This window comes from Corticimicrobacter sp., from assembly GCF_040137905.1.
In the GTDB taxonomy this organism is placed as follows: domain Bacteria; phylum Pseudomonadota; class Gammaproteobacteria; order Burkholderiales; family Burkholderiaceae_B; genus Corticimicrobacter.
This window is the reverse complement of record NZ_JBEFDG010000023.1, coordinates 1-51,278: the sequence shown is the minus strand read 5'-3', so window position 1 is coordinate 51,278 and position 51,278 is coordinate 1. Positions and strand designations below refer to the sequence as shown.

Genomic DNA, 51,278 nt, shown 5'->3' with positions numbered 1-51,278 from the left:
GCCACCTGGATCATGCTCAGGCTGGGCAGGTGCTTGCGGATGTCTGTGTATTCAGCCTGTTGCTCGAACTGGCGCATGATGCCGGTGGCGATCTGCGCCACTTCCAGGCTGTGCGTCAGGCGGGTGCGATAGAAATCGTCGTCGCCCGGGCTCAGGATCTGGGTCTTGCCCTGCAATCGGCGAAACGAGGCGCAATGGATGATGCGGGCATAGTCGACGTCGTCGGGCGAGCGTACGTCGGTCGGAGCGGAAGTCCAGGATTCACGGCGATCCTGCCAGGGTGTGCTCATGGCGGCGGGTTCCTGATGGGGAAAGGACGGATGGCGATACGGTAACATGTGCCGGACGTGGCTGTGTCCGGCCCCTGCCGGTATCCGGAGGGCCGGCGACACATGCTGCGGACATGGTACCGGGTGATGTTTTTTTCTTCGACAGGATTCCTGCTTTCATGCACGATGAACTGATAGTCAAGTATTCCGTCGGTGCCGGGCTGGCGCTGCTCCTGCTGCTGTGCCTGTTCGGCCTGCAGATCATGGCTGCGCGACGGCGCTCCCTGACCCACAGCATCGTTTTTCATGTGGTGCAGGTGGCGTTTCTGCTGGGCCTGATCGGGGTGCTGCGCTATTACGCCGAAATGGCGGTGCTCGATTACCAGCTCGACACGGTGGCAAATCACATCATCGACTTCATGTCGGTGACCGCCATGGCGCTGATCGTTACGCGCAAGCTGTTCATGCTGGTCAACCGGCTGGAACGGCGGCAAATCCGCAAGGGCAGCGATCCGACTTCGTCACGGATCGTGTCGCGGGCCTTCAAGCTGGCTGTCATGTTGGTCATGATGCTGCTGTTCGGCGAGCATTTCGGCATGAGTCTGTCGGGCCTGCTGGCCTTTGGCGGCATCGGCGGCATTGCCATCGGCATGGCCAGCAAGGACATCCTCAGCAATTTTTTCTCGGGCGTGATGCTGTACTTCGACCGGCCGTTCAGCATCGGCGACTGGGTGTCTTCGCCGGATCGCAATATCGAGGGTACCGTGGTCGAGATCGGCTGGCGCATGACCAAGATCATCACGTTCAGCAATCGTCCGATGTACGTGCCCAATTCGCTGTTCGCCACCATCAGTGTCGAGAATCCGGGACGCATGACCAACCGCCGGATCAATACCGAGATCGGCCTGCGCTACGAGGATGCCGGTCGTGTGGCCGGCGTGGTGGAAGACATCCGTACCATGCTGCTGGGCAATCCGAAGATCGACACCACCCAGACGGTGCTGGTGTACTTCAACCAGTTCGCGGATTCGTCGCTGAACATCATGGTCTATTGCTTTACCAAGACCACCGACTGGGCGGAGTGGCTGGCGGCGCAGCAGGAGGTCTACCTGGCGATCATCGAGATCGTGCAGAAGCGCGGCGCTGATTTCGCCTTCCCGTCGCAGACGGTGTATCTGCAGCGCCAGGATGCTGCGCCTGGCCCGGGTGGTGCATAGCCATGACAGGGGGCTGTCATGCAGGCAGCGCCAGGGTAGCTAGGGTTTTCATCCATTCGTGGATTTGGAAGGAGCCGTTCATCAAATAACAATTCATTGTGCCTGTCAGCTCGGATAGTATTTTCTGCAGGATGCGTGCATAGACACAGATCCATCAGAAAAATACAGGAGACAGTCATGATGACGAAATTGCGTATGGCCGCGCTGCTTGCGGCCGGGCTGGCGTTCGGCGGCATTGCGCAGGCAGCGACCAAGCCGGCCGAAATGAAGGTCGGGATCAGTACCTATACCTCGGGTTCGGCTTCGGTGTTCGGCGTGCCGGGCAAGGAAGCGGCAGAACTCTGGATCGAGCAGTTCAATGCGGCAGGCGGCCTCGATGGCGTGAAGCTGACGCCTGTGTTCATCGACGAGGGCATGGGCAGCGACAAGGTCCTGACCGAGTACCGGCGGCTGGTGCAGGAGCAGGGCGTGAACGTCATGCTCTCGGCCATCTCGAGCGGTAACTGCAACGTGGTGGCTCCAGTGGCCGAGGATCTCAAGGTTCTCAACATTCTCTGGGACTGCGGCACCGAGAAGGCGCTGGAAAACAAGAACTACCAGTATGTGGTGCGTACTCAGGCCAATGCCGTCAGCGAAATGGTGGCGACGGTCCTGTATCTGCTGAAGGTGCATCCCGATTTCAAGACCATCGCCGTGGTCAACCAGGACTACGCCTGGGGCCGTGATTCCTGGGAAATCTTCCGGACGACCCTGCAGGCGCTCAAGCCCGACGTCCGCGTCGTGGCCGAAATGTTCCCCAAGTTCGGTGCGCCTGACTTCTCGACGGAAATCACCCGTCTGCAGGCCCTGCGACCGGACGTGATCCTCAACACCTCCTGGGGCGGTGACCTGGATACCTTTGCGCGCCAGGCATCGCAGCGCGGGCTGGCCCGCAACTCGCTGCTGGTCTTGCCACTGCTGGAAAGTTCGCTGGATCGCGTCGGGGCCGTGCTGCCCGATGGCGTGATTGCCGGTGCACGTGGCGATCATTACTACCTGCATCCGACTTACAAGGACGATCCCAAGCACCAGGCGTTCGTCGAGGCCTTCCAGGCCCGCACCAAGACCAACCCGATCTATCCGGTTTACCACATGGTGCAGGCCCTGGAAGGCATGGTGGCCGCCTACGAGAAAGCCATCGCCGATAACAATGGCGAATGGCCTGAGATCGAGCAGGTGGCGGCTGCCATGAAGGGACTGGAGTTTCGCGGGCTGACCAGTCCGGTGCGTATCCGTGAGGATGGACAGGGCCTGGAGGACCAATTGCTGGGCACCCTCAAGCGGCACGATGGTGAAACCATTCCGCGTATCGACAATGTCATGGTGATCCCGGCCGACATGGTGACGACGCCGGTGGGCGAAGTGTCTGCCGAATGGATCAAGACACTGACGCCGGATATCCTGGAAAGCGAACGCCTGACTTTCATCAGCCAATGACCTCAAGAGGGCGACGATGAATCTGGACCTGTTGTTGCTGGCAGCTGCGGATGGCTTTTCATACGCAGGCCTGCTGTTTCTCGTGGCCCTCGGCTTGACGCTGATCTTCGGCGTGCAGGGCATCCTGAATGTGGCGCATGGCAGTCTGTATGCGTTCGGCGGGTATACCGCCGTGTCCCTGACCCTGTGGCTGATGGAGCATACCCAGGCTTCCACCCCGTTGCTGTTTGCCGCCCTGATCGTGGCGGCCATCGTGGCGGGTACGGTGCTGGGCGGGGTGCTGGAACTGCTGTTGCGTCGGGTGCAGGGCAAGGATCCCGTCCTGCAATTGCTGGTGACGTTCGGGGCTTTCCTGATTTTCGAGGATGTCCAGAAAATGCTGTGGGGCGTATCGCCGATGTCGGCCGGTGAACTGGTCGGAAGGCTGGGCACCGTGGACCTGTTCGGCGTGACCTACATGGCGTACCAGTTGCTGCTGGTGCCGGGCATCGCGCTGGTCCTCTTCCTGGGGGTGCACTATGTCCTGCGCTTTACCCGGCTGGGCAAGCAGGTCGTGGCGGTGGCGCATAACCGGGAGGTGGCCACGGCGCTGGGGATCGACGCCCGCAAGGTCGGCCTGCTGACGTTCGTCGGGGCCGCGATACTGGGCGCTTTTGGCGGTGCGCTGGCGGCACCGACCACGACGCTGGTGCCGGGCATCGGGGCCGACATGATCGTGCTCTCGTTTGCCGTGGTGGCGACTGCGGGCCTGGGGCAGATCACCGGAGCCTTCATCGCGGCGCTGATGATCGGGCTGGCCCGTTCGGTGGCGGTCTACATGGCCCCCGAGTTTGACGTGGCCGTGCCCTACCTGATCATGGTGGCCGTGCTGCTGATCCGTCCGAATGGCCTGTTCGTGGTCGCCCAGGCAAGGAGAATCTGATGTTTGTCCGCAATTTGACGATTGCCGGCGCGCTTGCGTGCCTGGCACTGGGACTGTTTTTCCCCTGGAGCAAGACGCCGATCATCGTGGCCCTGTCGTTCGGGGTGGCTGCCCTGGGCGTGGGTGTCATGGTGCGGGCCGGCCAGGTCTCGTTCGGTCATGCCCTCTATGCCATGATCGGCGGTTACGCCGTGGCCATGCTGGCGCGCTCCTTTCCGGGGCTCGATGGCGTCGTGCTGGTGCTGGGCGGCGTGCTCGCCAGCACGCTGGTGGGGGCGGTGGTGGGGCTCTTCGTGGTGCGTTATCGCGGCATCTTCTTCGGCATGCTGAATCTGGCGATCAGCATGGTTCTGTTTTCGGTTGCCGGCAAGATGTACCAGTTCACGGGGGGCACCGACGGCTTGCGTGTGGCGCGGCCTACCATGCTGGGGATCAGCATGGATCGCACGGTGTTCGAGACGGTGTTGCTGGTTGGCATGATCGTGGCTGCCGTCGTGCTGGGATGGCTGGTGCAGCGATATTTCCGCTCGGCTGCCGGTGAGGCGCTGGCCGGCATCAAGAGCAACGAAACCCGGCTGGAGTATCTCGGCCTGTCGGCCCGCCGCATTCTCTGGAATGGCTACCTGATATCGGCAGCGCTGGTCGGGTTTTCCGGGGCCATGTTCGGCCTGATCCAGGGGCTGGTGACGCCTGACATGGGGTATTGGATCCGCTCCGGGGAGTTCGTGTTCATCACGATCCTGGGCGGTACCGGGCATGCCATCGGGGCGTTCCTGGGAGCGGCGGTGTTCGAGGTGGTCAAGCTGTTTGCCGGTGCCTATATCCCCCAGGCCTGGCACATGCTGCTGGGCGGCACGCTGATCCTGGTGATCGTGGTCCTGCCGGGCGGGATCGTGGGGCTGTTGCCCAAACCACGGACTCAGGCCCGCCGGGTGGCGGACTGAAAGAGAGGAAATCATGGAACCGATTGTCCAGACCCGGGACTTGTGCCTGTCTTTCGGGGCGGTTGTGGTGGCTGACCACATCGATTTTGAATTGCACACCGGCGAACGGCTGGCCGTGATCGGCCAGAATGGTGCCGGCAAGACCACGTTCATCAATATTTGTACCGGGTTCCTGCGCCCGGCCAGCGGCAAGGTGTTTTTCGATGGCACCGATGTCACGGGCATGACGCCCCGGCGCATCGTGCGGCTGGGCCTGGGACGTTCGTTCCAGTTGCCGCAACTGTTCCTGGAGCATACGGTACGGCAGTGCCTGGAGATCGCGGCCGCCGGTCGCAGCGGCAAGCTGTCCTTTTTCACGCCGTTGGCCGATGCCGTGTCGGCGCACGAAATCGAGCACACGCTGGAGCTGGTCGGGCTGCGGGACCGTGCTCATGAGCCGGCTTCTTCCTTGCCCGAAGGACAGCGCAAGCTGCTGGATGTGGCGATGGCCCTGATGCTCGATCCCAAGCTGCTGATCATGGACGAGCCGACCAGTGGCGTGGCGAGCGAAGACAAGCATGGGCTGATGGAGACGTTGATGCGGGCGCTCGACGAGCGCAAGGTGACCAGCTGGTTTGTCGAGCACGATGTCGATATCGTCACGCGCTACGCCACCCGGGTGGCGGCCTGGATCGCCGGCAAGGTGGCAGCGGATGGCACGCCGGCCGAGGTACTGGCCAATCCGCAGGTCAAGCGCGAAGTGCTGGGGGAGTTCTGATGCTGACACTCGATAACGTGAGCGTGAGACTGGCCGGAGCCAGCGTGTTGCGTGGCGTGACCGGTACCTTGCTGGCGGGCACGGCCGTGGCCGTGGTCGGCCATAACGGGGCTGGCAAGACGACGTTGCTGCGGACCATCATGGGCCTGGCCAGGGCGCATGAGGGGCGGATATTGCTTGGCAATGACGATCTGATGCGCTGGCCTGCCCATCGCCGGGCCGGCCTGGGGATCGGTTATGCGCCGGAGGAGCGTGTGATCTTCCCGACCATGACGGTGCTGGAGAACCTGCGACTGCCTTGCGAGGTGGATCGATTGCCGGACGCCGACATCCAGGCGCGCCTGGAGATGGTGCTGGATGTCGTGCCGCAGCTCGGGGACATGCTGCCGCGCTCCGGGGCGGCACTCTCCGGTGGGCAGGGCAAGATGGTGGCGTTGGGTCGGGCGCTGATGATCGGTACCCGCATGGTGCTGCTGGATGAGCCGTTCCAGGGGCTGGCACCTGTGCTGGCTTTGCAGTATGCCGAGGCCCTGGGGCGATTGCGCCAGATGTGTCCCGAGCTGTGCATCGTGATTACCGAGTCCAACGCCAGCCTGCTGCAGGATATTCCGGATCAGACGCTGGTGCTGGCCCGGGGGGCGCTGGTCGAGGGTGCGCATTGAACAACATAACGAGAGGAGCAAAGTGATGTATCAGATGTTCATTGATGGGCAGTGGTGCGATGCAGCCGGAGGCGGCACCATCGATGTCCTGGCACCGGCTGATGGCCGGGTATATGCGCAGGTGCCACGCGGGCGGGCGCAGGATGTGGACCGGGCGGTGCGTGCTGCCCAGTCTGCCCTGGATGGGGAGTGGGGGCGCTTGAGCGCAACCGAGCGCGGCCGTGTGCTGCACCGGATCGGGCAGAAGATTCTGGCGCATGCCGACGAACTGACGGAGATCGAGGCGCGTGATACCGGCAAGCCACTGGCCACGGCCCGCAATGATATCCAGGTGCTGGCCCGCTATTTCGAGTTCTACGGTGCGGCAGCGGACAAGGTGCATGGCGAGGTGATTCCGTTCTTCAACGGCTATACCGTCAACCTGCTGCGCGAGCGGCTGGGCGTGACGGCGCACATCATCCCCTGGAACTATCCTGCGCAGATGTTGGGCCGTTCGGTGGCTCCGGCCCTGGCGATGGGCAATGCGACCGTGCTCAAACCGGCCGAGGATACGCCGCTGTCGGCATTGCGGGTGGCCCAACTGGCGACAGAGGCCGGCTTGCCGGCCGGGGCGCTCAATATCGTGACCGGCCTGGGCGAAGAGGCCGGTGCCGCGCTGGCATCGCATCCGGGCATCGATTTCGTCAGCTTTACGGGATCGAACGAGGTCGGTTCGCTGATCCAGCAGGCCTGCTCGCAGACGCCGGTCAAGTGCGTGCTGGAACTGGGGGGCAAGTCCCCGCAGATTGTGTTCGATGATGTCGATATCGAGCGTGCCGCACCGATCATCGTCAAGGCCATTGTCCAGAATGCAGGACAGACCTGCACGGCAGGCAGTCGCCTGCTGGTGCAGAAAGGGATCTACGAGCGGTTCGTGTCGCGGGTGGCCACGCTGTTTGCCCAGGTGCGGGTGGGGACGCCGGAAATGGACTTCGACTGCGGCCCGGTCATGAATGCAGCACAGCAGGCCAGGGTGCAGCGTTATGTGGACGAGGCCCGCCAGGCTGGCGTGCCGGTGCTGGCCGAGGGGCAACTGGCCGATGATCTGCCAAGGAACGGCTTCTACGTGAAGCCAACCATGTTCGGCCCGGTGGACCCGGCCAGCCGGCTGGCGTGCGAAGAGGTGTTCGGCCCGGTCCTGGCGGTCATTCCCTTCGAGGATGAGGCCGAAGCGATCCGGATTGCCAATGGCACGGAATATGGCCTGCTGGCCGCCATCTGGACCGAGAACGGGGGGCGTCAGCAGCGGGTGGCCAAGGCAGTGCGCGCCGGGCAGGTTTTCATCAATTCATATGGTGCCGGGGGCGGGGTGGAACTGCCTTTTGGCGGAACCAAGCGCAGCGGCCATGGCCGGGAGAAGGGGTTCCTGGCACTGGAAGAGGTCAGCACGACCAAGACTGTGGTGCATTTTCATGGGGAGTAGTCGGATGGACAAGAGATTGCAGGACAAGGTCGCCATCGTGACCGGCGCTGCGTCGGGTTTCGGCGCAGCCATTGCACGGACGTACGTGGCCCAGGGGGCCAGGGTTGCGATTGCCGATATCAACGAGGCCGGTGCCCGCGCACTGGCGCAGGAACTCGGCGCGCAGGCATTGCCCGTGGCCTGCGACGTGACGCGTCGCAGCGACATCGAAAACCTGGTGCAGCAGACGGTGCAGACCTTCGGGACGCTGGATATCGTGGTCAACAATGCCGGCACGACGCATCGCAATCAGCCCCTGCTGGATGTGGATGAAGCAACCTTTGATCGCGTGTATGCCGTCAATGTGAAGTCGATCTACTACATGACGTTTGCCGTGTTGCCGATACTGCGGGGCAAGGGTGATGGCGTGATCCTCAACATCGGCTCGGTGGCCGGCATCCGGCCGCGCCCGGGCCTGACCTGGTACAACTCGTCCAAGGGTGCGGTCAATATGCTGTCCAAGTCGATGGCAGTCGAGCTGGGCCCCGACGGCATTCGCGTCAATGCCATTTGCCCGGTACTGGGGGTGACCGGTTTGCTGGAGGCCTTCATGGGCATGCCCGATACGCCGGACAACCGCAAGAAATTCCTGTCGACGATTCCGCTGGGGCGGTTTGCCGAGCCGGCGGATGTGGCCAATGCGGCGTTATACCTGGCTTCTGACGAGGCACGGTTCATTACCGGTGTCGAGTTTCCGGTCGATGGTGGGCGTATCGTCTGACGGAAGTGGCCACGCCATTCAGGGGAGTGGCGTGGCCTGGTACAGGTCTACAGGATGATGATGTCGCGCATGGCCACGCCATCGGCCATGCGGTCGAAACCTTCGTTGATCCGATCCAGGCCCAGGCGCTCGCCCATCAGGCGGTCAACCGGCAGTTTGCCCTGTTCGTACAGGCGGATGTAGCGCGGGATATCGCGTGCCGGAATGGCTGATCCGATGTAGCTGCCCTGCAGGGTACGTTCTTCGGCCACCAGGCGTACGGGCGACAGTTGCAGTCGCTTGGCAGGATGCGGCAGGCCCGCCGTGACGGTCATGCCGCCGCGCCGGGTGATGTCCCAGGCCAGTTCAAGCGCCGGGATCGCGCCGGCCATCTCCAGCGCATAGTCCACACCGCCGGCCGTCAGTGCCCGGATCTGTTCCGGCAGCGAGGGATCACCGGCATTGAAGGAGGCGGTGGCTCCCAGCGTGCGTGCCAGTGCGAGCTTGTCGTCGTTGAGGTCGATGGCGATGACTTCACTGGCACCACTGGCGACGGCGGCCAGCAGTGCAGAGAAACCGACGCCGCCCAGGCCCAGTACGGCAACACGGCTGCCGGCCTGTACCCTGGCGGTGTTGATGGCGGCACCCACGCCCGTCAGGACGGCACAACCGAACAGCGCCAGTTCGGCAAAATCGAGGTCCGTCTCGACCTTGACGCAGGAGCGGCGCGACACCACCGCATATTCTGCAAAGCAGGATACCCCGACATGATGGTTGACCGGCTGCTCACCGAGGTGGAGCCGGCGGCTGCCGCCCAGCAGCGTGCCTGCCGTATTGCTGGCGGCACCCGGTTCGCAGAGTGCGGGTCGGCCTTCCATGCAGGGCAGGCAGCAGCCGCAGCTGGGCATGAATGTCAGCACGACCCGGTCGCCGGCCTGCAGGTCAGTCACGCCAGCGCCGCACTCGACGACCTCGCCGGCCGACTCGTGGCCGAGCACCATGGGCAGGGGGCGCGGGCGGTCGCCGGAGATGACCGACAGGTCGGAATGGCAAAGTCCGGCAGCCCGGATGCGTACCAGCACCTCTCCCGGCCCTGGCGGATCGAGCGACACTTCGGATATGCGCAAGGGCTGGCTCTGGTGATAGGGGCGCGGCAGGCCTTCTTCGGCGAGCAGGGCAGCGCGGATTTTCATGACATGTCTCCGGTTTTTTTGTGCAAACCAGTATAAGGAGACGGATCGGGGTTGGGTATTCGCTGTATCGAAAGAGGGTTTTTGAGACTGCTTAAGCCTGCCTTCGTGCGCAGGCTTCCATGCTCTGCTCGAGTGCGACATAGATGGCCGGGTCCAGGCTTTGCGCCGCATTGACCCGCATGAAGCCGGCCGCGCTTTGCGACAGACTGAATGCGTTGCCCGGTGCCAGCACCATGCGGTGGCGCTCCAGCGCATGGTGGGCCAGTGTGGCGGCATCCAGGCCGTGCGGCAGGGTACACCACAGGAACATGCCGCTGTCGGGGCGGTGCCAGGGACGGATGCCGAGTGTCTGCAGCCGTTCCAGCGCGATGCCCATGGCATCGGCCAGCCGCGCGCGCAGCCCGTTCATGTGGCGCAGGTAACTGCCGCTGCCCAGCAGGGTATGCAGCAGTTCGGCCGAAAAATGTCCGGACTCGAAGGCCGTGGCCAGCTTGAGATCGACCAGTTGGCGTATCCAGTCCGGGCGGGTGGCGATGTGGCCTACGCGCACCGAGGCCGACAGGGTCTTGGAAAAACTGCCGACGTAGATCACCCGTTGCAGGCCATCGAGCGCCGCCAGGCGCGGGGCGGGGCGGTGCTCGAAGTCGGCGAAGACATCGTCTTCGATGATGGTCAGGTCGTATTGTGCTGCCAGCAGCAGTACCTTGTGCGCGATGTCCGGCCGCAGGCTGGCACCGGTCGGGTTGTGCAGGGCTGCGTTGGTGATGTAGAGGCGCGGCCGGTGGCGCAGCAGGCAGTCCTGCAGGGCGGGCAGGTCAGGACCGTGTGGCGTGTAGGGCACGCTGACGACATCGGCGCGGTGCGCGCGCAGCATGGCCTGGAAGCTGAAGTAGCAGGGATCATCCACCAGGACGGTATCGCCCGGTTGCAGCAGGAAGCGGCACAGCAGGTCCACGGCCTGCGTACCGGATTCTGTCAGCATGATCTGCGCGGGGGCGGCGGGAATACCGCGCTCGCCGAGCCGGTGGGACAGCAGTTGTCGCAGTTCGGGCAGTCCCTGTGGTGTGCCGTAGCCGGTCAGCGGGGCCAGCGGGCGGCGTGACAGTGTGCGCAGGGCGCGGCGGATATCCTGCTCGGGCATCCATGCCGCCGGCAGCCAGCCGCAGCCGGGCTTGAGGCTGGCCTCGTCGGCCAGCAGCGACTGGCGCGTGACCCAGACCGGATCGCTGTCCGGCGGCAGCCCTGGCTGGGTCTCCGCAAGGCTGAACGGGGTGAGCTGGTGGCCGACATAGAATCCCGAGCCAGGGCGCGACTCGATCAGTCCTTCCGCTGTCAGGCGGCCATAGGCCTCGACGACGGTGGAGCGCGAGACGCCCAGTGATTCTGCCTGGCTGCGGATGGACGGCAAGCGCTTGCCGGCGCACAGGCTGCGGTTCTCGATGCGTTGCCGGATGTCGCGCATGACGGCCTCGACCCGCGTGGTGGCGGGGCCGGTGGCGGTGTCGGCAGGCAAGGGAGCAGTCAGCATGATGTTTCAATTGTATTGAAGAAAGACCAGTACGGTTTGTTTGAATCGTACTGTTTTTGTGTCTGTCTCGCGGCTGCACCGGTTCCTACAATCTGCGCATCTTTTTCATTCCTGATATGCGAGGTATCGATATGCATGCTGTTGCCAGCGCGGAAGTGATTCGACTGAAGACCGGATTGGCCGAAATGCTCAAGGGGGGCGTCATCATGGACGTCTGCACCGTCGAACAGGCCCACATCGCCGAGGCGGCAGGGGCCTGCGCCGTGATGGCGTTGGAGCGCGTGCCTGCACAGATCCGGGCCGAGGGCGGGGTGGCACGGATGGCCAACCCGACACTGATCCGGGGCATCATGGCGGAAGTATCGATTCCCGTGATGGCCAAGGCACGCATCGGGCATTTTGCCGAGGCCCAGGTGCTGGCGCACCTGGGGGTGGATTTCATCGACGAGAGCGAGGTGCTGACCCCCGCCGATGAGGTGCACCATATCGACAAGCATGCCTTTGACGTGCCGTTCGTGTGTGGTGCCCGCAATCTGGGCGAGGCGCTGCGGCGCATCAACGAAGGCGCGGCCGTGATCCGCACCAAGGGCGAGGCCGGCACCGGCGATGTGGTGCATGCCGTCAAGCACATGCGTCAGATCATGGCGGATATCCGGGCATTGGCGGCCCTGCGCGAGGATGAACTGTACGTGGCGGCGCGAGACCTGCGTGTACCCTTCGGGCTGGTACAGGAAGTGGCGGCCAGCGGCGCGCTGCCGGTACCGAATTTTTCGGCCGGCGGAATCGCCACGCCAGCCGATGCAGCCCTGTTGCGCCAGTTGGGCGCACAGGCTGTTTTTGTCGGCTCGGGCATCTTTATGGACAGTGGTCGCGCCTATGCTGCGCCGGAAGAGGCTGAGCGGCGTGCCCGCGCCATCGTGCAGGCCTGCACGTATTTCGATGATCCTGCCGTCGTGGCCGAGTGCAGTGCGCAGTGTCAGGGGGCCATGCATGGTCTGGCCGTGGGCGCGATTGCCCGCGAAGATCTGTTGCAGTCGCGCGGGGATTAGGCATGTTTACCCCGTGCAGGCCGTCTGTCGATATCGGCAAGTCCGATATGCGCATTGGTGTCCTGGCATTGCAGGGAGCCAGTCAAGCGCATCAGCGCATGTTGCTGGGGATGGGGGTCGCCGCCCCGGCCGTACGCCGGGCGGAAGATCTCGAGGGACTGGATGGGCTGGTCCTGCCGGGGGGCGAGTCCAGTACGCTGCTGCATTTCCTGGCGCAGGATGACTTCCTGCCGGCCGTAGCAGGCTTTGCGGCGCGACGGCCCTGCCTGGGCACCTGTGCCGGGCTGATCCTGCTGGCGCGTGAGGTCCTGCCGGCGCAGGCCAGCCTGGGGCTGCTGGATGTGACGGTGCGGCGCAATGCCTATGGGCGGCAACGCGAGTCGCACATCTGCCACGACAATGGTTCGTCATGGGGCGAGACGGCGCTGGAAATGGTGTTTATCCGGGCCCCCCGGATCGAGCGCTGCGGCCCGGCTGTCGAGATCCTGGCGCGGCGCGGGCAAGAGCCGGTGCTGGTGCGCCAGGGGCACCTGTTAGGCTGCGCCTTTCATCCGGAACTGGGGCGGGATACTCGGGTTCACCAGTTGCTGGTCGATGCGTGCTGAAATGTGTTGAGCCAGGCAGTTGCCTGTCGGGTTTTTCAGGGCAGCCTCTGTCGTGACGTGTGTCAACGCTAAATAGAAATGTCCGGTTTATGGAGTGGTGTGATGCTGGTAGGTGTTGCCGGTCTGGGGACCCTTCCAGGGGTTTAAGATAGTCCCTTTTATGAACGGCAGAGAAGTCCAGGCGTAGCCTGCCATGCAGCAGTTCCAAGCGGCCGTCCAGGTGCTCGATGATGCGCACCGGTTGGTTGGCCAAGCGGCGCTGTTGGCCGGGGGCATGAACTTGAATGATTTGTTGCTTGAATTGGCAGGACAGCGTCTTGGATAGGCATCGTTCATGGTGATAGGCCAATTCGAACCAGTCATGCGGGCTGCCGTCAATCTGGATGATATCGCGTTCACCGAAGCCGTCAGCGCCGACATGTGCAGCCAGATTCTGCAGTTGCACGACAATGGACAGTGGGGTCTGGTCTTGCGGGTGCTGGATGCGCCCGCCTGCGACGGCATAAGCCCCTCGGATCGCGCATGACGAGCGTGGGGGGCTTGTGACAGACCTTGGCGAGCAAGGCCGCGATCGAGACTTAGAACGTGCCGCGCAAGGTCAAGGTGGCGTTCAAGGGATCACCGTAGTGAACCCCGTTGACCATGTTGCCGATGGCGGAATAGTAGGTCTTGTCGAACAGGTTGTTGACGTTCAGCGTGGCTGCCCAGTTGCGATTGATCTGGTATTTGGCATAGGCATTCCAGACGGCATAACCCTTGGCATGGGCCGTCAGCGCGCCAATCTGGCGCGACTGCGAGCTTTGCGCCGTTACGCCGCCGCCCACGGTGAAGTCACTGAGTGCGCCAGGCAGACGATAGGTCGACCACAGGCGGAAGATATGCTTGGGCGTGTGCCAGGCAAAGGCCATGCCTTCGCTGCTGACGTCCTTCAGGTACTTGGTGGTGTTGAAGGTGTAGCCGGCATACAGATTCCAGCCTTGCAGGATTTCACCGCTGATTTCGGCGTCAAAGCCCTGGCTGCGCACTTTGCCTGTATCGGTATAGCAATAGTAGTTCGCGGCGCAGGTTGGGCTGGTGCTGAAGTCCACCTGGGCGCGATTGCTCTGGTCGATGCGGAAGACGGCAAACGATGTGTTCAGACGACCATCCAGGAACTCGCCTTTCAGGCCCAGCTCGTAGTTCGAACCGATGACGGGCTTGAGGCTTTCGCCTGCTGCATTCACTTCGTATTGCGGCTGGAAGATATCCGTATAGCTGACGTAGGCGGTCCAGTTGGGCGTCAAGTCCAGCAGCAGCCCGGCATAAGGCGTGAAGTGGCTATTGATCTGGGCGGTCTGGCTGATGTTTTGCGACGTGGGGGTGGTCGTGTCGGTATCCCAGATGCGTTTGGAGCGGCTGAAACGTCCGCCCAGCACCAGTTTCAGCGGGTCGGCCAGATGCAGGCGAGCAGTACCGTAGAAGCCCAGTTCACGTGCGAAGCCTATGCGTTTTTCTTCGGTGCTGGCGCGCATGGCGGCATCCGTCGGCTCGGGCAGATTCGGGTTGAAGTTAAAGACATCAAAGGAATAATAGTTGGTCTGGTAGGCGTAGGAGGTGTCGATCTTGTTGTGCGAGTAATTGCTGCCCAGCACGATGTCGTGTGTGCGACCGAAGGCATTGACCTTGCCAACCAGGTGGGCATCTGCGCCGGACGTATTGACGTCTGCCACGGTCAGCGCCGTGTTGACCAGACCTTGCTGCGTGACGGGATTCACCCCTCGGCTGGACGCCGTGTACTTCAGATACTGTTTCTCTTTGACATAGGCGCCCGCAAGCTTGAGCTGCCAGTCGTCGTTGAAGGCGTGCGAGAAGTCCAGGTAGTAACCGGCATTTGATGTTTTCTGGCGGTTCCAGTTGGCGCCGAAGCTGGTCGAGCGGTCGAAGCCCACCTCTTCGCCGTTGGTGTAGCGCGGCAGGCCGGAGATCGAAGGGCGACCGCGCAAGTCTTCGTAGCTGTAACCGATGTTCAGTTGCGTGCGCGGCGAAAAATCGTATTCAAGAGTGCCATAGAAAGTCGAGTTCTTCAGGTGGACGCGATCGATGAAGGAGTGATTGCCCTGGCGATCGATCAGCGCTCTGCCGCGCAGGCTGCCGTCCTCATTGAGGGCGGTGCTGCCGTCAAGCTGCAGGCCATAGCGGTCCCAATTGCCAACCTTGGCTTCGGCGCTGAAACCGTTTTCCGGCATGGGCCGCTTGCGTACCAGGTTGACGGCGCCGCCAGGCGAGCCCGAGCCTTGCAGCAGGCCGGCTGCGCCGCGCAAGACTTCTACGCGGTCATAGAAGGCAGTGCCTCCGGAGTAGTTGCTGGCGCGACCATACATGCCGCGTACAAGCGGGACGCCGTCGTACTGAATGATGGCGTTTTCAAACCCGCGCGAATAAATGTATTTGCCGCCTTGCGGGCTTTGTTGCAAGGTGACGCCCGTGGTGTTTTCGAGCGCATCATAGACGGAGTTCAGGTTTTGTTCGTCCAGGCGCTCGCGTGTGACCACGCTGATCGATTGGGGAATGTCGCGCAGCGACTGCACGCCTCTGCCTATCGTCACGTTAGGGGTCGTGTAGGAGCCCGTGCCTTCCGTAGTGACTTCCATGAGATTGCCCTGCACCTGGATGGCTTGCAGAGACTGGACAGGCGTGGCGGGCCGCTCACGTAGCAGCCATGTCCCTGCATTGCCCTGTACGGCTTCCAGCCCGGTGCCTGCCAACAGGATGTTCAGCCCTTCCTGCGGCAAGTAGCTTCCCTTGAGACCCGATGTCTGCTTGCCCTGAGCCATCTGCGCCACGCCGGACAGCAGGATGCTGGAGGACTCGTCGATGAAGCGCGTCAAGGCGGGTGCCAGGGGGCCTGCTGGAATGTCGTAGGCTCGGACGGCCGTGGCGCTTTGAGGGCCGGACTGGGCCAGCGCAGGCGAGGCGTGGAAGGCGGATACGGTCAGCATGCCGGCCAGTACAAGTTGCAAGGCGCAGACCAAGGGCCGGGTAAGGGGAAGTAGAGGTGTTGCCATGGCGGCGTTGGCTCCTGATGAATGAGAATGGACTATTCATCAGATGAATCGAACAAGGCCTCTCGTTTTGGAACCCATCGAGAAAATTATTTTTCGCGGATGCTGATCCACCAAGGAAGCGTCTGCCGAACCTGGATGGGCAGCATCGCCTGCAGCATTTTCAGCGTCTGGTCGACGTCCCTCAGGGGGTAGCCGCCCAGCACGCGCAAATCGGCGACTTCAGGCGCCAGATCGATATAGCCGCGGTAGTAGCGGCTCAGTTCGTGAACGAGTTCGGACAGGGGCATGTCTTCGGCCAGAAGGATGCCTCGGGCCCAGGCCTGGCGTGCAGGGTTTGCCGTTGAGGGCGGGGCGAGTAAATGATGCCCGTCGAAGCGGGTTTGTTGGCCGGCTTGGACGATGCCGCCCTCGACGCCGTGCGCTTGGCGGATTTCAACCGCGCCTTCGAATACGGCGAGTTCGGTGGCGGTATCGGCCAGACGGACATTGAACCGCGTGCCCAATGCCCGCATGGTGCCATGCGGCGTCTGCACCATGAAGGGGCGTCCGGCGCTGCCGGGAGAACCGCTGTCAGGGGCGGTTTCGATCAGCAGTTCGCCCGTCACGACGGTGATCAGACGTTGCCCCACGGAGTAATCGACATTGATGGCGCTATTCGTACCCAGCCACAGCTGCGTGCCGTCCGTCAGTTCGATGGGGCGTATTTCGCCCGTGCCGCTGCGGTAGTCTGCCATCCACGCCAACATGGTGGCAGGGGGATGACGCCATGCCGTCCAACCCAGCAAGGTGCCGCCGGCAAGCATGGCCATGCCGCCCAGTACCTGACGCCTGGAACGGCGCTGATGGCGCACGGTTTGCAGCGCCGACAGCGCTGGGCCGCCGTAAGGGGTAGGCTGCAACGGAGCAAAGCGTTGGCTGATTTCTTCCACGCGTCGCCAGGCCGCTTGATGGCCGGGGCTTTGCCCCATCCAGAGTCGCCAATTATTGTAGTCCTGCTGTGTGGCATCGTTGGAGCGCAGCAGGGCAAACCATTCGGCCGCCTGCTGCAGCAACTCACGCGGTGGTGTGCAGCCCATGGGCGGCTTCGAATTCAAGGCAATGCAGCATGGCCTTGGCCATGTATTTGCGCACCATGCGGTCAGACATCGATAGCTCTTGCGCAATCTGCTGATCGGTCATGCCGTGGATCATGGCCAGGGCAAAAGCCCGTGCCATCTTCGCCGATAGACTTTGCAGCATGGCGTCGATCTGGCATAGGGTTTGGAAAATGATGGTCTGGTGTTCGGGCGAAGGCGCGACGGCAGCGGGTTGGGCGGCCAGTGCGTCAAGCCAGGCGCGTTCGATCTCGCGTCGGCGCCATAGGTCGATGCACAGGCCTTTCGCGACTGTGCTGAGGTAGTTGCGCGCCCCTTCGTTGCTGTCGAACTGCCGGGGCTTTTCGATCAGGCGTACAAAGGCATCATGGGCCAGGTCCGCTGCGTCTGCTGCGTCGCCCAGACGTCTGCGCAGCAACGACTGTAGCCAGCTATGGTGGCTGGCGTACAGGTATCCTATCTGGGAGGACGGCGCGGCTTCGGAGGGGGACATGATGATGAAAGGGGTGCAGTTCGAACCGGTGTTGAGCCGCTTTGCAACAAATATGGAATGAACATCATTCTCGTTAATTTTAATGGAAAATGGCTTGCACGGCAAACGCAGTGTTGGCGCAACGTGAGTTTTGCTGGCTTACTCCAGGGACTGGACAATCCTGAGCGCCGAACCAAAGGCCAGGGTGAAGCCGAGGGCACCGTGTCCGCTGTTGATCCAGAGGTTGGGATGGCCTGCTGCCCGCTCGGTGATGGGCAGGCCGGTCGGTGTGGCAGGCCGCATGCCGGTCCATGGCTGCAGGTCATCGCCATCGGCGAAGGTCAGGCCGGGGAAGACGGCACGCGTAGAATGGCGCAGGCTGTCGATCCGGGAGGGATCGAGACGGGTATCGTTGCCGACCAGTTCCACCATGCCGGCCACTCGTACCCGATCACCCAGGCGGGCAAAGACCACCTTGCGCTTGCTGTCGGTCACGCTGACCGAAGGGGCCGTGCTGCCGGTGGCAACCGGTACGGTGATGCTGTAGCCCTTGAGCGGGTAGATCGGCAGGCGGATGCCCAGCGGCGCAACCAGTGCCGGTGTCTGCCAGCCGAGCGCGCTGATGAACAGATCGGCCTCGATGTCGCCCTGGCTGGTGCGAACGGCCTTGATGCGACCCCCTTCGGCCAGCAGTGCGCGCACCTGTGTGGCAGGCAGCCACTGGGCACCGCCTGCCTGCAGATGCGTGGCCAGTCCCTGGCAGACCGCCAGGCAATCCGCGACGCATTCGCTGGTGGTGTATACGGCACCTGCAAATTGATGTCGATAGCCGGCCAGTGCCGGCTCATGTGCCACAGCGGCATCTGCATCCAGGAGTGTCTGGGCGGGCGCGCCCAGGCTGGCCTGCAGGTCGATCTGCTGCTGCGCGGACTGCATGGCGGCCGTGTCGGGCAGCAGGACCAGCTTGCCTGCCTGGGCAAAGTCGCAAGTAATGCCCGTGTCGGCCAGCATGCTGTCGTAGCCTGCCCGGCTGCTTGCCGCCAGCGTCAGCAACTCGGCGGTGGTGCGGTGCGACCGCTGTGCATTGCAGGCGGCCAGGAATGACAGTCCCCATTGCCACTGGTGCGGATCCAGCTTGAGACGGAACTTGAGCGGGGAGTCGGTCGCGCAGAACAGCTTGGGCAGTTGTCCGTAGATGGCCGGGTCGGCCAGCGGCTGTACATAGGCGTAGCTCAGTTGCGCACCGTTGCCGGCGCTGGCCCCCATGCCTGCTTGGGTCTGGGCATCGATCAGGGTGATGCGCCAGCCCTTGCGCTGCAGTTCATGGGCGGTGGCCAGGCCGACGATCCCGGCACCCAGTATGCATGCATGCATGATCCGCGTTTCCAAAGGGTTTCAGAAGTTTTTATTGTGCGCGACATACGGGCCGGACGCCAGCCGTGCAAACGATGATATTGCGTTGCATCAGGGATAACGCTTGATCGCGGGTTTTTCCTGATTCTTTGTAGGGGAATTTTCAATACGATGAAAAGCGTACGGGGAGTGACCTTCTCCCCCTTTCCTGTCGTGCCAGACAATGGAGGTGTTGCATGAAGAAGATTCTGATGAGTGCCATCGTGGCGGGTTCCGCTCTGGCCAGCCTGTCGGTCGCGCATGCGGATACGCTGGGCAAGATCGCGGATTCGGGGCAGATCACGCTGGCGTATCGCGAGTCTTCGGTGCCGTTCAGCTACCTCGTCGGCCCCAACGAGCCGGTCGGCTTTTCGGTCGAGATCGCCAAGGCGGTGGCCGAAGAGGTCAAGAAGCAGCTCGGCAAGCCTGACCTGAAGGTCAACTGGCAATCCGTCACCTCGCAGAACCGGATTCCGCTGCTGGCCAATGGCACCATTGACCTGGAATGCGGCTCTACCACCAACAACAGTACCCGTGCCCAGGATGTGGCCTTCGCCACCAATCACTTCTACACCGGCACGCGCCTGCTGACCAAGAAGTCGTCAGGCATCCAGAACTACGAAGACCTCAAGGGGAAAAATATCGCGACGACGACCGGCACCACCAACTTCCAGGTGCTGCGTCGCTATGATCGCGAGCACAATCTGGGCATGAACATCCTGTCCGGCAAGGATCATGCCGATTCGTTCCTGCTGGTGGAAACCGGGCGGGCACTGGCATTCGGCATGGATGACATCCTGCTGTTCGGGCTGATCGCCAACTCCAAGGATCCGTCTGCCTACGAGGTGGTGGGCGAGGCACTGCAGGTCGAGCCGTATGCCTGCATGCTGCGCAAGGATGATCCCAAGTTCAAGGAGCTGGTCGATGGGGTGATCAACGGCATGATGGATTCGGGCCAGTTCGCCACGCTCTACGATACCTGGTTCATGCAGCCGATCCCGCCGAGCAACGTGCCGCTGGGCCTGCCCATGAGCGAAGAGCTCAAGAAAAACATCACCGAGCACAGCGACAAGCCGGCCACCTGATCCGGCCTGCATCGACCGGTGTTCCTGGGGGAGGCTGCGTGCCTCCCCCAGTGTTTTTGGGGTCAGGTGCGCAGATGCCGTGTCGGCAGGGCCGTGGTGTACTTGACCTGATCCAGTGCAAAACTGGAGCGGATGCTGGAGACAACGGGAATCTGCGTGAGGCATTCCAGCATCAGCGCCTGGTACTTGATCAGGTCTTCCACCACGACCCGCAGCAGGAAGTCGGCTTCACCCGTCATCAGGTAGCACTCCATCACTTCAGGGCGCTGGCTGACTGCCTGCGTGAAAGTCTCGAGCGAGCCTTTGTCCTGCTGGTGCAGCGTCACATGCACGAACACATTGACGGCCAGGCCCAGCTTGAGTGGATCGACCAGGGCGACCGAGCCCCGGATGATGCCCCGCTCGCGCATTTCCGCGACCCGTCGCCAGCAGGGCGAGGCCGACAGGCCGACCTGTTCTGCAAGATCCGCGTTGCTGATTTCGGCGTTTTTTTGCAGCGCATCCAGGATGCGCAGACTGGCTTCATCCAGCACAACGGGTGGGTTGGGCATAAAATTCCTTTTTTGGTTTGATTGTAGGTATGAATATCCTGTTTTCTGATTTTATGTGAAAAATCAGGAGAGATATTTCTCGCTCTCATCTCTATACTTTTCGCTTTGGATTCAGGTGGTTGGGAGCGGCGGAAATGGGGACGGCGACAGCAGCGGCAGGACTGGCCCGCACGGGCGGCGGTGCACAGGCGGGCGTGGCGGGTGCAAGCTCGCTGGCCTGGCTGTCGGCCATGGTGCTGTTGTGGGGGCTGAGCTGGCCCGCGACCAAGCTGGCGCTGGGGACGGTACCGCCGCTCTGGCTGGCTGCGTTGCGTTTCGGCAGCGCCGGGCTGTGCCTGTTCGTATTCGTGGCACTGCGCGGGCAGTTGCGCTGGCCGCCTCGCGGCGACTGGCCCATCGTGCTCAGCGTGGGCGGCCTGCAGATGATGACATTCACCGGGCTGGGCATGGTGGCGATGCAGTACACGGATACCAGCCGCGCAGTCTTGCTGGCCTATACCACGCCGATCTGGGGCGTCCTGGGTGCCTGGTTGCTGTTGCGCCAGGTGCCGAGCCGGCTGCAGTTGCTGGCGCTGGTGGTCGGGATGTCGGGCATTGCACTGATCTGCTCGCCTCTTGAAATGGACTGGCAGGCACCCGGCGTATTGATGGGCAGTGCGTTCCTGATCATCGGGGCGATGGCCTGGTCGCTGGTCATCCTGCATGTGCGCCGTCATCGCTGGGTGGCAGCACCGCTGGCGCTGGCTCCCTGGCAGATGCTGCTGGCCACCGTGCCGCTGGCCGTGCTGGCGGCGCTGATCGATGGCGTACCGCAGCCACAGTCCGTGACGATGGATACGAACCTGCTGGCGCTGCTGTTTTTCATCGGCCCGGTGGCGACATCGGCGTGTTTCGTGATCTCGTCCGAGCATGGGCGGCGCATCAGCACGTTTGCCATGTCCAACTTCACGCTGGGTGTGCCCATGATCGGTGTACTCGGTTCCACGCTGTGGCTGGGCAGCCGACTGTCCAACCTGTTCATGATCGGCCTTGCGCTGATCATGGCCGGCGTGATGCTGGCGGCACTGGCTTCGGGTCGGGCGCAGCGACGTTAGGTCCGAATACAATCAGCACTGCTTTTTGTCATCATAAAAAGGAGCGCGCCGATGACCGCCGTGCAGTCCATTCCCCAGATCGACAACATCGAGTTCAACGTCACTGACATCGCCCGCAGCAAGGCGTTCTACGGTGCGGCATTCGGCTGGTCCTTCGTTGACTACGGGCCTACCTACACCGAATTCAGTGATGGCCGCCTCAAGGGGGGCTTTACCACCGGGGAAGCGGTTCACCCGGGTGGGCCACTGGTGATCTTGTATACAGATGACCTGACACAGGCGCTGCAGCATGTCGAAGCCGCCGGGGCACGGATCAGCCGCGCCGCCTTCGAGTTTCCGGGCGGCCGACGTTTTCACTTCATTGACCCGGACGGCTACGAACTGGCGGTTTGGTCGGATCGCTGATTTTGCCACATGCCGTTCGGATTTCCGAACATACGCTTGAGTTTTTGTTCGGAAATCCGAAAATAATGCTGGATGTGACACTTCATATCTGCCTGCCATCAGCATAAATCTCTTCCGTATCATCGGTTTGGTGTTCTGTCTTTCTGCCTGGCATGAATTTTGCTTGCAGTCCCTCGGGCCTGTCGATTCGCAAGCGTATCGATCTGGCGTGGAGAGACAACACTCGATGTAAAAAAGGAAGGGCGAGACAATGGCGCAATCCAAATTCAAGATCAACCGGCAGACAGGCTGGATCCTGTTCGCCATGGTGCTGGGCATCGTGGTGGGCTATGTCTGTAACAAACTGGCTGGTAGCCATGAAGAGGCCGTGGCGATTTCCGGCTATTTCGCCATGCTGACCGACATCTTCCTGCGCATGATCAAGATGATCATTGCGCCGCTGATTTTCGCAACCCTGGTCAGCGGCATGTCCGGCATGGGTGATGGTGGTGCCGTGGGCCGGATCGGCGGCAAGGCCGTGGGCTGGTTCCTGATGGCATCCTTTGTGTCGCTGCTGGTGGGCCTGTTGCTGGCCAATGTGTTGCAGCCGGGGGCCAATGTGGGTGTGCCGCTGCCGGAAGTCGGTGCTTCTGCGGGCGTCAACGCGACTTCGCTGAACCTGCGCGAGTTCATCACCCATGTGTTCCCGAAGAACTTCTTCGAGGCCATGTCCAAGAATGAGGTGCTGCAGATCCTGGTATTTGCCGTGTTCTTCGGGCTGGCGCTGGGCAAGATGCGCAACAGCCATGCCCGTACCCTGGCCGACTCGATCGACGGTACGGTGCCGGTCATGCTGATCGTGACCAACTATGTGATGTTCTTCGCACCGTTCGGCGTGTTCGGCGCAGTCGCCAATGTCATCACGACCGAAGGCCTGGGCATCCTGATGGTGTATGGCAAATTCATCGGCAGTTTCGTGCTGGCGCTGGTGGTCCTGTGGGTGCTGCTGGTGGGGGCCGGTTTCATGGTGCTGGGCAAGGATGTGTTCCGGCTGATCCGCGAAATCCGCCAGCCCATGCTGCTGGGTTTTTCGACGGCCTCCAGCGAGGCGGCCTATCCGCGTGTCATGGAAGCCCTCGAGAAGTTCGGTGTCCGCAAGCGCGTAGTCGGTTTCGTGCTGCCGCTGGGCTATTCGTTCAACCTAGATGGTTCGATGATCTACACGACGTTCGTGGCGCTGTTCATCTCGCAGGCCTACGGCATTCCGCTGAGCCTTGAACAGCAGTTCCTGATGCTGCTGGTGCTGATGGTGTCGAGCAAGGGGATCGCCGGCGTGCCGCGCGCTTCCCTGGTGGTGGTGGCGGCTGTGCTGCCGATGTTCGGCCTGCCGGAGGCCGGGCTGTTGCTGATCATGGGGGTTGATCACTTCCTCGACATGGGCCGTACCGCGACCAATGTGCTGGGCAATGCCATCGCTACGGCCGTGGTCGCCAAGTGGGAAGGTGCCCTCGATGGGAACGGTGGTGAGGATATGCAGGAAATCGAGGAAGTCGATGCTGCCCTGGCCTCGACCCAGCCGTCGCCAGGTGCGGCGGCCTGAGCGACACGCTGATGTGCAGAGTGGCCCTGTTGGGCGCTCTGCTATCATGCGGCATCCGTTTTTCTGGTCTGCCGCTGCATGTCCGTGATCCGCTTCTTCCGCCAGAATGGCTGGCTGCTGGTCGGCATGGCCCTGTTGGTGGCCTGCACTGCGCTGGCCGTCTGGCAGCTCGCCAGCCAGCGTGGCCTGGATGAGTTGCGCCAGGCCGGGCAGCATCGTCTCGAACTCTACGCTGCCAGCCTTGACCGGGCCATCGGGCAATACGCCTACCTGCCCGCGACACTTGAACTCGAACGCGACGTGCTCGACCTGGTGACGCGCGAGCAGCCGCTGGGAGCCGCTGTCAGCCGTCGCCTTGAGCGGCTCAACCTGCGGGCCGGCACGCGTTCCATCTATCTGCTTGACCGACATGGCCGTGTCGTGGCCACCAGCAACTGGAACCGTCCCGATAGCTATATGGGCGAGGACTTGTCCTACCGCCCCTATTTCGTGGCGGCACGCCAGCGCAAGCCCGGTCGTTTCTTCGGCATCGGTTCGACCCGCGGCGAAAGCGGCTATTACCTGTCGTCGCCCATCATGTCGGGCGGGGAGCTGGCTGGCGTGGCCGTGGTCAAGGTCGGGCTGGATCGACTCGAGCAGTCGTGGGCCACTGTCGAGGTGCCGGTGATGGTGGCTGATCGCAATGGCGTGGTCATTCTTTCCTCCGTGCCGGGGTGGAAGTTTGGTACGCGATTGCCCCTGGATGCCGCCCAGTACAACGCGCTGCGGGACAGTCAGCAGTATGGTGCCGAAACCCTGCGGCCACTGCGGATGCCGGTGCTGCGCACCCTTGATGGCGCTGCTGCCTTGCTGCAGGTGTCCATGCCGCAGGAGGGGGCGGGCGACATCCGTTCTGCCGATGGCGTATTTCTTGCCCAGGATGCGGCCTTCGGCGATACCGGCTGGACGCTGACCGTGCTTTCACCGGCCACGCCGGTGCTGTTCCTGGCGCGAGTCCAGACGGCGCTGGCGGCACTGGCCGTTGCGTGTCTGTGCATCCTGCTGGTGATCTGGCGCATGCGGCGTCGGCAGTTGCAGGATCGCCTGGAGGCGCGCGAAGCATTGCAGCGGGCGCATGATGAACTGGAGCGCAAGGTCGAGGAGCGTACCCGCACGCTCAAGGAGGCTCAGGATGAATTGGTCCATGCCGGCAAGCTGGCCATGATCGGTCAATTGTCTACCGGGCTGGCCCATGAGCTGAATCAGCCCTTGACGGCGTTGCGAACGCTGGCCGGCAATACGATCAAGTTCATGGCGCGCGGCGAGCTGGACACGGCGCAGGACAACCTGGAACGGATCGGCATGCTGGTCGATGGCATGGGTGCGCTCACCGGGCAGCTCAAGCAGTTTGCCCGCAAATCGTCGGGCACGCCCGGCGAGGCGTCTGTCGGGCGTGCCATCGAGCATGCATTGCTGCTGCTGGACCAGCGCATGCGTCAGGCCGGTGCCCAGGTGCGCGTGGAGATCGAGGATGATGCCCTCGCGGTGCGTTGTGATCCCAACCGGCTGGAACAGGTCCTGATCAATCTGGTGAGCAACGCCCTGGATGCCGCTGCATTCGCGCCTGTGCCCGTGGTGACACTGTGTGCGCGCCGCCGTGGCGGGCAGGGCATCATTGCCGTGCGCGACAACGGTCCGGGATTGCCGGAGCCGGTGCGGGCACGACTGTTCGAGCCGTTTTTCACGACCAAGGACGCGGGGGCCGGGCTGGGACTTGGGCTGGCCATTTCCATGGGCATCATCCGTGATTCGGGCGGCACCCTTGAGGGAGCCAGCCATCCTGACGGCGGTGCCGTCTTTACCATTCACCTTCCCGTTGCCGGAGCAGAAACATGTATCGAGGCCTGAAAGTCCTGATCGTCGAGGACGATGCCAATGTGCGCCTGGGGTGCCAGCAGAGCCTGCAGCTCGAGGGACTGGAGGCGGACGCCGTCGAAAGCGCAGAGCTGGCCCTGCAACAGGTCGGCGAGGCATTCCCGGGTATCGTGGTCACTGATATACGCCTGCCGGGTGCCGATGGCATGACATTGCTGCAGGATCTGCTGGCGCAGGATCCGGACTTGCCGGTGGTGCTGATGACCGGGCATGGCGATGTGTCGATGGCGGTCCAGGCCATGAAGCTCGGGGCGCACGATTTTATCGAAAAACCCTTTGCACCCGACTATCTGGTCGAGGTGGTGCGCCGTGCGCTGGAGCGGCGCAAGCTGACCCTGGAAGTCCGTGAACTGCGCAATCGGCTGCAGGACCGGCAGGCGATAGAGACACGCATATTGGGCGATTCTGCGGCCATGCAGACCGTGCGTCGGCTGATCCTTGAACTGGGCGACAGTGCCGCAGATGTGCTGGTATTCGGGGAAACCGGGACGGGCAAGGAGCTGGCGGCGCGTTGCCTGCATGAGGCCAGTAGCCGGCGCGACGGCAACTTCGTGGCGATCAACTGCGGTGGCTTGCCCGATAACCTGTTCGACAGCGAGATGTTCGGGCACGAGGCCGGCGCCTTTACGGGCGCGGGCAAGCGGCGCATCGGCAAGATCGAGCATGCGCATGGCGGTACGCTGTTTCTTGACGAGGTCGAAAGCATGCCGATGGCCATGCAGGTCAAGCTGTTGCGTGTCTTGCAGGAGCGTACCCTGGAGCGCCTGGGCTCAAATGAGTCGATTCCGGTCGATTGTCGGGTGGTTGCAGCGACCAAGGTCGATCTGCAGGAGCTGGCCGAGCGCGGCCAATTCCGGGCTGATCTCTACTACCGGCTCAGTGTGGTTACGCTGCCGTTGCCGCCCTTGCGTGAGCGGCGCGAGGATATCGGCCTGCTGTTCGAGCATTTCACCTTGCAGGCGGCGGCGCGCCATGGACGTCCGGTCCTGGCCTCGGATCCGGAACGGTTGCGTCGCATGGTGGCCTGGCACTGGCCCGGCAATGTGCGGGAACTGCGCAACGTCGCGGACCGCTGCGTGCTGGGCATGGAGGCGGGTTCGCCAGGTCAGGCCGCTGCCGGCGAAAGCGGCAGCAAGCCGCTGGCACAGGCTGTCGAGGCTTTCGAGCGTGCGCTGATCGCCGAGGCGCTGCGTCGCAACGAGGGCAGCCTGACCCGCGCCAGCGCGGAACTGGGCATGCCCAAGACCACGCTGCACGACAAGATCCGCAAATACAGCCTGGCTGGCTGACGCCTCTCAGGCAGCGCTGGGTGCCGTCGTGCGTGCAGCCGTGCCGGCTTGGCCTGTATAGCGGTCGATGGCCAGCCCTTCGGTGCTGATTTCTGGACGGCGGCCGCTGACCAGATCTGCAATCAGGCGGCCCGAGCCGCAGGCCATGGTCCAGCCCAGCGTGCCGTGGCCCGTGTTCAGATACAGATTCGGGTAGCGGGTGGCCCCGATGACCGGGGTGCTGTCGGGTGTCATGGGTCGCAGTCCGGTCCAGAATTCGGCGCGGGGCAGGTCACCGCCAGGGAACAGGTCGGCAGTCACCATCTCGAGCGTGGCGCGGCGCTGCGGCTTGAGCCGCAGATCATAGCCGCCGAGTTCGGCCATGCCGCCGACCCGGATACGCTTGTCGAAACGGGTAACGGCGATCTTGTAGGTTTCGTCGAGCACCGTCGATTGCGGAGCGAGCGCCTCGTCGACCAGGGGGACGGTCAGTGAATAGCCCTTCACCGGGTAAACCGGCAGGTCCAGCCCAAGCGGTGCCAGCGCAGCCCGCGAGTAACTGCCGAATGCCATGACATAGCGGTCGGCGACCAGAGTCTGTCCGCCGACGCGCACACCAGCGATCCGGCCACCCTCGACCAGGATACCGTCGATTTCCTGGCCGAAACGGAAGTCCACACCTTGCGCCTGGGCCAGTGCCGCCAGCCCCTGGGTGAAACGGTGGCAGTCGCCGGTTTCGTCATTGGGCAGGCGCAGGCCGCCGGTCAGGCGGTCGCGTGCCTGGGCCAGGGCGGGTTCGACGCGGGCCAACTGGTCACGATCGAGCAATTCATAGGGCACGCCGCATTGCCGCAACACGTCGATGTCTCGTCCCACGGCGTCGATCTGGGCCTGGGTGCGGAACAGTTGCAGCGTGCCACCGGTGCGCTGTTCGTACTGGATGCCGGTTTCGGCACGCAGTTGCTGCAGGCAGGTGCGGCTGTATTCGGCCACGCGCATCATGCGCTCCTTGTTGACGGCATAGCGCTCGGCCGAACAGTTGCGCAGCATCTGTGCCATCCAGCGCAACTGGAACAGACTGCCATCGAGCCGGATGGCCAGCGGGGCATGCTTCTGGAACATCCACTTGAGCGCCTTGAGCGGGATGCCCGGAGCAGCCCACGGCGTGGAGTAGCCGGGGGACACCTGGCCGGCGTTGGCATAGCTGGTTTCGAGCGCTGCACCGTCCTGGCGATCGATCACCGTGACCTGCATGCCGGCGCGGGACAGATACCAGGCACTGGTGACGCCGATCACGCCGCTGCCAAGAACCAAGACTTTCATTGAAAACCCCTGAGATTGTTTTGTCTTTTTCTATTTTATTGAGAGATAAGTAGGGTTTTTCACCAAAAATATCGGTTTTCATCGATCTTTTCCGGATTTTTTGTGAGGTCTTGATCATGCAGAAGTGGAATGTCGTGTCACAATGCGCGGCAGGAGCGGAAAGAACGTTTCCGCTGTTTCCGGAGGGTGTCTCGCCGATGCTGTCGAACCTTGTTTATCGAAGCCGCGCACGGGTCGATCTGACCACCGATGACCTCGTCCGTATCGAGCGCAGTGCCCGCGAGCGCAACGAGGATCTCGGGGTGACGGGCGTGCTGCTGTTCGACGGTTCGTATTTCTGCCAGTTCCTTGAGGGGCCGGAGGCAGTGGTTCGGGACGTATATGCCCTTGTCCGCAATAGCAATTTGCATCATCGGGTGGTCACGCTGCTCGAGGACTATGCTCCCCGGCGTCGGTTTGCCGAGTGGGGGATGCGCCTGCTCAATGTCCGCGCGTCTCCTCAGGAACAGATCGTATCGGCCCTGCATGGTGTGCTCAAGCCTGGCACGAACATGCCACGCGATGATCGTGCCTTCAGGTTGATCCGGGCCTTTGCTGCCGGTCGCTGGCGCGATCATGCCATGGATGGCGATGATCCGGCCCGCTGGACTTTCCGTGCCGACCCGGCCTCGGCCATTCATGCGCCGCCGCCTTTGGCTTCTGATGCCTGTCAGTTCGCGCTGCAGCCGATCGTGGATACGACGGCAGGCAGGATATCCTCGCTTGAGGCACTGATGCGCAGCCCCACGGGAGGCTCGCCTCAATCCTGTTTCGAGTCACTTTCTCCCGAGCAGTATCACCTGTTCGATCTGGAGGCAAAGAGTCATGCGTTCAAGCTCGTCGAACGCATGGGGGGTATTGGGCACAGCAAGCTGTCCATCAATCTGTTGCCGATGTCGCTGGTGCGCGTGCCCGATGCTGTCTATTACCTGCTCGACCAGATTGCCCGGCATGGCCTGACACCCGAACGGGTGATTCTCGAAATCACGGAAGAAGAGGCCATCTCGCATTTCGACCTGTTCCAGACGGCGCTGAAGCGGCTGCGTGCGCATGGCGTCAGTCTTGCCATTGATGATTTCGGGGCGGGTTTCGCGGGGCTGTCACTCCTGTCGCGCTTCCAGCCTGACAAACTGAAGATCGATCGGCAGATTGTCCAGGGGATCCATGCCGATGGCCCGCGCCAGGCCATCGTCAGGGCGATCATCGGTTGCTGCAGTGCGCTGGGCATCACCATCGTGGCCGAAGGTGTCGAGACGCCGGAGGAATGGTCCTGGCTGCAGGCTGCCGGCATCGACCTGTTCCAGGGCTTTCTGTTTGCGCGCCCGATGCTCAACGGGATTCCGGCCGTGAACTGGCCGGTGCCGGTTACCGAAGCTGGCTGACACAAGCAAAGCCTGCGCCGGCGTGCTGTCCTGATCGAGAGTGAAAAGGCCGTATCGGCTCAGTCGAGTCGGGTCAGTACCTCGCCTACGGCGTCGAAGAGCCGATCCAGTTCGACGGGTGTGCTGGTGAAGGTCGGTCCAAACTGCAGCGTATCGCCGCCGAAACGGACATAAAAGCCTTTTTCCCACAGCGCCAGGCCTGCCTCGAAGGGCCGGATGGCAGCGTTGCCGTCGCGAGGTGCAAGCTGGATGGCACCGGCCAGGCCGCAGTTGCGGATATCGACGATGTGCTGCGAGGCACTGCGCAGCCCGTGCAGCGTCTGCTCGAAATGTGGTGCCAGGGCGGCGGAACGCTCGATCAGGTGATCGCGCTGCAGCAGGTCCAGGGTCGCCAGGCCGGCCGCGCAGGCCACGGGGTGGGCAGAGTAGGTGTAGCCGTGGCCGAACTCGACCATGTAGTCGGGGGTGTCCTGAGTCATGAAGGTCCGGTAGATTTCGCGGGAAGCGATCACCGCGCCCATCGGAATCGCGCCGTTGGTGACCTGCTTGGCCACGTTCATGATGTCCGGCGTTACGCCGGACCATTCGGCGGCACTGGCCTTGCCCAGCCTGCCGAAGCCGGTGATGACTTCGTCGAAGATCAGCAGGATGCCATGTGTATTGCAGATCTCGCGCAGGCGCTGCAGATAGCCTTGTGGCGGCACGATTACACCGGCCGAGCCGGACATCGGTTCGACGATGACGGCGGCGATGTTGGAGGCATCGTGCAGTTCGATCAGCTTGAGCAGTTCATCGGCCAGCGCCACGCCGCCGGTCGCGGCCTGGCCGCGGGTAAAGGTGCAGTCCGCCTGCAGGGTATGCGGCAGATGGTCCACGTCCATCAGGGCACCGAACATCTTGCGGTTGCCACCGATGCCGCCCAGGCTGGTGCCCGCCACGTTGACGCCGTGATAGCCGCGGGCGCGGCCGATCAGGCGGGTCTTGGCGGGCAGGCCCTTGAGGCGCCAGTAGGCGCGGGCCATCTTGATGGCCGTGTCGGTGCACTCCGAGCCCGAGTTGGTATAGAACACATGGTCGAGCGTGCCCGGCATCATGGCGGCGATGCGGTCGGCCAATTGAAACGACAGCGGATGGCCGAACTGGAAGGCAGGCGAATAGTCGAGTGTACCGAGCTGGTGGGCCACGGCTTCCTGTATCTCGCTGCGACAGTGGCCTGCGCCGCAGGTCCAGAGGCCGGACAGGCCATCGAACACACGGCGGCCACGGTCGTCGATCAGCCAGTTGCCTTCGGCTCCGACGATCAGGCGGGGATCCTGGTGAAAGTTGCGGTTGGCGCTGAAGGGCATCCAGTGCGCTTCGAGATTGAGCGAGGGGGCAGATGCCGGCTGGTTGGCCGCCCGTGACGGGGCGGCAGAAGGCGTGGACAGCGATTGCAGCATGACCGGGTTCCTTGGGAGAGAGGCTGTTCGTGTGTGCCATTATGGGTTGGCATTAACGAAAGTAGAATATCGATCTTCTTGTTGTCGGTTATTGAAAAACTCACGTATGAAAAAAGCGACCCTGGCCCAGATGACGGATTTCGATCTTCGCCTGCTGCGTGTCTTCAAGACTGTGGCGGAGGCTGGCAGTTTTACGGCGGCGGAAAGCATGCTCGGGATTACCCGTTCGGCGATCAGCCTGCACATGGGGGACCTGGAGACGAGACTTGGCATGCGTTTGTGCCAGCGTGGCCGGGCTGGTTTCGCACTGACCGATCAGGGGCGGGAGGTGCTGCGCGCCAGCGAGACCGTGCTGGCGGCAATCGAAGGCTTTCGCAGCGAGGTGAACCAATTGCACCAGGCCTTGCGGGGAGATCTCAACATCGGCCTGATGAACAATCTGGTCACGCTGCCCAAGGTGCGCATTACGACGGCGTTGACGCAGATTCATCGCCAGAGCCAGGGTGGCGTGCGCATCAATATCAGCATGAGCACGCCGGGCGAGATCGAGCGGGGCGTGCTGGATGGACGGCTGCATGTGGGTGCGCTGCCATTGATCAACCCTTTGTCCGGGCTGGAGTACACCCCGCTGTACGATGAGCGTTCCTTCCTGTACTGCAGTTGCCAGCACCCCCTGTTTGCCCAGGCAGAAACGGTCGATGCCAAGACGTTGCGTCAGGCCAGTGCAGTGGCACCCAGCTACCGGATGAGCGCGGAGGCGGCAGCCCTGCACAGCGATCTCGATTGCGCGGCCACGGCGACCGATCGCGAGGCCATTGCCTTCCTGATCCTGACCGGGGAATACATCGGCTTTCTGCCCGATCATGTGGCGGCTGCCTGGGTGGGGCAGGGGCAGATGGTGGCACTGGCACCGGAGCGCATGCAGTTCAGCGTGACGCTGGGCGTGGCCACGCGCAAGGGACGCAGGCAAAGCCTGATTGTGGATCGTTTCCTGGAAGCGCTTTCCTGACAGAAAGGGGAACTATCCATTAACCCTTCTGTCTATAAGATAATTATAGTGGTTGCTTGGAACACAGCATAAACTAGCGGGTTTTCGGTCGCCGACGTGCGGTCGATCCACACAGGAAGCCCTTGGGCTTCCTGTTGTTTTTTGTTCGCCTGGAAGGTGGATTGATAATCCTTCCAATTGCGCCTGTTAATCCAACGCCTCTGCAGTGGTGAGAGTGCGGTTTGACATATAGAAGATGAAAACGAATCACGGCAGGAGACGTTTCTTCAGGCTGTGTGGTGTCGGCGTGGCCGGCGCCACGGCAGCATCCCTGGGGTTTGCCCCTTCGGTTGTGCATGCGACCCAGCCGCGCCAGTACAAGCTGTTGCGCGCCAAGGAGACGCGTAACAACTGTACATACTGTTCGGTGGGCTGTGGCCTGCTGATGTACAGTCTGGGCGATGGTGCCAGGAATGCCAAGGAAAGCATCTTTCACATCGAAGGCGATCCGGATCATCCGGTCAGCCGCGGCTCACTCTGTCCGAAGGGTGCCGGCCTGCTTGACTACGTACACAGCAAGCAGCGCCTGAAGCGCCCGCAATATCGTGCTCCCGGCAGCACCGAGTGGCAGGACATGAGCTGGGAAGAGGCCATCGAGCGCATCGCGCGCCTGGTCAAGGATGACCGCGACGCAAACTTCATCGAGAAGAATGAGGCAGGTACGACGGTCAATCGCTGGCTGTCTACCGGTATGCTCTGTTCGTCGGCCGCCAGCAACGAGACGGGCGTTCTTGATTTCTATTTCTCCCGAGCCCTGGGCATTCTTGGCATGGACTGCCAGGCGCGGCTGTGCCATGGACCTACGGTGGCTGCGCTGGCACCCACGTTCGGGCGCGGTGCCATGACCAATCACTGGGTCGATATCAAGAATGCCAACGTCGTGATGATCATGGGCGGCAATCCTGCCGAGGCTCACCCGGTGGGCTTCAAGTGGGTGATCGACGCCAAGATCAAGAACGGTGCCAAGGTGATCGTGGTCGATCCGCGCTTCAATCGCAGCGCGGCCGTGGCGGATCTGTATTCGCCCATCCGGGCCGGTTCCGACATCGCCTTCCTGATGGGGGTCGTGAACTACCTGCTCGAGCACGACAGGATCCAGCACGATTATGTGCGCGAGTACACGAGCGCGCCGCTGATCGTGCGGGATGATTTCGAGTTCGACGAAGGACTGTTCAGCGGTCATACCGAAATGGGCAAAGGGTATGACAAAACATCGTGGATGTATGAGCTGGATGTTCAGGGCAATGCCTTGCGCGATCCGACCATGCAGCATCCGCGCTGCGTGATCAACCTGCTGAAAAAGCATGTTTCCCGCTATACGCCCGAGACGGTCGAAACGATCTGCGGTACGTCCAGGGAAGATTTCCTGGAGATCTGCAGCATTCTGGCCTCTACGGCGGCGCGTGACCGTACGGCGACTTTCCTGTATGCACTGGGCTGGACCCAGCACACCAGCGGTGCGCAGATGATCCGCGGTGCCGCCATGATCCAGTTGCTGCTGGGCAATATCGGTATGTCCGGAGGGGGGGTGAACGCCCTGCGCGGACACTCCAACATCCAGGGCTATACCGATCTGGGCCTGCTGTCGCTGCGCCTGCCCGGCTACATGAATCTGCCGACCGATCAGCAGACCTCGCTGCAGCAGTACCTGCGCGAGACGACCCCCCAGGCCATGCAGGATGGTCAGGTCAATTACTGGAAGAACACGCCGAAATTCTTTGTCAGCCTGATGAAGGATATGTGGGGCGACAAGGCAACGGCTGAAAATGATTGGGGCTTCGACTGGTTGCCCAAGTCGGATCGCAGCTATGACCTGATGGCCTATATCGAGATGATGAATGAAGGCAAGGTCAACGGCTACATCGTGCAGGGCTTCAACCCGCTGGCGGCCGTGCCTGACAAGAACAAGACGCAGGCCGCGCTGTCGAAGCTGAAGTTCATGGTCACCATCGATCCGCTGGCGACCGAAACGGCCAGTTTCTGGCAGAACCATGGCGAAGAGCACGATGTGGATCCGACGCAGATCCAGACCGAGGTGTTCCGCCTGCCGTCCTCCTGCTTTGCCGAGGAAAACGGTTCCATCGTCAACTCCGGCCGCTGGCTGCAGTGGCACTGGGCCGGCCAGGCACCTCCGCACGATGCCTGGCACGATGGCAAGATCCTGGGCCATCTGTTCATGAAGATCCGCGAGCTGTACGAAAAGGAAGGGGGGGCCAATCCCGAACCCATCCTGAACATGAACTGGGACTTCACCGACAACTACGATCCCGCGCCCGAAGAGGTCGCCCGGCGCGCCAATGGCTATGCGCTGGCTGATATCAAGGATGCGCAAGGCAACGTGGTGCGCCGCAAGGGGCAGTTGCTGGATGATTTCAGCCAGTTGACCGACGACGGCAGCACGTCCAGCTTCTGCTGGGTCTTTGCCGGCTCGTGGACCGAGCAGGGCAACCAGATGGCACGCCGCGACAATACCGATACCGGTCTGGGCAATACGCCGGGTTGGGCCTGGGCCTGGCCGCAGAACCGGCGTATCCTGTACAACCGCGCATCGGCCGATATCAATGGGGTGCCCTGGGACCCACGTCGCCAGATTCTCTGGTGGAAGGAAGGGCGCTGGACCGGCGTGGATGTACCCGATTTCGCGGCAGGTGCCGCGCCCGGCACGCCTGCGCGGCCTTTCATCATGCTGCCCGAAGGGGTGGGCCGCCTGTTCAGCCTGGGTGCGATGGTGGACGGGCCGTTCCCCGAGCATTACGAGCCGCTGGAGTCTCCCATCGAGAGCAATCCGCTGCACCCGGCCGTCACCATCAATCCGACGGCGCGCGTGTTTGCGTCAGACCGTGAGCGCATGGGCCACCGGCAGAATTTCCCCTACGTTGCGACGACTTATTCGATCACCGAACTGTTCCGTCACTGGACCAAGCATTCACTCCTGAATGCGCTGGTGCAGCCCGAGCAGTTCATCGAGCTTGGCGAGGAACTGGCCGCCCGCAAGGGTATCGTCCACGGCGATGTCGTCAGGGTCAGCACCGAGCGCGGCTACATCAAGGGCAAGGCGGTGGTGACCAAACGCATGCGCACGCTCACGATTGCCGGCCAGCAGGTCGACAGCGTGGGCATTCCCGTGCACTGGGGTTTCAAGGGATCGACACGCAAGGGCTTCCTGGCCAATACGCTGCCCCCAGCCGTGGGTGACGCCAATTCGCAGACGCCTGAATACAAGTCGTTCCTGGTCAACATCGAGAAGGCCTGAGAGAGATACGCACCATGACTATGCAATCCCAGGACATTACCCGGCGTTCGGCCACCAACAGCCTGACGCCCGCCCCGCGTGTGCGGGATCACAAGGCCGAGGTGGCCAAGCTGATCGACGTCAGCATCTGCATCGGCTGCAAGGCCTGTCAGGTGGCCTGCAACGAGTGGAACGATCTGCGTGACGAGGTGGGTCACAACGCCGGCGTGTACGACAACCCGGCCGACCTGTCGCCCAAGACCTGGACGCTGATGCGCTTTGCCGAGCACGTCAACGAGCAGGGCAAGCTGGAGTGGCTGATCCGCAAGGACGGCTGCATGCACTGCGAGGATCCAGGTTGCCTGAAGTCCTGTCCCCAGCCCGGTGCCATCGTGCAATATGCCAATGGCATCGTGGACTTCCAGTCCGAGCACTGTATCGGCTGTGGCTACTGCGTGGCCGGCTGTCCGTTCGATGTGCCGCGCATCAGCAAGGAAGACAACAAGGCCTACAAGTGCACGCTGTGTTCCGACCGCGTGCAGGTGGGCCAGGAGCCTTCCTGCGTCAAGACCTGCCCGACCGGTGCGATTTCGTTCGGCACCAAGGAAGACATGCTGCACAAGGCTGCCGGCCGCGTCGAGGAAATGAAGACACGCGGCCTGGAAAACGCCGGCATCTATGATCCCCAGGGCGTGGGCGGTACGCATGTGATGTATGTATTGCAGCACGCCGACCAGCCCGAGCTGTATCATGGCCTGCCCAAGGACCCGCATATCAGTGGCGTGGTCGAGGGTTGGAAAGGCTGGTTCAAGCCGCTGGCGGCGCTGGGCTTCGTCACGGCCCTGGCCGGTGCGGCAGCGCACTACATGAGCGCCGGCCCCAATGAAGTGGACGAAAACGAAGAAGATCACGAAGATCAGCAAAAGGGAGACAAACCATGAACAAGAAGCAGATGATCCTGCGCACACCGCTGCCAGACCGGATGTGTCACTGGGCCATGGTGGTGTGCTTTGCGCTGGTATCGCTGTCCGGTCTGTCGTGGGTGTTTCCCAGCCTGAACTGGCTCAACGGCGTGTTCGGTACGCCGCAGATGGCGCGCCTGCTGCATCCGTTCTTCGGGGTGGTGGTGTTCGTGGCGCTGGTCTATCTGTTCGTGCGCTTCGTGAAATACAACCTGTTCGTCAAGGAAGATCTGATCTGGGTGCGTAACGTCAAGTCGGTGATGGCGGGCGATCACAGTACGAAGCTGCGCATCGGCAAATACAATGCCGGCCAGAAATTTCTGTTCTGGGGCATCATGGCCCTGATCACGCTGCTGCTGGTGACGGGCCTGATGATCTGGCGTGCCTATTTTGCCCATCTGGTGCCAATCCCGTTGCTGCGCATTGCGATGTTCCTGCATTCTTTTGCCGGCGTAAGCCTGATGCTGCTGATCATCGGCCACGTTTACCTCGCTTTCTGGGTCAAGGGCTCGATCCGTGGCATGGTGACCGGCTATGTCACCCGCAAGTGGGCGCGTGCGCACCATGATCGCTGGTACCAGGAAATTTCGTCTGCCAAGCCGGCGCAGGCGGAGGCCGCACAGCAACAGCCGGAGAGTGCGCGATGAGCATTCGCATCGTGCCCGAGTCCGAGCGCACGCCCGGCGTCGATCAGATCGAGCCGGTTCTGCTGCCGCAGGCCGGCGCGCCCTACGGTCGTCGCGCCGCGCGACTGCGTACGCTGGCCGAAGGGCATCCGATGGTTGACTATCTGTCATGGGCAGCTGACCTTGCCGATGCTCAGCAGGCTGTTTCCCAGGCGGCACCGTTGCCTGAAACCGAGGTCATGATCCTGGCCGACCAGGTGCGCGGCCAGTCCTACGCACCGTTGCACAGCGGGCACTGGCAGCGCTCTGCGCATTGGCAGGCGCAACTGGACAGCCTGCTGGATAAAGTGGCACCGTTGCCCTCCATGCAGTCCGCGCCGGTACGTCAGGCGCTGGAGAGCCTGCGTACGGCCGATGGCGCGCAGCGTGACGCCTGGGCCGATGCGCTGCTGGCCGGGTTGCGCGGCGAAGAACCCGGATCCGTACTTCCCGAGGCCGGTGCGGCCCAGTTGCTGTGGGGCGCGCTGTCGGTCTACTGGCGGCAATTGGCCAGCAGCTTGCCCGGTGCCGGGGTGGCCGAACTGGGGGAACATCGCCATCTGTGCCCGGTCTGCGGGCATGCCCCGGTCGGCAGCGTGATCCTCGACGGCAGCCGGGCTGGATTGCGCTATCTGCAATGCAGCCTGTGTGAAAGCCAATGGCATGTCGTCAGGACCAAATGCACCAATTGCGATGGCACCGGCGCGCTTGACTACTGGTGCCTGGAAGATGCCCAGGCACCCGTTCGCGCCGAAAGCTGCAGCGATTGCGACAGTTACCTGAAGGGGTTCTACCTGCAGGCCGATCGCGCCCTCGACCCCGTGGCCGATGACCTGGCCACGTTGGCACTGGATGCCGAAATGGATGCCAAGGGGCTGGCGCGCAGCGGCGTCAATCCGCTCATGCTGCCCTGACGGCCACGCCATGGCGCAACCGGTCATCTCCGACACAAAGGCCCCGCATACCCTGGTCGAGGATGCGCTGGCCATCCTGACCGGCGCTTTCGTGATCTCGTTCGGTGTGATGCTGCTGCGCCAGGCCGGCACGCTGACCGGCGGTACGGCCGGGCTGGCCTTTTTGCTGCACTATGCTTGGGATGTGCGTTTCGGCACGGCGTTCTTCCTGCTGAACGCGCCGTTTTTCGTGCTGGCACTGCGGCGCATGGGGCCGGCCTTTACGGTAAAGACCATTTGCGCCATCGGCCTGGTGTCGCTGTTCACCGAGCTGCATCCGCACTTTATCGAGATCGCCCGTATCGAACCCCTGTATGCCACTGCGATTGGCAGCATTGCGATGGGATTGGGTCTGCTGGTGCTGTTCCGGCATCGCGCCAGCCTGGGGGGGTTCAACATTCTGGCGCTTTATCTGCAAGAGCGCCATGGCATCCGGGCCGGCAAGGTGCAGATGGGGCTGGACTTCGCGATCCTGGCAGCCTCGCTGTTCGTGGTGTCGCTGCCGCTGGTGGCGATTTCCATCGTGGGGGCTTTCATGTTGAACCTGATCATTGCGATGAACCATCGCCCCAATCGCTACCTGGCCTGAGCGACTGCCTGGCGTGACCGGGTCATGATTGGGCCAGTGTGGCGCGGACCTGCGCAGCATGCTGGGCCGCCTGGTTGAGCCAGTACAGGTCACTGCCCATGATCAGCATGTCGCAACCCAGCGCCACCAACTCCCGTGCCTGCTCCAGATCGGCAGGGGCGCAGGGCACCATGACCTTGATGCTGCGAGCATGGCATTTTTCCAGCAGTTCTTCCAGGCGTGCGCGGACTTCGGGATGGCGCATGCGGTAGTCCACCGGCAAATTGCGCGACAGCGAATAGTCGGCCGGGCCGAAGTGCACGGCATCAATGCCGGGTACGTCCAGGATGGCATCGATATCATCGAAGAACTCATGGCTCTCGGCCATGGGAACAATCACTGTGCGTGCGTTTTCCGATTCGGTGTAGGCCTGCCAGTCGAAGCCGGCGGCGGCAAAACGGGCCGAGCGCACCGAACTGTCACCGCCGCGACGACCCATGCCGGGGAATTTGCTCATGCGGATAATGGCGCGCATCTGTTCGGCGTTGTGTACCTGGGGAATGATGACACCTGTCGCACCCAGCTCCAGCGAGGTACGAATTTCTGCTTCGATGGTGCCGCTGACGCGCACCAGTGCATCGACGCCTGCCACGCGGGCGGCTAGAAGCATCTTTTCGAGCTGTCCATCGACGCCCAGCGCGGTATGCTCGGTGTCGATGAAAACAAAGTCCAGACCGTGATGGCCGGCGGTTTCCACAGGCATGCAGGAACCACTGTAGATATTCATGCCGTACGTGATCAACTGCTCATGGCGCAGCTTGTCCTTGAGCGTGAGAAGAGAGGGTGCGGACATAGGGCTTCCTGGGAAAAATGAGGGATCAGAGTCGGTAGGTGGCGGGCAGGCGGTCACGAAACGGGTGGACTTCGAACACGCCCGGTTCCCGGATCAGGGATTTGTTGCGTGCGCGGGTGATATCGATTTCGACCGTGAATACACCGTCTTCGGCCCCGGCTCGGACCAGGGTGCTGCCCAGTGGATCGATAATGTGGCTGTTGCCGATGAAAGGCATGCCGCATGTCGCGTCGTTGCGGTTGGGGGCCATGAAGTACACCAGGTTTTCGTTGGCTCGCACGGTACTGAACAGATCGGGCAGAATGCGGGCCTGTTCTGGCCAGGCGGCCGGCAGCACGATGATGTCCGCCCCTTCCAGCGCCAGGGTGCGCGCGACTTCCGGGAAGCGGATTTCGTAGCAGATGGCCAGGCCGATGCGGCCTATGTCGGTATCGAATATCGGCACGGATATATCTTCCGGAATGTCGACGAAGCAGTCTCCCGGCATCAGTGGCAAATGGCGCTTGTGGTGCAGGCCGATGAGGCCCTGCGGGCCAATCAGTGCCGCCGTGTTATAGGTCCGGTCGCCGTCGCGCTCGAAGAATCCGACCACGATATGGATACCGGTTTCGGCGCTGACCTGCAGCAGCGGATCGAGATCGCCACGCTCGACAACCAGTGCGGCTTCGCGCAATGTTTCAAGCGTCTCGTATGCATCTGGCGTCAGGTACATTTCAGGGAAGGCGATCAGCCGTGACCCTTCGGCTGCGGCTTTTCGCGCGGCTGAAACGACGATGCGCAGCGTGGCAGGCAGGTCGTGGGGAACGGGCTGCACCTGGGCCACGGAAACTTTGAAGGGTGCGGGAAGGGAATGGCTCATGGCATCAGTCCTGTGCATCGAAGCCGACGATCTCGAAAGCTTTCTGCGTCAGTTCGGGGTTGATTTTGTTGGCGTGCTCGAGAATGACGGGGCGCAACTGCTCGCGGAAGCGGCTCAGTGCCTCTTCATCCAGATGGTTGACTTGCATGCCGGCCTGCTCCAGTTCGGCGATGACCTTGGCATCGTTCTCGCGGGACAGCCTGCGTTGCTCAAGGCGAATTTCCATGGCGACATCCTTGAGCAGTTGCTGCTCGTCGGTGTTCAACCTGTCCCAGAACGGTTTGCCGACCAGCACCATGTGTGCGTTGTAGGAGTGGCGGGTGAGTGAAAGATACTTTTGCACTTCATTGAATTTGGCCGACAGGATGACAGTGGCCGGATTTTCCTGTCCATCCACCGTGCCGGTTTCGAGTGCGGTATGCACCTCGGTAAACGGCAGCGGTGTCGGGTTCGCGCCCAGGGCCCGCCAGGTATCGACACTGACCGGAGACTCCTGCAGGCGGATCTTGATACCGGAGGCGTCTTCGGGGCTGCCGACGGGGCGTACGTTGTTGGTCAGATGGCGCATGCCCAGTTCCCAGAAGGCCAGGCCGACCAACTGACGCTGGGGGAGTTGTGCGATCAGGCGATCACCGACCTCACCGTCGAGGAGCACATCGACCTTTTGGGGATCGGTATACAGGAAAGGCAGATCCAGCAGGCCGAAGTCGGGTACCTGGGTGACCAGGTTGCCGGCACTCCACATCATCATTTCGACCACACCACCCTGCAGCGAGGACAGTACCTGAGCGTCGCCGCCCAACACACCATTGGGAAAGAGTCGGACCTTGATCTTGCCACCGCTGCGCTCGGCCACTTTCTCGGCGAACAGTTCCATGCCTTGTACCGGCGGTGTGCCCTTGGGCGTGGTGACGGCAAACTTGATCGTGTGGGAGCGGTACTCCGCTGCCGCCGCAGTGGCGCAGAAGCAGGTGGCGGCAGCCAGGGCGATGAGTATTTTGTGCATGTTGCGGTCCGTTGGGTGGGAAAGTGAGGGTCAAATACCGTCTGTCAGCGAGATAGCCAGGCAGCCGGCACCATGATGAGGTCGGGAAAGGCAACCAGCAGGGCCAGCACCAGCAACTCTGCGATCAGGAAGGGGGCCACGCCCTGCAGCAAATGTTCGAGCTTTAGCTTGCCGATGCCACACACCACGTTCAGTACCGTGCCGACCGGCGGCGTGATCAGGCCGATCGAGCAATTGATCATGAACAGGACTGCGAAGTAGACAGGGTCGATGCCGGCCGCCTCGACCACCGGAATCAGAATGGGGGCCAGCAGCAGTACGGTCGGGGTCAGGTCCATGACCATGGAGATCAGGGTGATGAGCACCATCAGCACGACGACCAGCAGCTTGGGCTGATCCATGATGGGTTCGATCAGGTCGATGATCTGGCCGGGAATGTCGGCCAGGGTAATGAGCCAGGCGGGTACGGCTGCGGCTGCCACCAGGAACATCACGGCGGCTGTGGTCTTGCCGGCCTGCAACAGCAGCCCGACCAGACTGTACAGACTGAGTTCGCGGTAGATGACGATCGAGACGAACAGGGCATATACGGCGGCGACCGCTCCTGCCTCGGTCGGTGTGACGATGCCGAAGCGCAGGCCAACGACAATGATGACCGGCAGCATCATGGCCCAGAAGCTTTCGCCGAGCGCCTTGAGCCGTATTTTGGCCGAGGCGCGTGGGGCGAGCTCGGCGGTACTGTTGCGCGAGAGCAGCCACCACGCAATACTCAGCGCCACCGCCAGAATGAGTCCGGGGGCAATGCCGGCCAGGAACAGCTTGGTAATCGACAGGCCGGAGGCCACGCCCAGCACCACGAAGCCGATGCTGGGCGGGATGATCGAGCCCAGAATGGAGACGGAGGCAATCAAGCCGCCCGACCGGTTCTTGTCATAGCCTGCCATGACCATCATGGGCAGCAGCAGTGCGGTCAGTGAGGCGGCGTCGGCCAGCGCCGACCCTGACAGGCTGGACAGCAGTACGCCGGCAAAAATGGTGACGTAGCCCAGGCCTCCGCGCAGGTGTCCGACCATGGCGACGGCCAGTGCAATGATGCGGCGCGACAGGCCGCCATTGTTCATGATTTCCCCGGCGATGATGAACAGCGGAATGGCCAGCAAGGGAAAGTTGCTTGCGGCGCTCAGGATGTTCTGGGCCAGGATCTGGCCGTCGAACAGGCCGATTTGCCACATCAGGGCAACACCGCAGGCCAGCAGGGCGTAGGCGATAGGCATGCCGATGGCGATGCCGGCGATCAACGTGCAGACAAAGAGTGCGAGTGTCATGATGGGTGGGGTGCTGCTTTAGGGCGCGGAGATATCCTGTCCGGCGTGGTGTGTTGCGGCCGGAGCAGATTGGCGGGCGTATTCGATCAGATCGTGGAGGATGACCAGTGCACTCAGAATGGAGAAAGTCACGCCGGCACCGTAGAACAGAGTCATGGGGATGCCAGTGGCAGGGGCCCCCACGCCCCTGTTGATGAGCATTTGCGACCAACTGCCTGTCAGCAGCAACAGGGTGATGCCCAGCATGATCAGGTGGGACAGCAGGCGCAGGATTTTTTGCCAGCCAAAAGGCAGTCGGCTGGTCAGCATGTCGACGTGGATGTGAGCGCGCTCATGCAGGACCAGCAGCGCGCCCATGAATACCAGCCAGACAAACATCAGGCGCGAGACTTCCTCGGTAAAAAACAGGCTCGAATTGAACCCGTAGCGCAGGACGACATTGGTGAAAATCAGTGCCGTGATGGTGAGCATGCCGAGCACCACAATGTACTTGAGCGTCAGGAAGTAATAGCGTCTGGCCCGCGCGAGTGGTGCGCGCGGCGGATGGGAAGGGGAGCGGCTCATGGTCTGCATGCATCAGTTCAAAGTGGTGTTCGGCCGGCCAGTGAGGATGGTGATGGGATGGCGGGTCGCACGGTCGGTGATCATTTCCAGGAAATGCGATTTATACATACGTTATCGTATAAGTTGTACGACTTCAATGTGTCATGGAATGAGGAAACATTGACAGTGCCGTATCGAGACGCAGCAGAGCAGGCGATTTTTTTGATTTCATTGAATAGAAATGTATTTTTATTCAATGTGTTATTTGTTCTGTGGTGGGATTCCGCCAAGATTTTTTGGCGGATTTATGGACGTATGGGATGCCTGGCTGATTAGGGAAAGTCCTAATGAATTTCAAGCTTTGTTATCGCACATCGTATCTCTTGGGTAAGAAAAAGCGTCTATGGATGAGCCATATCCGATTGCCATGAGAGACTGTATTTTGAACCTGTGCCGGTTGGCCTGCAGTCAGGCCATCTGGCTGATCGTGCGGCGAAAGCGTCGCAGCGACAGGCTGAACAGTACTGCCCCGATCACCGCCAGTGCCAGGAATTGCGGCCAGACCACGGACAGGCCGGCACCCCGGTACAGGATGGCCTGGCCCAGGCTGACAAAGTGGGTGGTGGGGGCCAGCAGCATGATGTCCTGTACCAGTTGCGGCATGCTTTCGCGGGGAGTGCTGCCGCCCGAGAGCATCTGCAGCGGCAGCAGCGTCAGCACCATCAGCAGTGCGAACTGGGGCATGCTGCGCGCCAGGGTGGCCAGGTAGATGCCCATCGAGGTGGTGGCAAACAGCGACAGGGCCGCGCCCGCCAGGAACAGCAGCGGCGAGCCCTCTATGGGCACCTGCAGCAGGCCGCGTACCACCAGAAAGAGCGAAAGGGCCGTCGCCAGCAGTACCACCAGTCCCATCGACCAGATCTTGGCCAGCATGATTTCGGTGGGCGTGACCGGCATGACCAGCAGGTGCTCCACCGTGCCGTGTTCGCGTTCGCGGATCAGGGCGGCACCGGTGAGGATAATGGCCAGCATGGTCACGGCATTGATGATCTGCATGACGCTGCCGAACCAGGCTTTTTCCAGGTTGGGATTGAAGCGCGCGCGCAGCGCCAGATCGACGGGCGGTGTGGCGGTACCCCGGTAGCGCTGGATGAATCCGGCGATCTCGCCTTGTACGATTTCCTGTATGTAGCCGTTACCGGTAAAGGCCTGGCTCATGCGCGTGGCATCGACATTGAGCTGGATCTCGGCAGTCCGGCCAGCCAGGATATCGCGCTGGAAATTGGGCGGGATGTTCAGCACAAAGGTGTAGCGCCCGGCATCGAGTGCGGCGTCGGCCTCTCCAGGCTGCAGCATGGCAGGTGGATTGAACTGGGGCGGATAGAAAGCGGCGGCAATGCGCGACGACAGTGCGGAATGATCCTCGTCGACGATGGCGATGGGCGCATGGTGCAGCGACTCCGGCAGCGCAGTGGCAGCCGAATAGACGGAGACCGTGAACAGGTAGAGGATCAGCAGCAACATGGCCGGATCACGCCACAGGCTCCAGAGTTCCTTGACGCCCAGCCGGTGGATGTTTTTCAGGTGGCGCAGCATGTCAGGCATCCTGTTTTTTCAGGAACAGCACGGCCAGACCCATGATGACGGGGATCGATATGAGCAGGGGCCAGAAGGTCGGCATCAGGTCGCCCAGCCCGAGTGCCTTGCTGAATACGCCCCGGCTGATGGTGAACATGTGGGTGGCGGGGTAGATTTCGCCGATCAGGCGGCCAGCGCCTGATAGCGAGGGCACCGGGTCGATCAGGCCGGCGAACTGGGTGGCCGGGATGATGGTGCCGATCATGGCGATGAATACGGCAGCCACCTGGCTGCGGGTGATGGCCGATGCCAGCAGGCCCATGCCGGTCGTGCAGATGCAAAAGACCAGGGCCGCCAGCGTCAGCGTGGCGAAGCTGCCCTTGATGGGCACGCCGAAGACTGTCACGGCCAGCAGGCTCATCGAGAAGAAATTGACCATGGCCAGTGCCAGGTAGGGCAGTTGCTTGCCCAGCAGGAATTCGGTGCGCGTGACCGGCGTGACGTACAGGTTGACGATGGAGCCCAGTTCCTTTTCGCGCACGACACCGAGCGCGGCCAGCATGGCCGGCAGCATGAGCAGCAGCATCGGGATCACGGCGGGCACCATGGCCGGCAGGCTGCGCACGTCCGGGTTGTAGCGGTAGCGTGTTTCGATGGAGGCGAGCGTGGTGACGGGAATGCCGGACTGGCGGGCCTGGTCGGCCAGCCACAACCGGTGCATGCCCTGTACATAGCCTTTGACGGTCTCGGCCCGTTGCGGCATGGCACCATCGACCCAGGCACCAACCTGTACCGACTCGCCGCGCTTGATGTCGCGCGCGAAGCCGGGCGGGATCTCTATGGCCAGTGTCAGTTCGCCGCTGCGCATGCGCCGGTCCAGGTCGTCGTAGTCGCGGATCGGGGGGTGCTCGACGAAGTAGCGGGAGCCGGAGATGTTCAGCGTGTAGTTCTGGCTGAGCGTAGTCTGGTCGCGATCGAGCACGGCATAGCTGAGGTCTTCCACATCCAGGGTGATGCCAAAGCCGATCACGAACATCAGGATGATGGAGCCGGCCAGCGCCAGTGTGGCGCGGACCGGGTCACGCCGCAGTTCCAGCGCTTCGCGCCAGCTGTAGGCCAGCAGGCGTTGCAGGCTGAAGCGGGGCGGCCGGTGCGTAGCCTCGGGTGTGAGGTCCGGCGCTGCGGACGTGGTGCAGGCTGGCGAAGTGAGGCCATCGGCAGCCGGTTGCGCCGTGGGTACGGCCTGCGCAGCGGTTGTCAGTGCAGGCTGGCTGTTGGGTGTGTTCTCTGTGTCGTCTAGGCTTTCACCGCTGGCTTCGAGCAGATAGCCGATGAAGGCCTCTTCCAGGGAGGCCGCACCGCGTTTCTCCACCAGCCGCGCCGGCGTGTCGCTGTCGAGCACCTTGCCGGCGTGCATCATCGACATGCGGTCGCAGCGCGCTGCCTCGTTCATGAAGTGGGTGGAAATGAAGATCGTGACCTTGTCACGGCGCGACAGTTCGACAAGCAGTCGCCAGAAGTTGTCGCGTGCCACCGGGTCGACACCCGAAGTCGGTTCGTCCAGGATCAGCAGTTCGGGGCGGTGCACCATGGCCACGGCCAGCGACAGGCGCTGGCGCATGCCCAGTGGCAGGCTTTCCGGCAGGCTGTGGCGTACCTCGTCCAGGTCGAAGCGGCGGATCATGTCTTCGACGCGCGCCTCGATATCGGCCTCGGCAACGTGGAACAGCCGGGCATGCAGGACCAGATTCTGCAGCACCGTCAGTTCGCCGTACAGCGAGAACGCCTGCGACATGTAGCCGACGCGACGACGCGTATCGAGATCGTGCGGGTCGACCTCGTGCCCGAACAGCCAGGCGCGGCCTTCGCTGGCGGGCAGCAGGCCAGTCAGCATTTTCATGGTGGTGGACTTGCCGCAGCCGTTGGACCCCAGGAAACCGAAAATCTCGCCGCGCCGGATACGGAAGCTGACGTGATCCACGGCCACGAACTTGCCGAACCGCATGGTCAGGTCCTGGGCCTCGATGGCGATATCTTCGTCATCAGCCGCCAGCGGGGGAATTTCGACGGGTCGGTAATCGCGGGTCTTGCTTTCGGGCAGCAGACGGATGAACGCGGCCTCTAGCGACTGACTGTCGGTTCGTGCCAGCAGCTCGGCGGGCGTGCCGGTCGCCAGCACCCGCCCTTCGTCCATGGCGACCAGCCAGTCGAAACGCTGCGCCTCGTCCATATAGGCAGTCGCCACGATCACGCTCATGACCGGGCGCTGGCTCCGGATGCGGGCGATCAGGTCCCAGAACTGGGCCCGTGCCAGCGGATCGACGCCAGTGGTCGGTTCATCGAGGATCAGCAGATCCGGGTCGTGGATCAGTGCGCAGCACAGGCCGAGCTTTTGCTTCATGCCGCCCGACAATTTGCCGGCTGGCCTGTCCAGAAAAGGATGCAGGCCGGTGGCGCGGGTCAGGTCCTCGATGCGGCGTGTCTGCTCGGCAGCATCGTGACCGAACAGGCGTGCGAAAAAGCGCAGGTTTTCTTCCACCGATAGCGTGGGATAGAGGTTCCTGCCCAGGCCCTGCGGCATGTAGGCGATGCGCGGGCAGACCGCTTCGCGATGGGCCCGGTCGGCCATGTCGCCGTCCAGTGCATGCACCGAGCCGGACTGTATGGCACGGGCACCGGCCACCAGTGACAGCAGGCTGGACTTGCCTACGCCGTCCGGACCGATGATGCCGGTCATTCCGCCTGCCGGGATATCGAGATCAAGTTGGTCGAGCGCCAGCGTGTCACCGTAGCGCAGGCTGACGCCCTGCAGCCGGGCCACGCAGCGGTCGGGGGCGGCGCTCATGCCTTACTCCGGCACCCGTACGGCCAGTGAGTCGGGCCACTGGGCATCGGCATCCAGCTTGAGCCAGGCGACGCCGGGCAGGCCAGTCTTGACCTGGGCCAGGTGGCGACGCAGCAGGTCGGGATCGATCTGTGCCTTGACGCGGAACATCAGCTTCTGCCGTTCGCTGGCAGTTTCTACCGTTTTGGGTGTGAACTGCGCGGTACTGGAGACGAATGAAATTTTTGCCGGAATGACCAGGTGCGGCGCGGCGTCCAGCACCAGGCGTACGTCGGCACCCAGCGCAACCCTGCCGGCTGCCGTTTCGGGCAGGAAGAACGTCATGTAGACGTCGGACAGGTCAACCATGTTCAGCAATTTGCCACCCGCACCCAGCACTTCGCCGGGCTGGGCCACACGGAATTGCACGCGGCCATCGCGGGGTGCCGTGAGTGTGCTGTCGGACAGGTCGGCATCGATGCGGGCCACGGTCGCCCGGGCGGCCTCGACCCGTGCCTGTGTGCCAGTCAACTGGGCGCGCGCCGCTTCGACGGCGGCCTGGGCGGCAACGACCTGGGCGCGTGCCGCAGTCAGGGCCGCTTCGGCTCCACGCACTCGGGCGCGGTCATCATCCAGTTCCTGTTGCGAGGCGGCACCCTCCACGGCCAGCGTCTCGGATCGCGCCAGGCGGCGGCGGGCGGCTTCGTGTTCGGCCTGACGCTGCGCGACTACGGCCTGCGCTGCCGCGACGTCGCTTTCACGCAGGGCAATCTGGGCCTGGGCGGCGGCCACGGATTGCAGGGCTTCCTGCTGGCCGGCCACGGCCTCGTTGCGCTGTGCCTGCAGGGTGTCGATCTGCATCTGCGCCAGTGTCTGGCCCGCCTGCACGAAATCCCCCTCGTTGACCGTGATGTCCGCGACCCGTCCGGGCAGCTTGGTGGCAATGTCGATCTCGGTCGCCTCGATGCGGCCGTTGCCGCTCACGAAGCCGGAGCCGGGGCCGTCGTCGGCCAGGTATTGCCAGCCAAGTACGGCGGCCAGCGCCACCGCGACGATGGCAGCGCCGATGATGAGGTTCTTTTTCTGGGAGGCGGAAATGGCCATGGCAGGATCTCAGGGCGTAGCGGTGGAGGTCGGGGTGGTGCCAGGGGTGACGCTGGCCGACTGTGCAGTGGCGGCATCGCCGCCGAGTGCGGCGTAGAGTGTGACATGGCTGTCGAGCAGGCTGCTGCGGACCTGTGCCAATTGCTGCTGGGCAGTCAGCAGATCACGCTGGGCGTCCAGCACTTCAAGATAGGATGCTGCTCCGCGGTCATAGCGCAACTGCGCCAGATGCGCGCGCCGGGTCTGGACTTCCAGGGCCTCGCGCTGGATGGCCAGGCGTTCTGCCAGCCACTGATGGGCCGACAGGGCATCGGCCACTTCCCTGAACGCGGTCTGAATGGTCTTCTCGTATTGGGCGACGGCAATATCGCTGCGGACTTCGGCCAGATCGAGATTGGCCCGCAGGCGGCCGCCGTCGAAGATTGGCAGCGAAATCGTCGGCAGGAACGACCAGGCCCGACTGCCAGCATCGAAGAGGCCATCGAGTTCTGCGCTGGCGGTGCCCCAGTTGCCGGTCAGCGAGATGCGTGGCAGGAAAGCCGCGCGTGCTGCGCCGATATTGGCTTGCGCAACTGACAGGCGCTGCTCGGCGGCCATGATGTCGGGACGTCGCAGCAGCAGGTCGGCCGGCAGGCCGGCACGGATCGGCGGGAATGCCAGTGCATCGTCCCAGCGTACCGGCGCGGTCAGGGCCGGATCGGCCTGCGCGCCCAGCAGCAATGTCAGCGCGTGTGCCTGGGCGGCGCGGGCCTGCTCCAGCTCGGCACTCAGGGCGCGGGCCTGGATCAGCAGGGTCTCGACCTGGGTCAGATCGAGGGCGGAGGCAGCCCCGACATCGTTGCGGCGCTTGAAAATACGGTAGGACTGTTCGCGGCTGGCTGCAGTCTCGCGCGCCAGTGCGGCGCGTTCATCGAGATCGCGCAATCCCAGCCAGGCGTGGGCAACCTCGGTGATCAGGCTCAACTGCACGGCGCGCTGGGTGGCCTCGGTGGCGAGGTATTCGGCCAGGGCGGCATCGCGCAGGCTGCGCACCCGGCCCCACAGATCGATTTCCCAGCTGTTCAGGCCGACATAGGCTTCGTAGTTGCCCCCCACGACCGACTGGCCGCTCGGGTTCAGGTCGCCTGGCGTACGGGCGCGACCTCCCTGTCCTCCGACCGAAATGCCGGGATAGAGGTCGGCGCGCTGGATACCGTAGGCGGCACGCGCCTCTTCGATGCGCAACACGGCTATGCGCAGGTCACGGTTGCTCTCGAGTGCAATATCGATCAGTTGCCGCAGGGTAGGATCGGTGAAGTAATCCTGCCAGGCCGGCAGGGCTGTTCCCTGTCCGGCAGCGGCTGTCATGGCTGCCTGGCCGGTGTCTGCGGGCCAGGTGTTCGGTACCGGCAATGGCGGTTGGGGCGTATCGGGCACCAGTGGCGTGCAGCCTGCCAGGAGCAGGGCCAGCAGAACCGGTGCCAGCTTTCCTGATGCGGTCGGGTGCGGCAGAGGATAATCCGTCATGTGGCATATCCCAGGGCTGAAAACGAAGCCCAGGCACCATTGAGGCGCGGGGCAGCCTGCCGGTTGCAATGTCGGCGGGCAGAGACCGCAGGCATTGCGACTGGCCTGATACCATTGTACACATCTGGACTGTGCCCGCCCTGGCGGGGACGGGCCGCTCGGGGGCTCAGACCTGGGGGCCCAGGTGCCTTGTCGACAGATGGATGCCGGCGATCATGCAGCGGACCGATCCCCCCGCCATTTCGATGGTGGAGACATCCAGCGGCAAGAGGCGTGCCGACCGCTCGATGCGCCGAAACTGATCCGGCGTGAGGCTGTCGTAGGCACGCTGCGACAGGGCCAGCACGCGTCCATCGCGGCCCGACAGCTCAATGGCATTGCCGGCGAACTCCTTGATCTGCGCGTTGTCGAGCGCAATCACATCGCGACCCGACTCGGTCAGCCGGTCACGCACCTCTCCAGCCCTGGCCGGGTCGGTGAACGTGTCGAAACCCACCAGGGCGAACTCGGTCGCCACGCACATCAGGACGTTGGTGTGGTAAATGGGGCGACCGGCCTCGTCGGCCGTATCGAACGCCATCGGTTCGAAATTGAAGTGGGTGCTGAAACGCTCCAGCGTGATCGGGTCGGCCCGGTTGGAGCGGGCCGTATAGGCCACGCGGGCCAGATGGTCGAAGACCATGGCACCCGTGCCTTCAAGGAACAGCCCGTCGGCCTCCAGACCTGAATAATCGATCACATCCTGGACACGGTATTCGCGCTTGAGCATCTCGATGATGTCGGCGCGCCGTTCGCGACGGCGGCTTGGCGAGTACATGGGGTAAATGGCGATATGCCCGCCCGGATGGGTGGAAAACCAGTTGTTCGGGAAGACGGAGTCGGGCGTGTCGTTTTCGCCGGTGTCCTCGAACAGGTGAACGCGGATGCCTTCGGCCTGCAGGCGTTGTGCCGCCACGGTGACTTCCTCCCAGGCGGCGCGGGCCACGGCCTGTGCTGCCCGCTGTGCGGCGCTGCTCTGGAATGTGTTGTCCGCTGCGGTTTCCGGATTGGGTGTGAAGGCATGTGGACGGATCATCACCACGGCCGATGGCGCCTGTATGGAACGCGTATGAGTCGATGTGTTCATGTGGGCATCAAAAAGGCCGCCAGACAGGCGGCATGGGGTCAGGTGTTCGGAAGGCCGGTCATGCAGCGCGGCGCAGTCGCTGTCGGCTGCGCACGCTGCGGGTGAAGCGGAACAGATCCTTGGGGTCGTGGTCCTGGTCGCCGCCCCAGGGCACCAGTTCGACGGACTGCCCCATGTTGCGGGCCTCGGCCTGTTCGTTGACGTAGCGCAGCACGGCGTAGT

General features: G+C 62.8%; 44 protein-coding genes and 1 pseudogene. 25 read left to right on the top strand and 20 right to left on the bottom strand.

The genetic code is table 11. From position 1 onward, the window contains the following. Positions 1–290: pseudogene (locus ABN482_RS03485) on the bottom strand (hypothetical protein); the annotation flags it as partial. A gap of 158 nt (positions 291–448) precedes the next feature. Here ABN482_RS03485 and ABN482_RS03480 point away from each other — a divergent pair. The 8 genes from ABN482_RS03480 (at position 449) to ABN482_RS03445 (ending at position 8,469) form a co-directional block, all read left to right on the top strand. Beyond that, the gene (locus ABN482_RS03480; protein ID WP_349502683.1) at positions 449–1,486 is read left to right on the top strand and encodes a mechanosensitive ion channel family protein; all 1,038 of its coding nucleotides are present in this window, start codon (positions 449–451) and stop codon (positions 1,484–1,486) included. Positions 1,487–1,663: 177 nt separating this feature from the next. Beyond that, positions 1,664–2,962, top strand: coding sequence for an ABC transporter substrate-binding protein (locus ABN482_RS03475; protein WP_349502682.1), 1,299 nt, complete (start codon positions 1,664–1,666; stop codon positions 2,960–2,962). A 16-nt stretch (positions 2,963–2,978) separates the two neighbouring features. After that, positions 2,979–3,884 (top strand): branched-chain amino acid ABC transporter permease, encoded by a 906-nt coding sequence (locus tag ABN482_RS03470; protein WP_349502681.1) that lies wholly within the window; start codon positions 2,979–2,981, stop codon positions 3,882–3,884. Next, positions 3,884–4,828 (top strand): branched-chain amino acid ABC transporter permease, encoded by a 945-nt coding sequence (locus ABN482_RS03465; protein WP_143857422.1) that lies wholly within the window; start codon positions 3,884–3,886, stop codon positions 4,826–4,828. The genes ABN482_RS03470 and ABN482_RS03465 overlap by 1 nt, the downstream gene beginning before the upstream one ends. Positions 4,829–4,841: 13 nt before the next feature. Further along, positions 4,842–5,585: an ABC transporter ATP-binding protein gene (locus ABN482_RS03460; RefSeq protein WP_109062056.1), complete on the top strand. Its 744-nt coding sequence runs from the start codon at positions 4,842–4,844 to the stop codon at positions 5,583–5,585. Continuing rightward, positions 5,585–6,247, top strand: a complete 663-nt coding sequence (locus ABN482_RS03455; protein ID WP_349502680.1) for an ABC transporter ATP-binding protein — start codon at positions 5,585–5,587, stop codon at positions 6,245–6,247. The genes ABN482_RS03460 and ABN482_RS03455 overlap by 1 nt, the downstream gene beginning before the upstream one ends. A 25-nt stretch (positions 6,248–6,272) precedes the next feature. Further along, positions 6,273–7,709: an aldehyde dehydrogenase family protein gene (locus ABN482_RS03450; RefSeq protein WP_349502679.1), complete on the top strand. Its 1,437-nt coding sequence runs from the start codon at positions 6,273–6,275 to the stop codon at positions 7,707–7,709. A gap of 4 nt (positions 7,710–7,713) precedes the next feature. Further along, positions 7,714–8,469: a glucose 1-dehydrogenase gene (locus tag ABN482_RS03445; protein WP_349502678.1), complete on the top strand. Its 756-nt coding sequence runs from the start codon at positions 7,714–7,716 to the stop codon at positions 8,467–8,469. A gap of 47 nt (positions 8,470–8,516) precedes the next feature. Here ABN482_RS03445 and ABN482_RS03440 read toward each other — a convergent pair whose 3' ends face one another. Next, positions 8,517–9,641 (bottom strand): zinc-dependent alcohol dehydrogenase family protein, encoded by a 1,125-nt coding sequence (locus ABN482_RS03440; protein WP_349502677.1) that lies wholly within the window; start codon positions 9,639–9,641, stop codon positions 8,517–8,519. 91 nt (positions 9,642–9,732) lie between these two features. Continuing rightward, positions 9,733–11,169, bottom strand: coding sequence for an aminotransferase-like domain-containing protein (locus tag ABN482_RS03435; RefSeq protein ID WP_349502676.1), 1,437 nt, complete (start codon positions 11,167–11,169; stop codon positions 9,733–9,735). Positions 11,170–11,300: 131 nt separating this feature from the next. Here ABN482_RS03435 and pdxS point away from each other — a divergent pair, with 131 nt between their 5' ends. The 4 genes from pdxS to ABN482_RS03415 all read left to right on the top strand — a co-directional run bounded on the left by pdxS (position 11,301) and on the right by ABN482_RS03415 (position 13,349). Then, complete coding sequence (gene pdxS, locus ABN482_RS03430) at positions 11,301–12,218, top strand: pyridoxal 5'-phosphate synthase lyase subunit PdxS (protein ID WP_349502675.1); 918 nt, start codon at positions 11,301–11,303, stop codon at positions 12,216–12,218. Positions 12,219–12,220: 2 nt separating this feature from the next. Beyond that, the gene (gene pdxT, locus ABN482_RS03425) at positions 12,221–12,823 is read left to right on the top strand and encodes a pyridoxal 5'-phosphate synthase glutaminase subunit PdxT (RefSeq protein WP_349502674.1); all 603 of its coding nucleotides are present in this window, start codon (positions 12,221–12,223) and stop codon (positions 12,821–12,823) included. Between the two features lie 193 nt (positions 12,824–13,016). Further along, positions 13,017–13,148 (top strand): hypothetical protein, encoded by a 132-nt coding sequence (locus tag ABN482_RS03420; RefSeq protein WP_349502673.1) that lies wholly within the window; start codon positions 13,017–13,019, stop codon positions 13,146–13,148. 9 nt (positions 13,149–13,157) lie between these two features. Beyond that, positions 13,158–13,349 (top strand): hypothetical protein, encoded by a 192-nt coding sequence (locus tag ABN482_RS03415; RefSeq protein WP_143857438.1) that lies wholly within the window; start codon positions 13,158–13,160, stop codon positions 13,347–13,349. 52 nt (positions 13,350–13,401) lie between these two features. On the opposite strand, the gene ABN482_RS03410 is transcribed toward ABN482_RS03415, so the two are convergent. The 4 genes from ABN482_RS03410 to ABN482_RS03395 all read right to left on the bottom strand — a co-directional run bounded on the left by ABN482_RS03410 (position 13,402) and on the right by ABN482_RS03395 (position 18,807). Then, positions 13,402–15,867: a TonB-dependent siderophore receptor gene (locus ABN482_RS03410; protein WP_349502672.1), complete on the bottom strand. Its 2,466-nt coding sequence runs from the start codon at positions 15,865–15,867 to the stop codon at positions 13,402–13,404. Between the two features lie 86 nt (positions 15,868–15,953). After that, the gene (locus ABN482_RS03405; RefSeq protein WP_349502671.1) at positions 15,954–16,961 is read right to left on the bottom strand and encodes a FecR domain-containing protein; all 1,008 of its coding nucleotides are present in this window, start codon (positions 16,959–16,961) and stop codon (positions 15,954–15,956) included. Next, positions 16,921–17,454, bottom strand: a complete 534-nt coding sequence (locus ABN482_RS03400) for a sigma-70 family RNA polymerase sigma factor (RefSeq protein ID WP_349502670.1) — start codon at positions 17,452–17,454, stop codon at positions 16,921–16,923. The genes ABN482_RS03405 and ABN482_RS03400 overlap by 41 nt, the downstream gene beginning before the upstream one ends. A gap of 138 nt (positions 17,455–17,592) precedes the next feature. Next, positions 17,593–18,807 (bottom strand): D-amino acid dehydrogenase, encoded by a 1,215-nt coding sequence (locus tag ABN482_RS03395; protein WP_349502669.1) that lies wholly within the window; start codon positions 18,805–18,807, stop codon positions 17,593–17,595. 215 nt (positions 18,808–19,022) lie between these two features. Here ABN482_RS03395 and ABN482_RS03390 point away from each other — a divergent pair, with 215 nt between their 5' ends. Then, complete coding sequence (locus ABN482_RS03390) at positions 19,023–19,910, top strand: amino acid ABC transporter substrate-binding protein (protein WP_349502668.1); 888 nt, start codon at positions 19,023–19,025, stop codon at positions 19,908–19,910. Positions 19,911–19,972: 62 nt separating this feature from the next. On the opposite strand, the gene ABN482_RS03385 is transcribed toward ABN482_RS03390, so the two are convergent. Then, positions 19,973–20,461, bottom strand: a complete 489-nt coding sequence (locus ABN482_RS03385; RefSeq protein WP_349502667.1) for an Lrp/AsnC family transcriptional regulator — start codon at positions 20,459–20,461, stop codon at positions 19,973–19,975. A gap of 134 nt (positions 20,462–20,595) precedes the next feature. On the opposite strand from ABN482_RS03385, the gene ABN482_RS03380 reads away from it, so the two are divergent. The 5 genes from ABN482_RS03380 (at position 20,596) to ABN482_RS03360 (ending at position 26,742) form a co-directional block, all read left to right on the top strand. Then, the gene (locus tag ABN482_RS03380; RefSeq protein ID WP_349502666.1) at positions 20,596–21,555 is read left to right on the top strand and encodes a DMT family transporter; all 960 of its coding nucleotides are present in this window, start codon (positions 20,596–20,598) and stop codon (positions 21,553–21,555) included. 51 nt (positions 21,556–21,606) lie between these two features. Beyond that, entirely contained in the window at positions 21,607–21,960 is a 354-nt protein-coding gene (locus tag ABN482_RS03375; RefSeq protein ID WP_349502665.1) for a VOC family protein, read from the top strand. Between the two features lie 250 nt (positions 21,961–22,210). Then, positions 22,211–23,539, top strand: coding sequence for a dicarboxylate/amino acid:cation symporter (locus tag ABN482_RS03370; protein ID WP_349502664.1), 1,329 nt, complete (start codon positions 22,211–22,213; stop codon positions 23,537–23,539). Positions 23,540–23,617: 78 nt separating this feature from the next. Continuing rightward, positions 23,618–25,426, top strand: coding sequence for a sensor histidine kinase (locus tag ABN482_RS03365; RefSeq protein WP_349502663.1), 1,809 nt, complete (start codon positions 23,618–23,620; stop codon positions 25,424–25,426). Further along, complete coding sequence (locus tag ABN482_RS03360) at positions 25,411–26,742, top strand: sigma-54-dependent transcriptional regulator (protein WP_349502662.1); 1,332 nt, start codon at positions 25,411–25,413, stop codon at positions 26,740–26,742. Before ABN482_RS03365 ends, ABN482_RS03360 begins: the two co-directional genes overlap by 16 nt. Before the next feature lie 6 nt (positions 26,743–26,748). On the opposite strand, the gene ABN482_RS03355 is transcribed toward ABN482_RS03360, so the two are convergent. Beyond that, positions 26,749–28,044 carry a D-amino acid dehydrogenase gene (locus ABN482_RS03355; protein WP_349502661.1) on the bottom strand — a complete coding sequence of 432 codons (1,296 nt, stop codon included), beginning with the start codon at positions 28,042–28,044 and terminating at the stop codon, positions 26,749–26,751. A gap of 197 nt (positions 28,045–28,241) precedes the next feature. On the opposite strand from ABN482_RS03355, the gene ABN482_RS03350 reads away from it, so the two are divergent. After that, positions 28,242–29,465 (top strand): diguanylate phosphodiesterase, encoded by a 1,224-nt coding sequence (locus ABN482_RS03350; protein ID WP_349502660.1) that lies wholly within the window; start codon positions 28,242–28,244, stop codon positions 29,463–29,465. 59 nt (positions 29,466–29,524) lie between these two features. Here ABN482_RS03350 and aptA read toward each other — a convergent pair whose 3' ends face one another. Further along, a complete protein-coding gene (gene aptA / locus ABN482_RS03345; RefSeq protein ID WP_502877226.1) occupies positions 29,525–30,904 on the bottom strand; it encodes an omega-aminotransferase AptA in 1,380 nt (459 codons plus the stop codon). Between the two features lie 106 nt (positions 30,905–31,010). On the opposite strand from aptA, the gene ABN482_RS03340 reads away from it, so the two are divergent. The 6 genes from ABN482_RS03340 (at position 31,011) to ABN482_RS03315 (ending at position 38,353) form a co-directional block, all read left to right on the top strand. Next, positions 31,011–31,913, top strand: a complete 903-nt coding sequence (locus tag ABN482_RS03340; protein WP_349502659.1) for a LysR family transcriptional regulator — start codon at positions 31,011–31,013, stop codon at positions 31,911–31,913. A 235-nt stretch (positions 31,914–32,148) separates the two neighbouring features. Then, positions 32,149–35,205, top strand: coding sequence for a formate dehydrogenase-N subunit alpha (gene fdnG / locus ABN482_RS03335; RefSeq protein WP_349502658.1), 3,057 nt, complete (start codon positions 32,149–32,151; stop codon positions 35,203–35,205). A gap of 14 nt (positions 35,206–35,219) precedes the next feature. Continuing rightward, a complete protein-coding gene (fdxH, locus tag ABN482_RS03330; protein ID WP_349502657.1) occupies positions 35,220–36,125 on the top strand; it encodes a formate dehydrogenase subunit beta in 906 nt (301 codons plus the stop codon). Then, a complete protein-coding gene (locus ABN482_RS03325) occupies positions 36,122–36,793 on the top strand; it encodes a formate dehydrogenase subunit gamma (RefSeq protein WP_349502656.1) in 672 nt (223 codons plus the stop codon). The genes fdxH and ABN482_RS03325 overlap by 4 nt, the downstream gene beginning before the upstream one ends. Next, the gene (gene fdhE / locus ABN482_RS03320) at positions 36,790–37,725 is read left to right on the top strand and encodes a formate dehydrogenase accessory protein FdhE (protein WP_349502655.1); all 936 of its coding nucleotides are present in this window, start codon (positions 36,790–36,792) and stop codon (positions 37,723–37,725) included. The genes ABN482_RS03325 and fdhE overlap by 4 nt, the downstream gene beginning before the upstream one ends. Positions 37,726–37,735: 10 nt before the next feature. Beyond that, a complete protein-coding gene (locus tag ABN482_RS03315) occupies positions 37,736–38,353 on the top strand; it encodes a YitT family protein (RefSeq protein ID WP_349502654.1) in 618 nt (205 codons plus the stop codon). Positions 38,354–38,375: 22 nt separating this feature from the next. Here ABN482_RS03315 and ABN482_RS03310 read toward each other — a convergent pair whose 3' ends face one another. From ABN482_RS03310 to ctlX, 10 genes are all read right to left on the bottom strand, one after another. Further along, complete coding sequence (locus tag ABN482_RS03310) at positions 38,376–39,185, bottom strand: HpcH/HpaI aldolase family protein (RefSeq protein ID WP_349502653.1); 810 nt, start codon at positions 39,183–39,185, stop codon at positions 38,376–38,378. Between the two features lie 25 nt (positions 39,186–39,210). Then, a complete protein-coding gene (locus ABN482_RS03305; RefSeq protein WP_349502652.1) occupies positions 39,211–40,044 on the bottom strand; it encodes a carbon-nitrogen hydrolase family protein in 834 nt (277 codons plus the stop codon). Between the two features lie 4 nt (positions 40,045–40,048). After that, positions 40,049–41,050 carry a TRAP transporter substrate-binding protein gene (locus ABN482_RS03300; RefSeq protein ID WP_349502651.1) on the bottom strand — a complete coding sequence of 334 codons (1,002 nt, stop codon included), beginning with the start codon at positions 41,048–41,050 and terminating at the stop codon, positions 40,049–40,051. A gap of 44 nt (positions 41,051–41,094) precedes the next feature. Beyond that, the gene (locus tag ABN482_RS03295) at positions 41,095–42,375 is read right to left on the bottom strand and encodes a TRAP transporter large permease subunit (protein ID WP_349502650.1); all 1,281 of its coding nucleotides are present in this window, start codon (positions 42,373–42,375) and stop codon (positions 41,095–41,097) included. An 18-nt stretch (positions 42,376–42,393) separates the two neighbouring features. Further along, complete coding sequence (locus ABN482_RS03290) at positions 42,394–42,939, bottom strand: TRAP transporter small permease (RefSeq protein ID WP_349502649.1); 546 nt, start codon at positions 42,937–42,939, stop codon at positions 42,394–42,396. Between the two features lie 447 nt (positions 42,940–43,386). Further along, positions 43,387–44,514, bottom strand: a complete 1,128-nt coding sequence (locus ABN482_RS03285) for an ABC transporter permease (RefSeq protein ID WP_349502648.1) — start codon at positions 44,512–44,514, stop codon at positions 43,387–43,389. A gap of 1 nt (position 44,515) precedes the next feature. After that, positions 44,516–47,341, bottom strand: coding sequence for a ribosome-associated ATPase/putative transporter RbbA (rbbA, locus tag ABN482_RS03280; protein WP_349502647.1), 2,826 nt, complete (start codon positions 47,339–47,341; stop codon positions 44,516–44,518). A 3-nt stretch (positions 47,342–47,344) separates the two neighbouring features. Beyond that, positions 47,345–48,424, bottom strand: a complete 1,080-nt coding sequence (locus ABN482_RS03275) for an HlyD family secretion protein (RefSeq protein ID WP_349502646.1) — start codon at positions 48,422–48,424, stop codon at positions 47,345–47,347. 9 nt (positions 48,425–48,433) lie between these two features. Next, positions 48,434–49,930: an efflux transporter outer membrane subunit gene (locus ABN482_RS03270; protein ID WP_349502645.1), complete on the bottom strand. Its 1,497-nt coding sequence runs from the start codon at positions 49,928–49,930 to the stop codon at positions 48,434–48,436. Between the two features lie 166 nt (positions 49,931–50,096). Then, on the bottom strand, positions 50,097–51,056 hold the full coding sequence (gene ctlX / locus ABN482_RS03265) for a citrulline utilization hydrolase CtlX (RefSeq protein WP_349502644.1): 960 nt from the start codon (positions 51,054–51,056) through the stop codon (positions 50,097–50,099). Between the last annotated feature and the right edge of the window lie 222 nt (positions 51,057–51,278).

Bases quoted from the DNA above. Each gene is read 5' to 3' on its own strand.
- ABN482_RS03480 (WP_349502683.1), top strand. From the start codon at position 449: ATGCACGATGAACTGATAGTCAAGTATTCCGTCGGTGCCGGGCTGGCG.
- ABN482_RS03475 (WP_349502682.1), top strand. From the start codon at position 1,664: ATGATGACGAAATTGCGTATGGCCGCGCTGCTTGCGGCCGGGCTGGCG.
- ABN482_RS03470 (WP_349502681.1), top strand. From the start codon at position 2,979: ATGAATCTGGACCTGTTGTTGCTGGCAGCTGCGGATGGCTTTTCATAC.
- ABN482_RS03465 (WP_143857422.1), top strand. From the start codon at position 3,884: ATGTTTGTCCGCAATTTGACGATTGCCGGCGCGCTTGCGTGCCTGGCA.
- ABN482_RS03460 (WP_109062056.1), top strand. From the start codon at position 4,842: ATGGAACCGATTGTCCAGACCCGGGACTTGTGCCTGTCTTTCGGGGCG.
- ABN482_RS03455 (WP_349502680.1), top strand. From the start codon at position 5,585: ATGCTGACACTCGATAACGTGAGCGTGAGACTGGCCGGAGCCAGCGTG.
- ABN482_RS03450 (WP_349502679.1), top strand. From the start codon at position 6,273: ATGTATCAGATGTTCATTGATGGGCAGTGGTGCGATGCAGCCGGAGGC.
- ABN482_RS03445 (WP_349502678.1), top strand. From the start codon at position 7,714: ATGGACAAGAGATTGCAGGACAAGGTCGCCATCGTGACCGGCGCTGCG.
- ABN482_RS03440 (WP_349502677.1), bottom strand. From the start codon at position 9,641: ATGAAAATCCGCGCTGCCCTGCTCGCCGAAGAAGGCCTGCCGCGCCCC.
- ABN482_RS03435 (WP_349502676.1), bottom strand. From the start codon at position 11,169: ATGCTGACTGCTCCCTTGCCTGCCGACACCGCCACCGGCCCCGCCACC.
- pdxS (WP_349502675.1), top strand. From the start codon at position 11,301: ATGCATGCTGTTGCCAGCGCGGAAGTGATTCGACTGAAGACCGGATTG.
- pdxT (WP_349502674.1), top strand. From the start codon at position 12,221: ATGTTTACCCCGTGCAGGCCGTCTGTCGATATCGGCAAGTCCGATATG.
- ABN482_RS03420 (WP_349502673.1), top strand. From the start codon at position 13,017: ATGCAGCAGTTCCAAGCGGCCGTCCAGGTGCTCGATGATGCGCACCGG.
- ABN482_RS03415 (WP_143857438.1), top strand. From the start codon at position 13,158: ATGGTGATAGGCCAATTCGAACCAGTCATGCGGGCTGCCGTCAATCTG.
- ABN482_RS03410 (WP_349502672.1), bottom strand. From the start codon at position 15,867: ATGGCAACACCTCTACTTCCCCTTACCCGGCCCTTGGTCTGCGCCTTG.
- ABN482_RS03400 (WP_349502670.1), bottom strand. From the start codon at position 17,454: ATGTCCCCCTCCGAAGCCGCGCCGTCCTCCCAGATAGGATACCTGTAC.
- ABN482_RS03395 (WP_349502669.1), bottom strand. From the start codon at position 18,807: ATGCATGCATGCATACTGGGTGCCGGGATCGTCGGCCTGGCCACCGCC.
- ABN482_RS03390 (WP_349502668.1), top strand. From the start codon at position 19,023: ATGAAGAAGATTCTGATGAGTGCCATCGTGGCGGGTTCCGCTCTGGCC.
- ABN482_RS03385 (WP_349502667.1), bottom strand. From the start codon at position 20,461: ATGCCCAACCCACCCGTTGTGCTGGATGAAGCCAGTCTGCGCATCCTG.
- ABN482_RS03380 (WP_349502666.1), top strand. From the start codon at position 20,596: ATGGGGACGGCGACAGCAGCGGCAGGACTGGCCCGCACGGGCGGCGGT.
- ABN482_RS03375 (WP_349502665.1), top strand. From the start codon at position 21,607: ATGACCGCCGTGCAGTCCATTCCCCAGATCGACAACATCGAGTTCAAC.
- ABN482_RS03370 (WP_349502664.1), top strand. From the start codon at position 22,211: ATGGCGCAATCCAAATTCAAGATCAACCGGCAGACAGGCTGGATCCTG.
- ABN482_RS03365 (WP_349502663.1), top strand. From the start codon at position 23,618: ATGTCCGTGATCCGCTTCTTCCGCCAGAATGGCTGGCTGCTGGTCGGC.
- ABN482_RS03360 (WP_349502662.1), top strand. From the start codon at position 25,411: ATGTATCGAGGCCTGAAAGTCCTGATCGTCGAGGACGATGCCAATGTG.
- ABN482_RS03355 (WP_349502661.1), bottom strand. From the start codon at position 28,044: ATGAAAGTCTTGGTTCTTGGCAGCGGCGTGATCGGCGTCACCAGTGCC.
- ABN482_RS03350 (WP_349502660.1), top strand. From the start codon at position 28,242: ATGCTGTCGAACCTTGTTTATCGAAGCCGCGCACGGGTCGATCTGACC.
- aptA (WP_502877226.1), bottom strand. From the start codon at position 30,904: ATGCTGCAATCGCTGTCCACGCCTTCTGCCGCCCCGTCACGGGCGGCC.
- ABN482_RS03340 (WP_349502659.1), top strand. From the start codon at position 31,011: ATGAAAAAAGCGACCCTGGCCCAGATGACGGATTTCGATCTTCGCCTG.
- fdnG (WP_349502658.1), top strand. From the start codon at position 32,149: ATGAAAACGAATCACGGCAGGAGACGTTTCTTCAGGCTGTGTGGTGTC.
- fdxH (WP_349502657.1), top strand. From the start codon at position 35,220: ATGACTATGCAATCCCAGGACATTACCCGGCGTTCGGCCACCAACAGC.
- ABN482_RS03325 (WP_349502656.1), top strand. From the start codon at position 36,122: ATGAACAAGAAGCAGATGATCCTGCGCACACCGCTGCCAGACCGGATG.
- fdhE (WP_349502655.1), top strand. From the start codon at position 36,790: ATGAGCATTCGCATCGTGCCCGAGTCCGAGCGCACGCCCGGCGTCGAT.
- ABN482_RS03315 (WP_349502654.1), top strand. From the start codon at position 37,736: ATGGCGCAACCGGTCATCTCCGACACAAAGGCCCCGCATACCCTGGTC.
- ABN482_RS03310 (WP_349502653.1), bottom strand. From the start codon at position 39,185: ATGTCCGCACCCTCTCTTCTCACGCTCAAGGACAAGCTGCGCCATGAG.
- ABN482_RS03305 (WP_349502652.1), bottom strand. From the start codon at position 40,044: ATGAGCCATTCCCTTCCCGCACCCTTCAAAGTTTCCGTGGCCCAGGTG.
- ABN482_RS03300 (WP_349502651.1), bottom strand. From the start codon at position 41,050: ATGCACAAAATACTCATCGCCCTGGCTGCCGCCACCTGCTTCTGCGCC.
- ABN482_RS03295 (WP_349502650.1), bottom strand. From the start codon at position 42,375: ATGACACTCGCACTCTTTGTCTGCACGTTGATCGCCGGCATCGCCATC.
- ABN482_RS03290 (WP_349502649.1), bottom strand. From the start codon at position 42,939: ATGAGCCGCTCCCCTTCCCATCCGCCGCGCGCACCACTCGCGCGGGCC.
- ABN482_RS03285 (WP_349502648.1), bottom strand. From the start codon at position 44,514: ATGCTGCGCCACCTGAAAAACATCCACCGGCTGGGCGTCAAGGAACTC.
- rbbA (WP_349502647.1), bottom strand. From the start codon at position 47,341: ATGAGCGCCGCCCCCGACCGCTGCGTGGCCCGGCTGCAGGGCGTCAGC.
- ABN482_RS03275 (WP_349502646.1), bottom strand. From the start codon at position 48,424: ATGGCCATTTCCGCCTCCCAGAAAAAGAACCTCATCATCGGCGCTGCC.
- ABN482_RS03270 (WP_349502645.1), bottom strand. From the start codon at position 49,930: ATGACGGATTATCCTCTGCCGCACCCGACCGCATCAGGAAAGCTGGCA.
- ctlX (WP_349502644.1), bottom strand. From the start codon at position 51,056: ATGAACACATCGACTCATACGCGTTCCATACAGGCGCCATCGGCCGTG.